This is a genomic window from Lacticaseibacillus baoqingensis, assembly GCF_003946165.1.
In the GTDB taxonomy this organism is placed as follows: domain Bacteria; phylum Bacillota; class Bacilli; order Lactobacillales; family Lactobacillaceae; genus Lacticaseibacillus; species Lacticaseibacillus baoqingensis.
Map to the genome: position 1 here is coordinate 1 of NZ_RHOI01000023.1, position 45,051 is coordinate 45,051.

Sequence of the window (45,051 nt, forward strand, 5' to 3'; positions counted from 1 at the left end):
GATTTCATTTTACAAGGACTCAGGCTACGAGTCTTTTCTATTTGGCTAATTTGTTGCACTTACAGTGTAAATCCGTCATGCCGCTTAGTTACAAAAACAGCGCGATGAAGTTATTGAGAAAATGCAGCGTCATGCTGTAGCGGATGTCTTTCGTATAGGCATATGTGGCGGCAAATATTGCGCCCATCGCCGTATAAAGCGCCCAGGCAAACGGTTCGCTGGGCCCTGCGTGCAACAACCCAAAGACCAAAGCAGATACGCTGCCGCTAAACCAAAGCCATCCGCGCTGGTCTTGATGCGGGAAGCAATGCATCAATAAACCGCGAAACAAGAGTTCTTCCACTGGCGGTGCCCCGACGACGGCAACTAATACCATTGCCAAAGGGGCTTGTTTCAATAGGGCGGTCAATGCCTCTTGATTGCTTGCTTCTTGCGTCCAGTGCAATTGTAAGCCGATCCCGTTAAGCAGTTGCGTCGCTGCCAAAGCCAACACCATGCCGACCATGAATCGGGCGACTTTTTTATCTAAATGTCTAGGACCATAAACGGCGGGCTTTTCAAAACGCAAGAAATATTGATACACCGCCGCCAGCAAGTATAATAACCCACCAAACGCGATCGTAAACACACCGGCCACGATCAAGGCACCCGCTTTACCATTGGTGACGATCGTCGGCACGACACTAATAGCTTGCGCAACACTATACAAAGCAAATAAAGCCACAACGGCCGCGATCCGGCCCAGAAATTTTCCGATGGTCATAGACAGCTCCTTTCGCGTATCCGGTGCATAATAATAAAAAAAGCCCAACCGTAATAGTTGGGCGATGCTGCCGTCTACTGGATTCGAACCAGCGACCTCATCCTTACCATGGATGCGCTCTACCTACTGAGCTAAGACGGCATATCCGTTGTGGTTGGTAAAAACAACCGCTCAATCAATATACAATATCTGCATACATCATGCAACCCTTTTGCACGAAAAAGTTCATTTTTCCCCTTGCCATTCTGCAAGGAATTCGCGGACAAAATCCTGCATCACCGCCGTCCGCTGCGCCGCTATCCGCCGCCCTGCAGGCGTGTTCATCTGCTCGGCAAGTTTGAAGAGCTTTTCATAGAAATGATTGATCACTGTGGACTCATCATCACGATAAGCTGCCGCATCGAGTTGCCAGCGCACAGGCATGTCGGCAGCATACATGCGGCTGCCATGTGCACCACCATACATAAACGTCCGCCCGATCCCGATCGCACCAAGAGCATCCAACCGGTCAGCATCTTGGACCAACTGGCCTTCTATGCTAAGCACTTGGTGCTGGGCTAAATTGGCTTTAAACCCCATATGATCGATGATCGTTAAGATTGCTTGTTGCTGTTGTGCACTAGCCCCTGCACGCTTTAAGGCGGTTTGCGTCTGCTGTTTGGCTCCTGCCACATCTTTGACAAGTTTATCATCATAGCTGTCATGCAACTGTGCTGCTGCTAAAACGATCTGCGCATCTGCTTGAGGCACATCAGCCAGCAAGCGCTGGGCATTCAAGACGACGCGTGCAAGATGATCATCAGCATGCCCGCTATGATCTTGTGCCGCGATTTGATCGGCGTATTGTTTGAGTATCAATTGATCGATCATGACCCTTATCCTTTGCTTTTTATCCTAGCGATCTCGTATGCTTAAAGTACAGACGATCCATCTAAAGGAGGCCGTGCCATGGCAGATAAAACGATGCGCGCCAGTCTCACCTTTCAACAATTCATTCGCTTATTGCCGCCAACTGCTGCTGCGCGGCCTTTACCTGAACTCAACCTCTTATTTTGGCTGGCCAATCACGAGCAAGCGCCCACTCCCAGCGGCTTAGCCGCCCAATGGCAAGTGTCGCGGGCAGCGATCACCAAGACACTCACCCCTTTGGTGGCTGCCGGGTTGGTGAGCAAACAGCGCGATGCTGCTGACTTGCGCAGTTTCACCATTCACTTGACTGCTGCCGGCCGCGCAGTCGTTGATAATTGTGCTGAAGCTTATTTAAAGCCCTTGACGACGTTACGCGCCGGCTTAGGGAAGAAGCGGTTTCGCAAATTAGAAAAACTACTGATGGCAGCTAACGCTTGCTTGAGTCCCAAAGAGCCGCAATGACAGCCATCACAGACAAGCGGCATTGCACACTTCCTTATAGGAGGTGGCAATGCCGCTTGTTTTTGGCGCCAGTGACAAAATCGCTAGGCCAAAATGTTATCGATCTCTGCGAGTTCATCTGGTGTAAAGTCCAGGTTGGCCACGGCGCCGAGGTTGTCTTCCAAATGCGCTACACTCGTAGTCCCGATGATCACACTGGCCACCACTTGATCGCGCAACAACCAGGCTAAAGCCAGTTGCGACAAGGTCTGGCCACGATCTTGGGCAAGCGCATTGAGGCGCTTGAGTTTGGCAACGACTGCGTCTTTACCATCCGCAAACGTTTCACGATTAGTGGGATGGATCTTGAAATCAGCCGGGATCCCTTGCAGATACCGCTCACTCAACAAACCTTCTGAAAGTGGCCCATAAGCGATCACGCCAGCGCCAGCAGCGCGCAAGGTCGTCAGCAACCCGGTCGTTTCGACACTGCGATTAAACATATTGTAGCTCATTTGATCCAATACGACAGGGGTCTTCAACTCATGAAACATCGCCAATGCTTGTTGCGCTTGATCGGTATCAAAGTTGGAGATCCCAATATACAATGCCTTGCCTTGCCGCACTACCGCATCAAGCGCTTGCACGGTTTCAGCTAACGGGGTTTGGTCATCGAACCGATGGGCATAATAAATATCCACATAATCGGTTTGCAACCGCCGCAATGAGTCGTCGATCCCTTGCAACACGGCTTTGCGTGAAGTCCCGACCCCAAACGGACCAGGATGGATCTCATAGCCGACTTTTGTCGCGATCACTAATTCATCTCGGTATGGCTTCAACTCACCAGCCAAAACTTGGCCCAGCATGGTTTCACTTGTGCCGTATCCGCCGCCATGATCGCCATTGCCATAATGATTGGCCACATCAAAATGAAACACGCCGCGATCAAATGCCGCTAACAATAAGTCTTTGCGCGGCTGCACCGGATCATTAGACCCGAAATGCTGCCACAATCCTAACGAAATCGCCGGTAATACAAGGCCACTTTTCCCGGCATGACGCACCGGCACATGAGCATAACGGTCAGCTTTTGCTTGATACATATCGTCACCGTTCCTTTCGTATAGGACCACTTTACCACGACCTTCACCAATCACAAAAATATGCGCTTAAAACCCGGCTCAAGGTAAAATCAGCGGGCCAGTCGCATCACGACTGGCCCGCTGATCAGGCGTTTTAAAAGTAGTTGCTCAAAAAATGCGCGATCCCGTCTTCTGTATTCGCCAAGGTCTGATAGCGCGCAGCGGCTTTCACCTCAGGCACTGCATTCCCCATGGCCACACTGATACCAGCGGCTTTGAGCATCCCTAGATCGTTGAGCCCATCCCCGAAAACGATCGTGCGACTCGCCGGGATCCCAGTTTTAGCTTGGAGTTCAGCGATCGCCGTAGATTTATCGATGTGCTTAGGGATCAATTCGATATTCGTCGGATCCGATGCGGATAAATGTAAGACATTTTTAGCGGCTAAAGTCATCATCGTCTTGACGAGCGGCTCAGGATCCGTGGGGCTCACAATCATCCCATTGGTGATTTCATTGGCATGCGTCAAGAGATTCTTAACGGTATGCACTTGTTCCACTGCAATTTCTGCGGCAGTGTTCGCGAAGGCCATGAGCGTGTCTACTACTGCTTGCTGCGGGGTTTTGGTGTAATAGACTGAATCATCCGTGAAATACACCGCCGTCAGCGCTGCTTGCCCAGCAGCGGCTTCGGTGGCGCGCAGTGCTTGCTCCCCCATCAAATGATGCACCCGCTCACCGTTAAAATCATATACCGCCCCATTAGAAGCAATGACTTCCGCGCGCGGATCGACTTGAGCGGTCATGATCTTGGCGAGGTTATACATGCGTCCGGTAGCCGCATAAAAGGCATGGCCAGCATCCAGCAGTTGCTTTAAAACCGCGACTGTTTTGGCACTGACGTGTTGATGGTCGAACGACAAAGTGCCGTCGATATCACTGATGATCAAATATTTTTCCATGTGTCCTCCGAAAATCGTCGCTTCAGCGTCCTTGGGGAATCGTTGCTAATGTCGCTTTGAACCAATCATTCCAAGGCGTGTCTGGAATGCCATTTTCATTGAATGGCGTCTGCAATACTCGCAGTAATGCCGTCAGATTCTCGCGACGGTTAGCCAGCAAGCCGGCGATCAACTCAGCAGTCGAAAAGGCGCGATTGGCCATCAACCAATGATTGATATCTGCCACGTCCCCTTTTTCATCGATCTGTGCGATCAAGTCCAACCCTTCATGCCGATATTTATCGAGGTAAAATGCGGTGAAGTCACTCAATGCTTTTTGCTTTGCCTCCGGAGTCAGTTCGTCGATCAACTTTGTTGCCATGATTTGTTTGCCATCCTTTCACATTACTCACATCTATAACGATAGCTAAATTAAAGCGACTTGGCAAATCCGAATTATTTGTGAATATTATCTTTTATAGGTTGTTTTCCTCAAGAAAATGGGATAGCATACATGACATCAATCATCATATCGATTGAGCGAAAGGATCTGATAGCATGAAGAAGGAAGATATTCATTTAGGCGATTCCTTGCAGTGCAAAGTAAAAGAAGACATGGAAAAACCATTCACCGGCACCGTCCAGAAGGTCTACGAAAACTCAGCCCTTTTGGATATCACCGATTACGCTAGTGCCGATAAGCAAAACGCCGCAGAGTTGAATTTCAAGATCGTGATCAACTTTAAGGCCATCCAAAAGAACTTCGGCGGCGGGGTCATTGAAGATCCGCCAGAAGAAGCCTCAGCTGAATAAGAAACTTAAGTCGAACGTGCGCGCACGTTCGGCCTTTTTTTGTTCCATCTAGTGATGCCAGCCGCTTAGTGTGCTCAAGCACAAGCCTGCAATCGGCATATCACTGACCGCCACCTTGCTTTTGCCAACCCCACCCCCTGAAAACGGATCAGGGGCATTGAGTTAATGTTGTGCCTGCCGCCAGCGGCCGATCAGCCAGCCAAGCACGACTCCGACCACCGCTGGTACGATCCAGCCTAGACTGACACTAAAGCCTGGAAGCCAATGACCCCACGATAAAGCTTGCTTGACCCAGCCGGTGTGCAAACTAGCCGGGATCGCGTTGAGCCCGTCAAGCAATGCCGGGATCACGGTAAACCCGATCGCGGTATTGAACACCCATTTGCTTTGCCCCAACCACGGGCTTGCCAAAGCTAACAAGATCAACACGATTGCCAATGGATACAATGCGACTAACACTGGTGTGGTCAACAATAACAAGCGATCCAAGCCGATATTGGCAAATACCAAAGGGATCAAGGCCGCCACGAAAATCACCCCTTGGTAGGGTAATGCTGGAAACAGCTCTTGGGCAGTGTCACCAAAAGCAGTGATCAGCCCAATGGCCGTTTTCAAACAGGCAATGATCACGATCACTGCTAATAAGGCGTTCCCAAATTGGCCAAAATATGCATGGGCCACATTAGCAAGGATCACGCCGCCGTTGGCTGCGCGGCCATACGTCCCCAGCGCATTGCGTCCCAACACAGCTAGCAGGGCGTAGATCACCCCCATCAGCGCCACGGCTAAGACACCGGCACTCACGGTATCTTTGGCGATTTGTGTCGGTTTTGTCACGCCCAGCTCACGCAAGGCGTTGACCACGATGATGCCAAATGCCAGTGCCGCTAAAGCATCCATCGTCGAATACCCCGCAGTAAACCCAGTCACCAGCGGTGCGGCCTGATACGCGCCATGAGCCGCTTGGCCATTGCCCATCGGTGCCAATACCGCAGCCCCTAACAATACGGCTAAAACGACCAAAAACGCCGGTGTGAGCACCTTGCCCACATAGACCATGATCTTACCCGGTTTTCGCGCCAACCACCAAGCAACCGCAAAAAAGAGCACTGAATATCCCCACAAAGCCGGCGTGGCACGGCTGGCGGTGACAAACGGGGTCAAGCCGATCTCAAATGAGATCGACGCCAGTCGCGGTAAGGCAAATAACGGCCCAATACATAAATACAACAGGATCGTAAACCCATAGGCAAACGGCCGGTTGACCTTTTGCGCCAGTTCAAAGACGCCATCGACTTTCGTGATCCCAATGGCAGCGACCCCTAACAAAGGCAGCCCCACACCAGAAACCAAAAAGCCGATCAAAGCTGGCCATAACTCATGGCCGGCTTCTTGACCGACAAATACCGGAAAAATCAAATTTCCGGCTCCAAAGAATAAGCCAAATAACATCGTGCCAATGAATAAGCGTTCGCGGCGTGTCAGGTGGTGATCCGTCATCTGAGGTTCCTCTTTTCATCCTGATTGTTAATGGCATTGTACCAAGATAATCTGGCAATCAGATGAAATCTCCATGAAAGCGAACCTAAACGTGCAAGTGCCGATGTTTCAGCTTGGGAAACACGAAACGATCAGCCATACCGACCACAGCCCCTTGTGCCACCAAAGAAAACAACGTCCCAATATTCACCGCAAATAATTGCTTGGTCAGCGCCCAACAGATCAGACTGATGGTGATCGGTGGAATAAACGATGCCGGCTGCGCCGCGGCAGCATTACCATGCAGAAAGCGAAAGCGAATGATCTGCATAAAATCATCATTGGGATGCAGCATAATATTGACGCGTTGATAGACAGAAACCGCACTGCCAATGCACACGACGCCGATCAAGTCCAGACCCACCCGCACGGCTAAAGGCCAAGTCATGATAGGCGTCAGCCGGATCAAGTTCGCCCAGCCAGAGACCAAAAAGGAAAATGGCACCATATACAAGAAATTCCCTAAGATCCGCCGCCAGTCGACTTGCCCCAAAATCAAAGCGTTGACGACCACCACTGCAACGCCTTCGATCAGCAAGACCCAAGATAAGCGCGCGGCAAACATGTGACTCAGATTCACTGCACTGGCGGTCCATAACGCACTGCCAAGATTCAAGGCAACCGTCAGCCCATTGCCGAACCCATTCAACATCAGCGAAAATGCAAACATTCCTAATAAACTAAGGCTTGATTGTGGCGCTGTTGGCTTTTGCAACTTATCGCGCTCCTTATAAAGCTAAGTACTCTGCAAGATAATCCGCCATTCCGTCGGCTTCATTGTCTTGTGCTGTCACCGCATCGGCAACAGCTATAATCTCTGGGCGGGCATTTTTCATGGCGACGCCGACGCCTGCATAATCCAGCATTTCTTGGTCATTGAGGTCATCACCAAAAGCGATCACATCCTGTTGCGCGATGCCGTATTGCTTGGCCACGTATGCCAAGGCTTTCGCCTTACTGGTTTGTTTGGCCGTGACTTCCAATGCGGTGTGCGGGCCTTGCCAAGCGCCCCAAGTTTTCGGCGTTAATTCTGGGTAGCGCGCGTGGATCGCAGCTTGTAGCGGCTTTAATGTCTCTGATTGAATGAACATCGTCACTGAAATCGGCGCCTGCGTCAATCCTTGTTCGTCTAGCAAGGTCGTGGGGGCAGGCATATCTGGTAAAAATGGCACGTTTTTATAGCCGTGATCGGCTAATAATAGCTGCTTGCCTTCTGCTACCATCAAGTGGATCGCAAACTCTTGCTTAAACTGGCGTAGTGCCAGCGCCGTTGCTGGGGAAATCACCGCTTGGCGCTCCTTGGCCCAATGCTGATGCGGTTTGTGGATCAAAGCCCCATTGAAGTTGATCATGGGCCCGCTCAACGCCAACTGATCATAAAACTGTGTTGAAATCGCATCTGGCCGGCCAGTGGTGATCACCACTAAGTGCCCTGCCGTCTGCGCTTTTTGCAGCGTCTTGATCGTGGCCGCACTCAATGTGCCAGCTTGATTTAATGCCGTACCGCCAAGGTCTATGGCAATGAGTTTACGTGTCATCTTACTCTCCTTTGGCGTTGCAGTTGCCCAGGCGCTTTTTCAACCGTACAATAAAGAAACGAAAGGCGGTCGAAAAAAACATGGATGCGATCATTTTATACACAGACGGCGGTAATCGCAATACCGGCAACAATAAAGGTGGTTCCGTGCGGCCAACGGATAAGAGCGCTTGGGCAGCGCTGTTGATCTATGGCGCACACAAGAAAATGCTGACCGGCGGCGATTATGGCCGTACCAACAATTATATGGAGATCATGGCCGTGATCCAAGGGCTAAAGGCGATCACCAAACCGGAATTCCCAGTGGACATCTATTCTGATTCAGCGTATGTCATCAACACGATGCAACAACGCTGGTGGGTCAAGTGGCAACAAAACGGCTGGAAAAAAGGCGGCAAACCGGTGATCAATGCAACCCTATGGCAAGCGCTGCTTGCGCAACTTGACCGTTTTGATCAAGTCACGTTTCATAAAGTCAAAGGCCACGCCACCAACCAACACAATAATGAAGTCGATGCTGCGTTGAACCACACCATGGATCAACTCCCGGATAAGCGCTAATCAAAGGCTTGGGATCATTGCCGCCATGCAAAATAGGCTGGGTCCGAAAATCGGATCCAGCCTATTGCTTTTGGGAAATTAGTTGCTTAACTGTGCTTTTGCCAAAGCAGCGCGCAAGCTCAAGCCCAGTGCCTTAGCGCCAGAGCGAATCTGCGCCAAAGACGGCCCGGTAAAGTTCAAGCGCGCCCCGTTATTTGGCCCCTGTCCTGGGGTCATCACACTGGCAGGCACAAACGACACGTTGGCTTCAGGCAAGAGCTTATTATTCATAAATGCTTCAGCATCAAAGCCTGCCGGCAACTGCAGCCATAAGAAGAAGCCGCCTTGCGGATCATTGATCTGACAAGTATCAGGCAAATATTCTCGCAGTGTCTTGACCATCAGCTCTTTCTTCTGACGGTAACAAGTCCGGATCTGTTGGATATGCGCATCCAGATCATTGTGTTGCAAATAGTTATCGATCCCTTGCATCATCAAGTTGCTCGATTCTACATCCGCGCCGCCTTTAAGGGCCATCAACGGTTTTAACAGTTCAGCGCTGGCAGTCAGCCAGCCCAAGCGCAAACTTGGTGCCAAGATCTTAGAGAAGCTCCCTAAGAAAATCACGCGCCCTTCAGTATCAAAATGACGCAATGGCGGCAGGTTTTCACCGGTATAGCGCAAATCACGGTATGGGCCGTCTTCTAAGATCACGACATCATAGCGGTTGGCTAATGCAACGAGCGCCTTGCGCTTGGCCAAGGACATCACCGTGCCAGTGGGATTTTGAAAATCAGGGATCGTGTAGATCAACTTGACTTGTTTGGTCATCAAGATCTTCTGCAACGCTTGCAGATCCATCCCGTCTGCTTCCACAGGGACGGTATAATAAGTCGGCTGATACGCATCAAACGCCGCTAACGCCCCAACATAAGTAGGGCCTTCGACTACTAACCCATCCCCGACGTTCAATAATAACCGTGCCGTCAGATCGATCCCTTGTTGCGCCCCTTGCGTTAATAACACGTCTTGGGCTGTCGCAGAGATCCCATCATGGCACATGCGCTGAGCTAACTTCTGGCGCAGCGGCAAGTAGCCGGCAGTAGAAGCATATTGCAGCAGCTCGCTATCGTCATTAGTAAAACTGCGACTAAAGGCTTGATTCAGTTCTTGGCGAGGAAATAAACTCCGGTCTGGATAACCGCCAGCAAAAGAGATCACATCTGGGGCCGACGCGGCAAACAGTGTCTCTAATCCTGCTGCTGAGGTCTGATAATTACGTTGTGCGAGTTCCATCATGATCCCTTCCTTTCAGGTGATAACTTGACTTCATCATACAAAGATTCTAAGATGAAGTAAAATTCAACCTCGTCAAGTTTACATGAATTCACCTCATGTATGACAAAGATGCCGGTATCATTGGCTTCAGCGGTTGAAATAGGAGGGCTTATGAGTAATTTTAGCTATGAAGTTTTCAGCGCGGTGGTCGATAAAGGCACCTTCATGCAAGCCGCTGCCGAGTTGAACGTCACCCCGAGTGCGATCAGCCACAGCGTCAGCCAACTCGAAGCGGATCTGGGTTTCCCGCTTTTTATTCGCAATCGCAGCGGCGTCGAATTGACTTCTGATGGCAAGACCATCTTGCCAACGATCCAAGCGATCTTGAACCTGGAAGATCAGCTCGTGCAAATCGCCGACAACATCAATGGGATCAACACTGGGCGCATTCGTATCGGTGCGTTTTCATCTGTTTCCAACAATTGGCTGCCGCCGATCATCTTAGCCTTCAAAAAACAGTATCCCCAAATCGATGTTAACTTGGTGCAAGCCAGCTTCAACGAAGTCGCCGAACAAGTGCGCGTGGGGACGATCGATATCGGCTTTTCATTGATGCCGGTGCCTAAACAACTCGTCGCCATCCCGTTGCTGAACGATCCGATCTACTGCATCACCCCTAGCGCCTACACCCCGCAAAATGGCGAATTTATGACCGATCGGGACATGGCGCACCAAAACTTCATCTTGCAGCAAAGCGATTATGATCGGGACACAAAAAAAGCGCTTGATCGCTATAACGTCTCCACGAACTCGTTACATTATTCGCTTGATGACCAATCTATCTTATCGATGGTAGAAGCCGGTTTAGGCCTAGGGGTCTTACCGCGCTTAGCGTTACAAAAATTAGTCGGGTCCGTGAACACCTTCCCATTTTCCGAACCCTTCGCGCGGACCTTGTGTTTGGTGATGAACCCCACGACTCAAAAATCACCATCCGTCGCGCGCATGCAAGCGGTGATCATCGATTATCTCCAACGCCTTTACCCCAATGATTGCCTCGTCCCTCAAGCAGACTGAACGTTTCTGTCAATGCCAAAAAGCGCGCCACCAATGTCGATACCCGACATGATGACGCGTTTTTTTGGTTGACGCCGTAAGCGTTTGGCCGCTTAAATTACAGGACACGCAACCCGAAGGAAGGCATGAAGTAACTGTTGATCGTGGAAATACGAACGGTTTGGCCAGGTTGAGGCGCATCGATGAACTGGTTGTTGCCGATGTACAAGCCAACGTGATACGTGGCGCCGGCGCTGCCCCAGAAGACCAAATCGCCGGCCCGCAAGCTGCTTAAGCTGATACGAGTCCCTGCAGATTCTTGCGCTACCGTGTAGCCGCCGATGTTTTTGCCAGCCGCATTCAAGAAGACGTAGTACATCAACCCAGAGCAATCAAAGCTGCTAGGACCTTTGCCGCCCCAAACATATGGCTTGCCCAGTTGTGCCTTAGCCAAAGCGATCACTGCAGCCGCCTTAGAGCTGGCGTTAGTGTTGCTGGCAGCTGGCGTGCTTGGTGCCGTTGCCGTGCTGCCGTTATAAACCGACGCACCGGCACTGGCAACCCAAGAGTTCACCCCTAAGCGATACCAAGTATAACCATTGGCTTGAACGGTCGTCGTATAGTTATAGATCGCCCCAGCCTTAACACTGCCGGTGACCCCATAGCTCGTACCGCCATTAGAACGCAGATTGGATAAGTAGTTGATCCGCACTTGACCGATCACCTTGCTGCCAGTAGCAGGGGCTGCTGGTGTGCTTGGTGCAGCAGGCGCACTGCCTTTAGGGGCAACGCCAGCGCTGGCAACCCAAGAGTTTACCCCTAAGCGATACCAAGTATAGCCGCTAGCTTGAGCCGTTGCGGTATAGTTATAAACTGAGCCTTGACGAATGCTGCCGGTAACGCGGTTATTCGTCCCAGCATTAGCGCGCAAATTGGAAACATAGCTGGCTTGGATCTGGCCGATCACGGTGCTGGCATGAACATTGTTGGACTTGCCTTGCGCCAAAAAGACCCCGGCAAGTACTGCGGTACTAGCTAATAATGATGTCGCGGTTTTGCTCAATTTCATTAAAAATATCCCCCTAAGACTGCCACGATCACGTTACCAGACGTGCTTATCGCGACTTAACGTTGACTAAAAAATCATAGTCCGGATTCAAAACGTTCGCATACTTCATGGAAACGTCTTAATTAACAACATGATGAGTGTACCAAAACTGCATTACAGCAATGTTACTAGACCTAAACAATTCAACTACGTCTGCGGCACAACCGGCAAAAGCCGGGTCGGCACACACACAAACGCCTCTGCATCACATTCGAATCGAATGCGGTACAGAGGCGTTTGGTTGGTATCGTGAGCCTATTTACTTCGCCGCAGGTTTGCGCGCGGCGGTTTTTTTGGCCGCAGGTTTGCGGGTCGTCGTTTTTTTGGCGGCTGGCTTACGGGCAGGCTTTTTGGCAGCTGCCTTGCGCGCAGGCTTTTTGGCTGCCGGCTTAGCTGCCCCTGGTTCTGGCTTAGGAGCCAAGGCGTTGGTCGCAATCGTGGCCAACTTTTCTTCTGTTGCGGCGATGATCGCTTGTTGCGGGGCAGCCTTGGCTTGTTGATAATCTGCTAAGGTCGCGATTTGGTCGATCCGCAAGCCAGAAGCATTGACATGCGGCGAAACGACGATCAAATAAAGCCGCAAGGGGACCATTTCTTCTGGTTCTAAGAAGTTGATGATCTTCTTGGCATCAGCAAAAGGCAGATTAATGATCCCAGTTTCCAGCCGCACGATCGTCGGTTCTGTTTCTGTGATCGTCAACTGCGCTTGGATCAGCTTGCCGGCTGAAATCGCGTCATCCACTGCCGCAAATACCGGCTGCAAGGCCTGGGCGATACCGCTTTTTTTCAACGCTTGCGGGGTAATGTCTTGGTTGAAGGTGGCAAAATTGCCATCCATAACGGCGTCTTGAAACGCCTTGGTATTGATATCCATGTCCACCGTTCTTTCTACATATTCCATGTCTAGCCCATCATAGCGTATTTGCCTATCACGGTTCAACTTTTTACAGTGTTTCCTAACCCGAACAAGTGTCCTATACTGATAAGAGCAAAGGAGGGGGCGCACATGGCTAAAAATCGTATTGGCGTGCGTGAATTCGTGGAATTTACGGTTCGCACCGGCGATCTCAACCCGATCACGACTAATTCGAACAACACCGCGCTGATCGGAGCCAAGATCCATCGGCGCCTTCAATCTGCTTATGATGCGTCCTATGAAAAAGAGGTCTACATGCAGCACGCGGTAGTGGTCAATGACACTGATTACGTAATCGACGGGCGCGCTGATGGCGTCCAAACGACCCCTGAGCATGTGATCGTCGAAGAGATCAAAACATCTGCACGTGCTTGGGAACAATTACCGCAAAACACCAAAGATCGCTACTGGGCGCAGGCACGTGTTTATGGCCACTTTCTTTGCCAAGACCGCGATTTAGCCGAGATCACCTTGGATCTGGTGTATTATCAAACCTCTAACGATCAAGTGACGCGGTTTTCAGAAACACACAGTGCCCAAGCCCTTAGTTTGATGTTTGACGACTTGCTGGCTGAGTTTGCCGATTGGTTGAAAATGCGCAGCGACATCATTCAAACCCGCAACGCCAGCATCGCCACCTTAGCTTTTCCGTTCCCAGAATATCGCAAAGGCCAATATGAATTAGCCAGTGCCGCTTACAAAACGATCCTCGCCTCGACACGGTTGTTTGTTGAAGCGCCGACAGGTACCGGCAAAACCATTTCGACGTTGTTTCCCACCATCAAAGCCATGGGCGCCGGCTTGATCCAGCGTTGTTTTTACCTGACCGCCAAACAAAGCACGCGTCACGTTGCTGAAGGGGCTATGGGCTTGATGGAAACGCATGGCTTACATGCCAAAAGCATCACGCTCACTGCCAAAGACACGATCACCTTTGCAGATGAACCAGATGATCCCACTAAAAATCCATATATGATCGGCTATTACGATCGCCTCAAGCCGGCTTTAAAAGACCTGCTGGCCAATGAAGACCAGCTCACCCGCAAGACCATCGAACACTATGCCAAAAAGCATACGCTGGATCCGTTTGAGTTTTCGTTAGATGCGAGTTTGTTTTGTGATGTGATCATCTGTGATTATAACTACTTGTTTGATCCCGCCGTTTTTTTACAGCGCTTCTTTAGCGAACCAGACACGGCCAACTTCTTTTTGATCGATGAAGCGCATAACTTAGTCAGCCGCGCGCGCGACATGTATTCTGCAGCGATCGATGATGCGGCTTTTACGCAGCTCAAAGTCGCCCTTGAGCCATTCAAAGGGGCTGGATTGCCCGCGATCAAAGGCAACTTAACGAAGTTATTGACGGCTTTTGATGTGGTACGGTTATCTTTAGGCGATCAACATGAGCGTTTTGAAGCTGAACCAGCAGCGGGATTTGTCGAAGCGGTCGATCGGCTAGGTCAAAGTATCCACGATTGGCTGAGCGGAGAATTGCGTACTGACCAACAAGCGGTCGTCGACTTATTACTCCCGGTTTATTTTGTTTGTTTAGGCTTCTTGCGGATCAATGACTTTTACAATGACTGCTTTGAAACCAAACTCACAGCCGATGCCAAGCATCTCGTGATCAAGTTGTTGTGTCTGGATCCTAGCGCCTTTATCGCCGATTCATTGGCGAAAGGCCGTGGGGCGATCTTATTTTCCGCGACGCTTTCGCCGATGGCCTATTACCAAGATGTCTTAGGCGGCGCAGCAGACTCCCTTGCCTACCAGCTTCCGTCTCCTTTTCCTGCAGCGCATCAAGCAGTGATCGTCACAGCCAACATCCAAACCACCTATCGTCAACGCGCTGCCAGCTTGCAAACGGTGATCGCCAGTCTCACGGTGATGGTCACCGCCCAGCCAGGCCACTACTTGGTTTTTTTGCCTTCATACGCCTACTTGGACATGGTCGCATCGGCTTTTGAAGCCGCGCAGCCGGCATTAAAAACGGTCCGTCAAAGCAATGCCATGGATGCTGAAGCACGGGCGCAGTTTCTGGACCATTTTCGTGAGGATCCTGAACCAGTCGTCGGGTTTGCGGTGCTGGGTGGTATTTTTAGTGAAGGGATCGACCTCAAAGGCGCCCAGTTGATCGGCGTGGCGATCGTTTCAGTCGGGTTGCCTGGTTTAAACTCAGAAACCGACCAATTGAAAGCTTATTTCGACCGTCAAAACGGCAATGGCTTCGCATATGCGTATCAATTACCGGGCTTCAACAATGTCTTGCAAGCCGGTGGCCGCGTGATCCGCGGGGCCCACGATACCGGAGTGATCTTGCTTTTGGATGCGCGTTTTTGCCGACCGGATTATGCTCAGCTGTTCCCACCGCATTGGGCCCATGCGCAAGTCAGCCACAGTACCGAAGAACTCGCCCGCCAGCTGACCAACTTTTGGCTGAGCGTCCAATAACCACCCCTCGTGGTCGCATATCCACTGATCGAAAGGATCCTCATGAAAACACCATTGACTTTAGACCTTGAAAAAACGTTATACGCCTATTGGGAGGCCCAAGGCGCCACTGCAGTTGAAGAAGTGACCATGCCCAATGATCTTGGAATCGTGGACACATTGGTGCGTCAAAATGATGGCGACAGTCACCTTTGGCGTTGTTTTGAGCTCAAGGTCACAAAGGCAGATTTTCATAGTCATGCCAAGTTGAGCTTCGTTGGCCAGTATAATTACTTCGTGTTTCCCGCGAGCTTATACCCCCAGCTCAAAGCGGAGATCCCCGCCAACATCGGGGTCTTCACCTACCGAGCGTTTGCCCCAGACGCACTGGCCGCCAGCTTGGTACCAGTGCCTGCTCCTGGCGCTTTGACGATCGCTAAACCCGCTCGCCGCCAAGCTTTGCAAGTGCCAGAAGCGGCGTTAAATGACCGTTTCATCGCCAGCCTTGATCGCGAAGTGCGCAAAGCCAAACGCGTGGCGCAAGGCTTGGCACCGTTTAGTGACGATGCCTTGCTCAAGGAATTGCGCCGGCGCAGCGACCATTACGATGTCTATGACCCACAAAGCAATCTCTACGACCAATTTGCCGACCAATTGCAAAATGACACCATCGCTGCTTTGCAAGCAGAAGTGGATGCACTCGCTGCTGAATTGGCCCACTACAAACTCGAGGCGCACTCGTGAACTACTACCCTGTGATCCGCGGCCGTCAATATGACCTCATCGCCTTGCGCGAAGCCGTCCAAAATCAATTGAGCGCGCACATTATTCCCATCATCGAACCGGTCAAAGACATCGCCGCTTTGCCGCGGACGATCGCGGCGTTTGCCAAAGCCCAACACCCATTATTCGTCATTCAAAATCCCCAAGTGGGCCAATATGGCTTATTGGCCCATCCGCGCTATCCCATTAGGCAGCCGCTAATGCCGCCTGTCGCTTGGGCGCGCTATTTTGATGCCGTACCCACCGGTTTGACTATCGCGCAGACGTTTGCACAAAGCCAATTGCTGGCTGCAGATCAAATGGCGTTGCTGCCCAATACCGCGCGCGTCAGAGCATTGGCGCATCCGCATGCGATTTATCTGGAAGACCACTACCCGACTCGCCAACGGACAGAAGACTACTACCTGATCCAAGATGAGCTTTATCAATATCCGCAAGCGGCACTGGCCGGCAGCGGTTTTGCTGATTATCCGCTTAGCACGCATCATTATGACGAGCATGGCTACCCGCAGCGTGCGATCGCCTTACATCTGCTGTATCCGCGACAAGGGGCGTTATGGCTGCATCACTTCACTTCCGTTAACAATCAAGACTACCGCGATCCTGGCACCAAGTTTTTCGAAGCCTTGACCCCTTTGCGGCCTTGGTTAGCCCAGCACCCAAACGCCCAAACGCCGGCGACGCAAGCGCTGATGGCGCTGGATCATTTTCCCGGATTAGGCACCGTGCGCAAATTGCAACTTGAACATTGGCTGACGATCATTGGCCGCTGGCTGACGTGATGACCTGAAAATGCCCCTTGATGAACTCTGAGCGTTCATCAAGGGGCATTTAGCGTGTTTGCGCGTCACTCAGGGCTGTCTTGTGGTCCCGCGGCGGATCAGCTTGACCGGTTGCGTCGTCAACAATAGCGGTGTCTTTGAAACCGTTAAAAAATCAACGGCTGCCAAGGCACGAGCGGCAGTGTCTTGCGCAACTGTCGTCATCTCCATCCAAGCGGCGAATGGTTGATCGTCAAAACCGACGATACTCAAGTCTTGCGGGATCTTTAACCGGGTATGCGCGTGCAGATACGCCATCAATTGTGCTGCTAAGGTATCAGCAGTGGTGACCACCGCATCTAATTGGTGATGTTCAGCTCGCCAAGCCACCGTTGCAAAAGCCGCTTCGCCTGCTGGCAACACATACACCGGCTCACCGCTAGCTTGCAAGGCTTCCCGATAGCCTGCCAAGCGCCGGCTTTCCACACCGGTTGCAGTAAACGAATACCCTAAAAAGCCCAGATGCTTCGCTCCGCCGGCTAACAGCTCTGCAACCGCGGCTTTGGCTCCGCCGGCGTCGTCCAGTGCAAATACGCCAACGCGTTGTTTGGGTGCCAGTGTTTTTAATTCGATCGCCGTGATCGGGGTATCAATAAATGCCACCGGCACATGGACACTAGCCAAGACTTTGGCCAAATAAGCCGGGGCCATGCCGACGATCACCAACCCGGCAAGTTGCCAATTTTGTTGCAATAACGCGATCTCTTCGACTGAATTCACATGCCGCACCAGCATAAAATGATGTGCCGCACGGACCGCACTTTCCAGCTCACTGATCAAAGCGGCCATAAACGGTGCGGAAAATACCAGCTGCGTATCTTCAACGGTTTCAGTGTAATCGATCACCGCGATCAATAACGAATCCGCACCGGCTAAGCTGCGGGCGTTTTGGTTGGGCACATAATGCAGCTGTGTCACCAGTGCTTCGATCTTTTCGCGGGTGGCTGGGGAGACTTTGTCCGTCCGCTGATTCAACACATTAGACACCGTCATCGTCGAGACGCCGGCGAGCTGTGCGAGTTCTTTAAGGGTGACCATACTATTTTCCTCCTAGCTCGGATCACTGATCGGCGTAAGTGTTGCGGTGGTTTGCGTGACCACAGCGCGATACCACTGGCTTCGCTGCTGCAGACAAAAACTGACTTGCTGCCAGCCTTTAGGCAAGCGCGCATGCACTTGCGGCTTACCATCAACGCTTTGCAACCCGCAAAAGCCTTGCACGACCGCTTGCCAAGCGCCTGCATTCGCTGCCGGGTGCGTGCCGCCAATATACACCCCGCCAGCAAATTGCTTTGTATCCCCGGTCAGATCCACGGTCGCGCTCTTCATAAAGTAAGGGTAAGCCCAATCGGATTCACCGATCTTCGTGGCCAACAACGCATACACCGATGCACTCAAGCTGGAGCCATGTTCGGTACGCGGTTCATAATAGCGCCAATTCGCTGCCAGCGCTGCTTGCGCGTAATCTTGGGCAAACAGCTGCAACATGAAGACGACATCGGCTTGTTTGATCACTTGGGTATCAGCAGCGACCCCATATGCCCCGCCCCAATACTCATTAGGCTTGATCAAGCGGGCACGTACAGCAGGAACTAAGACATTTTCCAAATCAAAATAGCCATCAAACTGGGCGATCAGCTGCGTCTTGGCCGCTGGTGCCGGCACATATAAGTGCGTCGCAAATTGCTCGATGCGCGCTTGCCACTGCGGATAAGCGGTTTGCGCACAAGCGGTTGCATATGCGGCGGGATCAAGTGCTGCCAATTGCGCCATCGCCGCCAGCGCGATCTTTGCAGTGGTTTGGGCCAACTTATTGGTGTAAGCATTGTTATTGACCCGTTCATGATACTCATCTGGGCCTAGCACATCTAATAATTCGAAGCGCTCCTTGTCTGGTTTCCAATAACTATAGCTATAATAGAACTTCGCACATTCGACGATCACCGCAGCGCCGTCTCGCAACAAGGCTTCGTCGCCAGTTTGCTGATAACTGCGCCACAACGCCAAGGCAATATCGCCGGAAATATGGATCTGCTTATCGCCGAAATACGTCCGCATCGGCCGCTTGGAAAAGACATCCGTCACATTGTAGTCACTGACCCCATCACGCCCGTCTTCTTGGCTTTCCCAAGCATAAAAAGCCCCTTCATAGCCATACCGTTTGGCCTTAGCTTGCGCAGCAGGCAGCGTCCGGATGCGGTAACGCAAAAGCTTGCTGGCCACTTGCGGATCGGTGTAATTGAAAAACGGCAGCATGAACATCTCGGTATCCCAAAATACTGCGCCTTTGTAAGTTTGGCCAGATAAGCCGCGCGCCGGGATCGACATATCCAAGTGATGCGGTGCCAATAACATCAGCTGATACTCGCTATAACGCAGTGCCTGCTGCGCTTGCACATCACCTTTGATCTGGACATCACTGCGCGCCCAGCGGCTGGTCCAAACGTGCTCATGCGCCTTAAGCGCAGCGGTATAGCTAGCTGGGAAAGCCGCAACATCGCGATCGTGGCTGGTCGTGATCAAGGCCAGCTTCTCAAAAGTTACCGGGACTTCAGGTCGCAAGGTCAAGGTCCAAGTGGTGCCTAATAAGCGCTGATCGGCCACAGGCGTCCCTTGAGGCAGCCCCTTGAGCTGCGTTTGGACCTGAACCGTCTCGCCTTCACCAGTTTGCAACTGCACCGCTTCTGGCGTTGCAGTTTGCACCGTCAAGTGTGGGCCGTTGATATCCCAAATCGCCAGATCGATCGCACTGGTCAGCGTCAACGTCATCGGCTGATCACAAGTCAAGGTATAACGCTGCGCTAAAAGGTGGTCATTGGCCCCACTGGCAAACCGCGTACTGGCGATCGTCAGCTGAGCTTGGTCAACGGCGAATGTGGTTTCGCGATGATGCACCGCAGCCTTGAGATCAAGCCACTGGCGGTGTGCCACAAGCGGGGTCGTTTTGACGCTGAGGGGCTGATCGGCCACGCGGATCTGGGTGAAAAACGGATTTGGCGCGTTGACCGGCTCCCGCCACGCCGATCCATGCCGGTCGTAAAGCCCGAGCAAGTTGACGGCCACATAATCTTCGGCCTCAAATTCATCCAGCGTGCCGCGATAGCCCAGATAACCATTGCCGGTCATAAATTTATTCCCATTACCGACGATAGCGGCAGGATCCCACTTTGTGGTCGCAACTGTCCATGTTTTTTCCATACCACGCCTCCTAGTTTAGCGCTAAAGTTTAACGTTAAACCTATCGTAACCGCTTTCTTGTGAAATTGCAATCATGTGTTGTTTCGCCCCTAGCAAAAAAAGCCCTCTTGACCACAAATCGCATGACTGTGGCAAAGAAGGCTTAAGCTGAGAACCGAAACACGATTGTTTGGCGCGCGATTGATTATAAAACGCGTACCCCAAATGATGGTGCAAAATATGGGGAAATGGGAGAAATCGTGACTGTTTGTCCTGGTTGTGGTGCATTGATGTATTGGTTGCCGCCAAGGTAGATCGCCACGTGATAAGTGGCTCCAGCACTGCCCCAAAAGACTAAATCACCAGGTTGCAAGTTTGCGATCGAAACCTTAGTCCCCGCAGATTCTTGCGGTACCGTCCAACCGCCGATTTCCTTGTTGGCGCCATTGAGAAAGGCATAATGGGTCAATCCCGAGCAGTCAAAACCGCTAGGCCCTTTACCACCCCAAACGTATGGCTTGCCAAGTTGGGCCTTGGCCACGTTGATTACGGCTTGGATCTGCGCACTGGTGCTAGTGGTTGCGGGCGCAGGAGCAGGTGTGGTCACGGCTGCAGGCGTCGTCGGCTTGGCTGGCGTGGTGGCTGCCGAAGTCGTGGGCGCAGGTTTAGCCGTTGTGGTCGTGGCGGCTGCCTTAGCTGGGGTCGCAGGCGCAGCTGGCGTTTGCGCAGCCGGCTTTGCGGCCGTTGTGGTTGACGCAGGCGTAGTTGCTTTAGCCGCAGCGCTGGCTTGGGTGCCGGCGGTGCCAAAGTAGCGCGCAGAAACATAATTGCCGTCACTCAAATGATACCAGGTTTCGCCGTTAGCAGTCGTCGTCCCCACAGCAGTAACGGTATCCCCAGCTTTCAGATACTTACCAGCAAGTGTCGTATATGCCGCAGAGCGCCATTCTGAGACCACGCTTGGAGTATAGGTCACAGTCAAAGTGGTCGTCGCTGCTTGCGTATTGGCAGTTGGCTTGACTGGTGTCGCAGTGGCTGGTTGGGCCGGCGCCGCAGCTTTAGCCGGCGCAGTAGTAGCCGCTGGCGTAGTCGTGGCTGCCGGCGCAGTCGTGGTGGCCGCCGGCGTCGTGGCGGTCGGCGCTGGCGTCGTCTTTGGCGCAGGGGCAGCCGCAGTGGTATTTGCTTGCGTTGCTTGTGTCGTCGTTGCTTGACTAGCGGTATCGTTGGCAGCGGTGGCTGGTGTTGTCACTGCCTTAGGCGCAGTTGCTTGTGGCGCAGTCGGTGTCGTTGGGGCAACAGTCGTGGCTGCTTTAGTCGCAGTCGCAGCAGCGGCAACGGCTTTTTGGGCCCCTGCTGGCGCCGCAAACCGAGCTGGCACATAACCGCCATTGCTCAAGCGATACCATGTTTCACCATTAGCTTGCACGGTGGCAACGGCAGTGACATTTTGATCAGTCGTCAAGTAACGGCCACTCGGATGCGCATAGCTGGTTTCATTCCAAATCGTCACTGCACCAGTCGTATAGGTCGCTTGCACGGCAAAGGTCTTAGCGGTTGCAGTCGTGTCAGCTTTGGTAGCGGCTGGGGCGGCTCCGGAGACTTGGAGGTAAAGTTCGGGGATCCATTCGTTGGCCCCGATCTGATACCACACTGTGCCGTTGACGTTTTTTTGGCCGATCACAGCGAGTGCTTGATTATGCACGACATAACGTTTGACGGCTTTGAACGCGGGGGTTTGCCATACGGTGGTCGCCCCTTGTGAATAGGTGACGGTCCCTGTCGTTGCGGCACTTGCTTGGTTAGGCGCCACAGCAAGTGTTGCTGCACCGGCTACCCCCGCCAAGCCGGCGGCAAGCACTAAGGCCTTTTTTGACTCTGTCATCCAAACTCCTCCATTCAACATATGTTCTTTTTAATGTTTACGATTTCTTAATAGATAACTTCAGATTAACACGATGGCTTTTGCCATGCACCCGAAAGCGCGTTCGTTATCATTTTGTTACATTAAAAAAAGGCCGAGATAGCGGCTTTATCACCATTACTCGGCCAAATGTTACAATCCCTTTACAACTTCCAAGGCTAACTTCAGCATGTCATCAAAACTTGTTTGCCGCTCTTGCGCCGTCGTTTCCTCTCCGGTGACCAAATGGTTGGAAACGGTCAAGATCGCCAATGCCCGGCGCTGGTACTTCGCGGCGAGCAAATACAAAGCCGGCGTTTCCATTTCAGTCGCCAAAACACCGTATTTGATCAGCTGATGCCGATCCATTTCGTCATTATAAAACCGGTCTTCACCTAAGATATTGCCGGCTTTAACAGCGATGCCCATTGCTTGGGCTTGATCATACGCTTGATGCAAGAGGCCAAAGTCCGCCAGTGGAGCAAAATACATCCCCGGACCAAACGTGTTCAAAATAATGCTGGAATCTGTCGTCGACCCTTGTGCCAATAACACATCGCGCACATGCACAGCTGGGTTTAACCCGCCGGCAGTCCCGACCCGGATCAAAACTTGCACATCATAATCGACGATCAACTCAGTGACATAGATACTGATCGATGGGATCCCCATCCCAGTTGCTTGGACCGACACGCGCACGCCTTGATACTCACCGGTGTAACCAAACGCATTGCGCACCGTGTTGTAGCGTGTGACATGGTCCAAATACGTCTTTGCAATATATTCTGCCCGCAGTGGATCACCTGGCAGCAAAACGATCGGTGCGATCGCTCCTGGGCGGGCTTCAAGATGTGTGCTCATCGGCTTCCTCCTATTATATATGACCAGCTGTCCAGACGGTTGTATGGTTTATTTTAACAACGGCAAAAACGACTGGCCGACGCCATTGCCGGCAACGCCAAAGTTATCTAAGATCGTGGCGCCCAGATCTGCAAACGGTGAACGCACGCCTAAATCGCCGCCGCCTGGCAATTGCTTGCTATACGCGATCAGCGGCACATATTCGCGGGTATGATCCGTGCCGCGAAATTCTGGGTCATTACCATGATCAGAGGTGATCAGCAAGAGATCATCTGCTTGCAGCGCGGCGACTAATTCGCCTAGTTGCTGATCAAATGCCATCAATGCCTCCCCATCACCTTGCGGATTGCGGCGATGGCCATACATTGCGTCAAAATCAACTAAGTTCGTGAAAATAAAGCCGGTACGCTCACTGTTGACCGCAGCGATGGTTTGGCTCATGCCGTCAGCATTGCTGGTCGTATGCACGCCATCGTCTAAGCCGATCCCAGAAAAAATATCGTTGATCTTCCCGATCCCAAAAGTAGCGATCCCAGCCTTTTGCAGCCGATCCAGATCAGTCGGCGCCGTGGGTTTCAGCGTATAATCATGGCGATCGCTTGTGCGGGTAAAGTTAGCTGGTGAATCGCCGACATAAGGCCGGGCGATCACTCGACCGATATGATAATCTGTGATCGTGATGCTGCGGACGTATTCACAGATACGGTACAGTTCTGCCAGCGGGATCACGGCGGTGTTCGCTGCGATCTGCAGCACAGAATCCCCTGAGGTATAAACGATCAAAGCCCCAGTGCGCAGTTGTTCTTCACCGTACTCGGCGATCACTTCAGTCCCTGAATATGGCTGATTCACGATCACCTTGCGTCCTGAAAAAGCGGCAATTTTTTGGATCAAAGCATCTGGAAAGCCTGCCGGGAAAAAGCCAAGCGGCGCTGTGACCGGCAGCCCCATCATTTCCCAGTGGCCGTCCATGCTGTCTTTACCCGCTGAAATCTCATACATTTTACCAAAATAACCAGCCGGATGCGGTACCGGGCCGACGCCTAAGATCGGCATCGGCCGGGCAATATTGCCCAGTCCCAACCGCTGCCAGTTAGGCAAGGTCAGATCCCCGTCAAAATAAGCCCCAATATGCCCTAGAGTGTCAGCTCCGGTATCATGAAACTTAGCCGCATCAGGCGCTTCGCCGATCCCGATCGAATCCGTCACGATCGCGATCACCCGTGAGAACTTGGTCATTGTGCTGCCTCCTTCAAAATTGCGACGCCAGCGCTGGCGCCTAGCCGATCGGCGCCAGCATCGATCAATGCCTTAGCTTCAGCATAGGTGTGGATGCCACCTGCAGCTTTCACGCCCAGGCGGGTGCCGACTGCTTGCTTCATTAAGACCACATCATGCACCGTGGCCCCACCTTGCGCGAAACCAGTAGACGTTTTGACAAAGTCGGCTCCGGCGGCTTCACTTAACTCGCATGCGCGCACTTTTTGTTCGTCTGACAACAAGCAGGCTTCAATGATCACCTTCACCAAGCCGCCTTTGGCATGTGTGGCATCCACGACCGCTTGAATATCAGCTTTCACTTGGTCATCATGGCCAAAACACAGCTCGCCGATATTCAACACCATATCGATTTCAACTGCGCCTTCATCTAACGCATGGTTGGCCTCAGCGACTTTCACAAAAGTCGTATTGGCCCCTAAGGGAAATCCGATCACTGTGCAGACATTCACACCGCTGCCGGCCAGTGCCGCTGCCGCTCGCGGCACCCAATACGGGTTGATGCACACCGACGCAAACTGATACTTTTTAGCTTCTGCCAGCACGGTATCGACCTGGGCTTGGGTCGCATCTGGTTTCAATAACGTCTGGTCGATAAACTTCGCTAATGGCTTCACGGTAATCGCTCCCTTTTTCTTATTTAGCTTCATCTTACCATGTTGCCGAACAAAAGGACTAATCTCCCAGTAAAAATGCGTCTTTGTTCTGATCGCGCCTGCGCTCATCTGCGGCGATCCGGCCAAGAGTATCCGCCTATAACAAGCTGTCTTCAGCAATAAAGTGTCCTAGACCGAATTTTGCCAGACACGCGTTAAAGCGCTTGTATTTTCGATTTTTTGTGAAATAATGATCACGTACAAGCTAACATAGTTAGGAGTGTTCATGTATGAAGATCAAAGCAGCAGTGGTTGAGAAACAAAATGCAGATTTTGTGATCAAAGATGACGTTGAATTGGCTGAGATGGGGCCGGATGATATCCAAGTCCATATGGTTGCCTCTGGGATCTGCCATTCTGATGAAGCGTTGCGGATCGGCGACGCGGTCATCGACTACCCAATCGTTTTAGGGCATGAAGGTTCTGGGATCGTGGAAAAAGTCGGTCCAGAAGTGACCCAATTCCAACCTGGTGATCATGTCGTCCTTTCGTTTTATGCTTGCGGGCAGTGCAAGTCCTGCTTGAAAGGGATCCCGACGCAGTGTGAAAACTACGCCCACAACAACTTGTCTGGCGTTCGGCCAGACGGCAGCAGTCACTTCACCGAAAACGGCAAGCACGTCGCTGACATGTTTGATCAAAGCTCCTTCACGACGACCACTGTCGTCCGCGAACGCAACGCCGTTAAGGTCCCGAAAGAACTCGACTTGCGCAAGCTCGGACCTTTGGGTTGCGGCTATGTCACTGGCTCTGGGACGGTTTTGAACACCCTTAAGCCAAAGCCTGGCGATACGATCGCTGTCTTTGGGACAGGCGCGGTTGGTTTGGCTGCGATGATGGCCGGCCGCATTTCCGGCTGTGTCAAAGTCATCGGGATCGATATCGTTGATTCTCGGTTGGACTTGGCCAAAGAACTTGGCGCCACTGACGTTATCAACTCCAAGAATGTGGATGTGGTCAAGGCAGTCAAGGACTTAACCGATGGTTACGGGGTCAACTGGGCCGTTGATACCACCGGTGTGACGGCAGTCATGGAAAACTCCATCAAAGTCTTGGCCCAAGGCGGCACCAGTGCTACCATCGCGGTCACCCCACACCACATCGATGTCGATACTTGGAATGATCTGTGTGTCGACGATAAGAAGATCGTCGGAGTCAATATGGGCGATTCCATTCCCCAAATCGATATTCCGCGGTTGATCCAGTTCTATCAAATGGGCGTCTTTGACTTTGATAAGACTGAAAAGTTCTACAGTTTCGATCAAATCAATGAAGCCAACGCCGATTCTCGTTCTGGCAAGACGATCAAGCCGATCTTAGTCATCGACGAAGATTACGTGCCTGGCAAGTAATCCAAATTAAAAAGGAGCCGACAATGTTTCGCGTGAAACATTGTCGGCTCCTTTTATACTGCTTGTTTGCGGCGCTTGATGATCCTGATCAGCAGCCAGATCAACACCCCGACTGCAGCGATCGCAACAGCGATCAATGCCCAGCTTTGCCACCAGCGCTTGCGGTCACTGGCTTGGGTCTGCTTGGCCAAGTCATCGGTATAAGGCACCCGATGACCGGTGACCAATAGCCGGTGCGAGTTGATCATATACGGGGTACACGTCATCAATGTCGCTAAGTCGCGGCCTTTTTCGATTTTTAAGGCATCGACTTGTGTGGGCTTGACGACTCGGATCCGGTCGACTTGATAGGCTAAATGCCGCTTGCCGACCGTGAGCACGAAGCGGTCCCCTTTTTTCATGTCTTCCAAATCGGTAAACAACTGCTTCGTCGGCAATCCGCTATGCGCTGACACCACCGTATGCGTGCTTTTGCCGCCACGAGGATAGCTCGTTCCTGGCAACACGACTGCTCCGCTTTGCAACAGCGTTTCGTTGGTGGTGTCATATAGCGGGATGTTCACTTTCAGCGTCGGGATCGTCACCGCCCCTAACAAATGGCGCCGGCGATACGCAGCTGAGCCTGAACGGGCCCGATTGGTCTTGAACTCGTCAGCGTTAGGCCGCAAACCATTTTGAGCCAATTCCGCATTATAGGCTTTTTGTTTGGCGCGCAGCTTGGCTTCATTTTTGGCCGCTTGTTGGCGATCATCTTGCAAGCGCCACTGCACCACGATATTGTTAACTGCATTGGCCACAAAAGGGTAGGAAAACACCGCTAAGCCAGCGAAAAAGATCAACAGGACGATGATGTCCCCGATGGTACGATGACGCCGCTTAGCCATAGGCTTCCTCCTTTATTGCGCGGTTACGCTTGGCGCTTCTTGTAGTAAGTGGCTGCACCGCCCATGGCCGCCGCACCGACGATCAAGAAGGCGATGATCCCAGTAGACCCAGTCATTGGCATGGTTCCATCTTCTGGGGTGTTTTTCACCGTTTGGGCCAAGTTATTGGCTTCGGTCAATTCAAGCGTCCCTTGTGCCCCTTTAGAGATCGTAAACGGCGTGTTCTTATTGGCGATCAAGAAGCCATTTGGCGCTTTGGTTTCTTCTAGGGTATAGTCGCCAGTTTCTAACCCATTGATCTGCAGCAGTCCTTTTTCGCCAGAAACTAACTTAGTGGCCTGCGTTGCATCAGTGCTCCAGGAAATAGAAGATGGCGCGTAAAGCCCGTTATTGCCCATCGTCCCATGCAACTGGGCATATTCCGTCTTGCCACCAACAGTCCGGTGGATCCGGAATTCGGCTCCTCTCAAGCCGTTTTCGATATCGGTGCTGGAGACCTTGGTAAACTTGTAGCCCCCAGGTTCGATGTCTGGCGATTGGTCATCCATTTCGACCTTTGTGCCATTATCAAATTCCGCATAGAAGGTATTGTTGATGTCGGCGGTTGGAGTCGCTTGCGCATTGATCTTCATCGTGTAGCTAAAGGTCAATGTCTTACCGGCTAAGGTTTGCACAAACTTATTCAATGCGGCTTGATCAGCGGTGGCAAAGTTGATGTCGAACTTAAAGCCGGTGTAATCTTCCGCCCACGTATCTTGACTAGAGTCGCCATAGCCGTTGCCCGCAGCATCTTTGAGGACCTTTAAGATGTCCTCAGTGACTCCGTCGGCGCTGATCCCATCGATCCCGACAAAGTCTGTCCCAGCTGGGGTCATCTTATCGCTTAAGTTGAAGTAGCGATATACCCAGCCAGCCTCATTTTTCTTGCCAATATCCTTTGGAATGGTGACTTTGGTCGTGTATTTCACTTCGTCCCCAACTTCAAAGTTGTAGACTTTGTTATCTGCCGTATGGTCTGGATCACCATTCACCAATTCCTTTTGAATCCCGATGTTCTTCGGGTAAACGACAATTTTATCCATATAGTTATTGGACGTTGGATTTTTGGCTGGCAACCCAACGATCAATGGTGCCGCTGTCAGCAAGCCCAATTCTGCCGCTGAGGTCACTTCTTCAAACAAGTAAATGGCATTCATCCCATTCACCCGTCCTGGCAAGTTTGCAAACCGTGCGACCCCTTCTTGACCATCGACGGTTGAGGTGGTGATCACATCATCGCCTTCGGTTGGAATGGTAATGTTATGCGCTTGCTTCAAGTCGTCCCAATTTTCAGAAATATAGGTGCTGACTTGCGTATTGGTCACGTCTGGATTGTCTTCTTGCAACTGTTCTTTGATCGTCCAGAAAAGTTCAGTGATGTCGATCTTAGCAAACTTGACCCCGTTTAATCCTGGTTTGTCGTGTAAGGGGTTATTCGTGGTCCCATCGTTGTAATACTCTTGGGCATCAAACACTTGCTTCTTGTGCAGATCGACGGTCACAGTATCTGGTGCTTTGGGTGTTTCTTCTGTCGTATCCGCATGCACGATCGACGTGACCGGCAAGGCAGACAATGCCATGGTGCAAGTCATCAGGCCAGCAATCAATGCGCGCGTTAGTTTGGTGTCTTTCATCATAGTTCCCCCTATTTGTGTGTCGTTGCTTACGAGACATTACGGTGCTTGCGGCGCCATACCAACAGCCATGCCGCAAAGATCAATGCTAATCCCAGGATCACTGCCATCCAAGTGGCCACATCCCCGAGACTCGGTAAAACGTCTTGGCTGCCGCCCCCTCCTGGCTTGCCAGGTTCAGGCTTGTTTTCGCCAGGGGTTTGTTTTTGATAGTTGTAAACCCGCGGGCGGCCTTTGGTGATCGTGGCTTCTTGAACCACGCCAGAAAGGGTTTCATCCATCACTTCGCCATTGACTAATACGGGTAAAAAATTCCCCTCTTCGTCATACCATGACGCTGGCACTTCCACTTTCACCGGTTGATCGGCTAAGTTGTTGAGATATCCTGGCACTGATTGCAGTTCTTCAAAATAATACGTGCCTTTAGGCAAGAAGCGCTCGCCAGTGTTGACCAGCCCGTTTTGATCTGAGATGAATAAATTCACCTGCGGATCATGCAGCGGATCAGCAGATTCGATCCATTCATTTTGCAAATCATTGACCGGTGATAACGACAAGTAGCGCTTCACGCCATTTTGGAGTTCATACAAAGCAAACACAGCGCCTTGCAAGCGGACATGCTCACCTGCTAGTGTCACCCCAAACTTGAAGAAATACGGATCGCGGACATACCCGATGTTTTTCGGATAGACATGAATGTCTTCAAGCGCTTCACCACCCACTACCAGCGGTAAGCTGACATAGATCGGTCCGGCTAGCTTGGTCACATCGACATTCAAGGCCACCTCGGCGTCAACGCCGGTTTCAACGATCAAGTATTTTGCGTTTTGGCCAGCCACTTTCGTCGGTACAGTGACCGTTGCGACCCCCGCTTCTTGAGCGACGGTTTGGGTGGTGAGCTGGCCGACTGCGCCAGCGGTATTACCAGCTGGCTGCAGCTGATATTTGGCCACCAAGGCTTGCACTTCTTTACGCGCCATCTTGCTCATGCGCGTGGCGAAGTCTTTTTCACTTTCACCTGGTTGGCCGGCTTGGGCAAACAAGGACGTCGCATCATAAACGGTAAAATGCGCCCCGTTGAGCCCGAAGGATTCATCCCCCAGCGTGATCTCTTGGCCTTGGTTGTCATACTGCCATTTGTCGACGTCTTTCAAGCGGGCGTCGCGATAGATCCGCTTATGCAGCGTGATCGTCACGTCTGATTCAGCCGCAGCCGGCGTCATACTTGGCGCCTTGGCGATGCCAAAGGCGACTAGCATGAGCCCTAATAGCCACCAAAAACGAGCCTTCATCAGCGTGCACCCCCTTTACGCCGCAGCCACCACAAGCCAGTGCCAACCATCAACAACAAACTGGCCATTGCCAGGTAAACCTGATTGCCAGGACCGCCAGTCAATGGCATCGTGCTTGGTTCTGGATGATTGACGAGGCGAATGGCCAAGTGATTCAGCGCGGTACCGCCTTTGAGTGCAGAGGTAAATTCATATTGATCAGCCAACAGATCATCACCATGATAGGTCACCTTGGTGAGTTCACCTTGAGGCGTGAGGGTAAACTCAAAGTGGCCTGCCAATGGCAAGAACCCTTTAGGCGCCTTCACTTCATGCAGCGTGTAAGTGCCTGGACGCAGCTTGACCGCGTCAAAGGTCGTGTGACCGTTGTCGTCAGTGCGCCCGCGCGCGATTTCATCATCGCCTTGTTTGAGCATGAATTCAGCCCCGACGAGGCGCGTCTTATCAGGCGCTTCTTTGATCAAATCGAGCTGAAAGTCTTTCAGCGGATTCACCACCACGCCAGCTTGTTGATGGTCAGCCGGCCATTGAATATCCCCGTCTTTAGTGATCGTGATCAAGATCGGCGCCGCTGGTGCATATCCTACTGGCGTCGCGGTTTCGCGTAACCAATAGCTGCCTGGGGCCACTTTTTCAAACGTCACTTGCCCGCCGGCATCACTGGTGGCAACTGGATACAGGCTTTGACCGCCAGTTTTTTCAGCGAATAAGCCGAAGCTGACTTTAGCCAGCGGTTGGTCGAAGCCATCCACTTTTTTGAAGCCAAAATCAAATTCACGGATATTCGGCGTTACTTTGACTGTGACGGGATTAGTTTCTTCTTCATAGCCGAGCTGCAAGTGGCCGTCATACATCTTGACAGTCCCTTTATTGGTCATCACTTTTTCACTCGTGATCACGTCTGGATCATGTGTGGTTTTGACCGCCATCCGGACACTGAAGTACCCACCGGCAAACGGCATGTTCATCACGGTGCTGCCAGGAATCGTGATCACGATATGATCGCGCCCATTTTGCTTTGTTACCGTGACACTGACCCCTGCTAAAGCCGCCGGTCGCGCGTTCGGATCGGTTTTTTCATTGAAAACGACCACGTCACTGGCGCGCCCGTTTTGCAAGGTCATGCCAGCAGGCAGCGTATCTTCGATCACGATCTGGCCAGGCCGGCTGATCAAGTCTTCGATCACCGTGTAGGTTTCCTGGTTGATGTAGTAATACATCTGATTGGCGCCACTGGCGATCTCATTGATATTGGTGCCATCTAATTCATTGTCGGTATAGATGGCTCCGGTTTTTTGACTGCTCGTGCCGCCGCCCAGGTTGCCATTCGTCGTGATCGACTTATTGTTGGCCAATTCTGGGATCACAAACGCTGGGTCCCCAGACGCATTCGCCAGCCAAGTTTCGGTACCGGCAGAATACGTGCCGCGCTTAAAGCTGAACGTCGTGCCTAAAAGGACAAAGCCTGCGGCACCATCCCCGAAAGTCGGCGCGCCTAAGCGGTCTTGCCACTCTGCATCACGGTCGATGGTTGCAGGGTCAGCTTTTGCCCAGTTCCCCCATTTACGCGAGGTATACGCATTGATCCGATTGGGATCAGTCGATGCCTTCCATGTATGGGCTTTAAAGCTGTCAAATAGCGCAGGGACAATATTATCCGTCCCCAAGCTGGTCAGCTTCACGCCGGTGTTTTCTGACACCATCGCACTCGCACCATCGGCAGCCGCCACGAATTCACCAGGGTTCAGCGACGTGAAAGTCAGCTGTGGCTTAGTGTTGCCAGTGCTTTCAATGAAGTTGATCGCTTGTTTAGTACTTTGATCATAAAAGGTGACGTGCCAATCAAATGAGCGCACGTTAGCGATCGAGATCCCGGAATAGAAGTTATTGGAAAAGTCGATCCCAACGGTGGTCCCACCCCATTCAGCATTGCGGTAAACGATGTTATCGATCACCACATAGGCACCGATCGCTACTGGGTCGCCGGTGGTTTGGGCAAAGCCTACGTTGCTGTAGTCCAAATTTAACGTGGCTTTTTCTGCAGCTGCTTGGGAATCAAAAATCACTGCAGTTGCCGTTGAATTTTCCACGTAGTCAGTGGAAACATTGTTTTGCATCAAGGCTTGCGACTCATATTTATACCTTGGCGCATTGGTCCCCTTAAAATAGGTTCTGTGGTGGCCGTCAGCATTGGCGACAGCCACTTGCAACGATGCGCGAGCAGCCATAGTCAACACCAAGTTCGTCCCGATCGTTGGATTAGCCGTTCCCGGTGCCGGCAATGAGGCTAACGATTCGATCGTTGATTGTGGTGTCGCTGCTTCAGCCGCTGGAGCGGCGTCGGCAGCTGGCGGCGTATCTGGTTGCGTTTCTGATGCGGCTTCTTGTGCTGGTCCATCTTCCTCCGTTTCTTTTTTTGGCTCATCTGCTGGATCAGGCGCCACAGCCGTCACTTGATGCGGACCGGCGATCTCTGCCGTCAATAAATCAGCGGTGATCACAGGTGCTTCTTCAACGGCGACTGATGGCGCTTGATCGCCGATCGCAGTGGCACCAGCCGGGCCTTGCTCATTGAGCTGCGCCGTGACATAAAGCGTGGTCGTCGTTTTGGGGGTGGTAAACACCAAGTCCCCTTGACTATGCGTCGTATACGCTTTTTCGATCAACCACTGATGCTCTGGACGATCATCCGTCGCTTGCAGCTCCTGCCACTGCGGTTCTGGCACAGCATCAGGTGTCAAGCGCTCTTGGGCGCTGGCGTCTGTGCTGACGCGCAATTTCAATGCGCGCTCCTGCTCAGTTTGGGCGCGGGTATAATGCAGGGTCCACTGACGCTGATCGTTGACCACTGCATCTTTGACTGTCAGCTTGAGTTGCGACTGGTCGATCACCGTCGTCTCCGCACTAGTTTCCGCGCGCACGGGTTGCAAGCCGACTAACGCACTGAATTGCGTGATCAGTAAGAATAACGCTAGTGCTGCATTGAGCAACCTACGTTTCATGAGTAGCCTCCTTCCAATACTGGTTCCCCCTATCAGCTAGTTCGACGCACCCCCTTATTGTTACAATCAGATTCGTCTACAAATTAAGGTTATCACGCTCACCCGTCAGAAATACAATCAAACGACTCAAATAAACGAATTTTTTTTAATAGAATAAGATAACAGCCGTCATTTAATGGCAAAAAAAAGCGTGCTCCGGAAATCGGAACACGCATTTATTCCTATATATTGTGCCCGCTTATTCGGCTGGCAAGGTGGGTTTAGCAAAGAAATAACCTTGAAAATACGTGATCCCCAACGCGGTGGCAAAATCGACATCCGCTTGCGTTTCGACGCCTTCCAAAATCAACCGTAATTGATTTTTCCTTGCTACTTCTGCCCAAAATCTGATCCGTTCATGGATCCGCTCATCATCTTCATACTGACGCAAGTTTTGGATCGCAAATTTGACCCCGTCCACATATGGGATCAACTCCCGCACCAACTCATAACTATTATCACTGCCCACATCATCAATGTGGATCCGGATACCAGCATCGCGATACATGGCACTGATCCGCCGCGTCGTCGCCAGATCCGGCACATCCACGATCTCGACAGTCAAAGCACTAGGCCCGGCATCATGTTGATAACACGCGATCAAAGCCGCAGCCGTTTGCGGATCGGCAAACTGCGCCAGGGTCAAGTTGATTGCCACGCGCGAACAAGCCAAATGGGCCACTGCTTGATACAGCAAATCGACTTGTTGGGCCACCGGCAAGTCAAACCGTGCTGGCAAGACCCAGTGCTGGTTGTCTTCATCAAAACGGCGCAATAATAATTCACTAGCAAAACGCTGGTTTTGATACATGATCGGTTGGGCAAAAAATGCATAAGTCGGCGCCCCTTGCGCACTGGCCAATGGCGTACGATCGATCACGAGGGTATCGCCACCGCTTTTTTTAGCGGCATACAAGCTATCATCCGCCCGCTTGTAAAGATCATCATCGCGCTGATCGGTCGCTTGCATGACCGTAGCGCCAATAGAGATATGCGCTTTCAGCTTTTTTTCAGCATAAGTAAAGTCATGGTTGCGCACCGCTTGCCAGCAATCGATCAAAAGCTCACGCGCTGATGCCAAGTCCACATCAGGTAACGCAATGGTAAACTCTTCGCCGCCAAAACGATAGAGATGCTGATCATGGCCAGAAGCCGCCAAACGTGCTTGCAACAAAGCGGCCACTTGCATCAAGATGGCATTAGCCGCAAGATGGCCATAATCTTGATTTAACTTGCGGAGATGATCGACATCGACGGCCGCCAAGACTAACGGGGTGTGTTGGCGCTTGGCGGTGGCAAACAACGTCTCAAGATCTTGCTGATCGCGCTGATACGCCGACACCCCGGTCACTTCATCATAAGTCGCCAACTGTGCCATTTGCCGTTGCGCCCGACGCTCACGCCGCTGCACCTGCCAGGAAAATGCCGTGGTAATGGTCAATATGCCAAACATCACGATTGCTTGACCCCTAAGGCGCCCATCGACTTGCAACCCGATCGTCATCCGCGGCAAAGTGCCCCAAAAAGCCGCCCCCATAAACCACCCGCCTAACAAGACGATCAAGGGATGATATTGGCCACGCTTTTGCTCGTAACGGATCAACGACAATAAACCGACGATCGCACAAATAGCCACTAAACTCCAGCTGCTCCATGACTGCCCATGATAATAAACCCACAACCCTACGACACACGCCGCTCTAAGCAAGTATTCGCCGATACTGATCTGATCATCAAATAAAGGCACCAGTAAAATAAAGGCAGCTAAATTAAGCAGCAACATCGACTCCATGTAAGCCGCATACTCGCCGCCAAGCAACAGCGCCACCACGACCACCGGCAAAGCCGATAACGCCACGCGATAACCATTACGATGCATGCGGCGCTGATCAAAGGCTGACTCCCATAAATAGGCATCGATGCCAATAAAGCCTAATGCAAATAAAATTGCGACTAACGTTTGCGCGGTCCACAGCATCAGACCAATATCACTAAAATTATAATGCACAGTTATTGTCCCCCAAGCTCTCTAACCCTCAATTCTACCCCATTTTCACCGAAATCGGGATAGAATTTCGACTGATTTTCCAGTCCAAATCCCAAAATAATGATACTTTCTCATCTTGGTGCCATCTAGGATTGGATTGCGCTAACAGCGATAATATCATGATTAATCGCATTGATGCGGGGATTTTCACTGACCATGAGTTGACAAAAAGATTAAAACAGTCTAATCTGATTACAATCATATACCTGTCGTGAAGATGAGTACGCTGAAATGACGCTTCAGAGAAACCTCGGATGGTGCAAGGGGTCAGCGGTTTTAAGCAGAAGATGGTCTTCAATTAGACATTACTGGTGAGCTTGGCGAGCCAGTGACGGTCACTCCCGTTAACGAGCTTGGGTATGCGCCAATACGCAAGTACCTGCAAAGGGAGCCTGTGCAAGCAGACTCTAAACCAAGGTGGTAACGCGGACAAAGCCGCCCTTGACCGGAATAAAAACCGATCGAGGGCGGCTTTTTTTAAAGCGTGAACACCCACGGGTGCAGCCGGCTGGCGATATGACATCACTTGCACATGGGTCAGCCGATTTCGTCGATCCCCGCTGATTTCCCTGGGCAATAGTGGTTCACACCTTGCTCGACGTGTACAATTAACACCTGTAAGATTAGTTAACTCTTTAGTGGAGGAATTACCATGTGGAAAATTATCACCGAGTCGACGCCGCAATTGATCGTGGCGGGACTGAAATACACCATTCCGATCGCGGTCATTTCATTTGTGATCGGTTTGATCTTGGCTTTGATCGTCGCCTTGACGAGGATCAGCCAAAAACGCGGTGCCTTCAGCATTTTACGCTGGATCGCGAGCTTTTATGTTTGGCTATTCCGGAGCACCCCATTGCTGGTGCAATTGTTCATCGTCTACTTCGGTTTACCTTATTTGATCGTTCCAGGACTGTTCCCCAACGGTATCAAGCTTGATCCGTATACCGCTGGGATCATCACCTTTTCGCTGAACACTGGCGCTTATTGTGCCGAAACCGTGCGCGCGGCTTTGCTGTCTGTGCCTACTGGCCAATGGGAAGCAGCCTATGCGATCGGCATGACCCGCAACTTAGTCCTGCGGCGGATCATCATTCCGCAAGCCTTACGGACTGCCTTGCCGCCATTGAGCAACAGCTTCATCGGCTTGGTCAAGGATACGTCGCTGGCCGCTTCGATCACGATCGTGGAAATGTTTGAAGTCAGCCAACAAATCGCAGCCGCCAACTACCAGCCGCTGTTAATGTATACGTTAGTTGCGTTGATCTACGCCGTCTTTTGTACCGTCTTGAGCTGGCTGCAAAAATGGCTGGAAAAGAAATCTTCGGCTTATATGCTGCCGACCCAAGGAGGCACGAACGCATGATCTCACTTGATAAACTCTCCAAGCGCTTCGGCGACAACGTAGTGTTAAAAGATATCACCACCAACTTCCCGGAAAAAGAAACTACCGTCATCCTCGGCCCTTCTGGATCCGGCAAGTCCACGTTATTACGGAGCTTGAACCTGCTGGAAAAACCAGAATCCGGGATCTACAAATTAGATGATCTGACCATCGATTTTTCCAAACCGATCTCGAGCAAAACCACCTTGGATCTGCGTCAACGCACAGAAATGGTGTTTCAAGGCTTCAACCTGTTCCCTCATCTGACGGTGTTGAAAAACATCATTGAAGGGCCGGTACACGTGCTGAAGACCCCTAAGGATCAAGCAATCCAAGAAGCCAAGCAGTTGTTAGCCAGCGTTGGCTTGGCGGAAAAAGAAGACGCCTATCCGGCTCAGCTGTCTGGCGGTCAAGCGCAACGTGTCGCCATTGCCCGCAGCTTGGCAATGCATCCGGAATACATCTTGCTGGATGAGCCGACCAGCGCACTTGATCCAGAACTCGAATTAGAAGTCTTGAAAGTTCTGCTCAAGATCCATAACGAAAACCAGTCCATGGTGATCGTGACGCATAACATGGCATTTGCCAAGCAAGTCGCCAACAAGATCTTATTCATCGAACATGGCGACGCCCGTTATGATGGGCCGACAGACGGCTTTTTCAATTCGGATGATGCGCGGATCAAGAGTTTCATCGCGTCGATGACATTTTCGATCTAAGTGCTCGCTTCATCCTGCCGCGCTAACAAAAGCGCGGTGGCATTGAGGCCAGGACTATTTTAATCAAAAAGGGGTAATCACTATGTCTAAACGATGTTTGTTCCGCAGCGTACTCGCTGTTGCTAGTCTCTTACTGATCGGCGTTGGCCTCAGTGCTTGCGGCACCAAGACCGCGACCAAGACCACTTACAAGTCTGAACTGGTGAAGAAAAACACCTTGACCGTCGGCTTGGAAGGCGTCTATCCACCTTATTCTTACCGCAAAGACGGCAAGCTGACCGGTTTTGAAGTGGAATTGGTCCAGCAAATCGCCAAGCAGCTCGACATCAAAGTCAACATCAAGCCGACGAAGTGGGATGGCTTGATCGCTGGCGTTGGCAGCGGCCGGTTTGATTTCGTCGTCGACAACATCACCGCGACTGAGGCGCGCAAGAAGCAATACGCCTTTTCCACGCCATATGTTTATTCGCATTATATCCTGGTCACTAAACAAGGCAGCGCGATCAAGTCCATCGACGATGTCAAAGGCAAGCGAATGCTTGCTGCCAACGGTTCCGACAATGCCCAAGTCGCCAAGAAATTCGGCGCCACGATCGTGCCTAACAGCGATTTTTCCGTTGATATCAAAATGATCAAAGACGGCCGCGCCGATGGCACCGTCAATGCGCTATCCGCTTGGCAGGATTATCAAAAAACCAACTCGACTGCCGGCGTGTCTGCCACTGAGATCCCAGCAGCTAAAGTTGCGCCTGCGCAAATCGCCGCTTTAATGAGCAAAAAGAACCCTAAACTGCGCCAATCCGTCAACAAAGCCTTAGCCACCTTACGCACAGACGGCACGCTGAAAAAGCTTTCCGTTAAGTACTTTGGTACCGACATCACAGAAAAATAAAAGGGGACATCCATTATGTCAAAGAAGCTCATTCACACCTTGATCGCCACTGCTGCGGTGCTGGCGACTGTCGCCACCACCGGCGTCACGACGCACGCCGCCAGCAAACCCAGCTTCAACTCTGAACTCGTTAAGAAAAACGTGCTAACAGTTGGTACCGAAGGCGAGTATAAGCCTTATGCCTACCGTCAAGATGGCAAAATGACCGGTTTTGAAGTCGATTTTGCCAAAGCTGTCGCCAAGAAGATCGGCGTTAAAGTCAAGATCGTCCCGACCAAGTGGGATAGCTTGATCGCCGGCGTTGGCGCTAAGCGCTTTGATATTGCCGTCGATAATATCACTTCAACGCCAGCGCGGAAAAAGCAATACGCCTTTTCCAACACCTACTTGTACTCGCCATATATCTTGATCACCAAAGCCGGCAGCACGATCAAGACGATCCAAGATGTCAAAGGCAAAAATATCATTGCCGGCACCGGTACTGATAACGCCGTGGTCGCCCAAAAGTATGGCGCCAAGCTGATCCCTAATGGTAACTTCTCCACCACGCTTTCCATGATAAAAAACGGCCGCGGCGACGGCACCGTCAATGCCGTCACCGCCTGGAATGATTACAAGAAGTCGAATGCTACCACCGGCTTTACCGCCAAGCAGATCCCGGCAAAAGACGCCGCGCCAGCGGAGATCGGGGCATTGATGAGCAAAAAATCCCCGAAACTGCGCAAAGCGATCAACAAAGCCATCAAGCAACTCCGTGCCGACGGAACGTTAAAGAAGCTCTCCACCAAATACCTCGGCAGCGACCTCACTGAAAAAGAATAAAACGTGAACCCCACGAGTGCAGGCGACGACTTATCCGCATGCCTGCAGTGAGTGGCAACGCGGGTCCGCTGATTATTTTTGGTAATAGTTCAAACTACTAGGGACGAGGTACGCCGAGTCCCTTTTACATAGGAGGAAATCGCAATGACTGAATTCAATACCCGGCTGATCCATGGCGAAGCGATCAACGACAACTCGACTGGCGCGATTTATACGCCAGTGTATACCAGCACGACATTCGCTTTTCCCACGGCTGACAGTTCCCCGCGCTGGGACTATACACGCAGCGGCAATCCGACCCGCGATTACTTGGAAAAGCAAGTCGCAGCCTTAGAAGGCGGCGAAGCGGCGTTTGCTTTTGCTTCTGGCTTGGCGGCGATCCATGGGGTCTTTTCGTTATTTGCCCCTGGCGATCACGTCATCGTCGGCGATACCGTTTACGGCGGGACTTGGCGCTTATTGAACAGTTATTTTGCCACACACGGTTTGACCATCACCGCCGTTGATACCCGCGACTTGGACGCGATCGCCGCGGCGATCACACCGCAAACCAAGGCGATCTATTTTGAGACGTTCACCAACCCCTTGCTGCATGTTACCAGCGTGAAAAAAGTGGCCGCCTTGGCCAAGAAACACCATTTGTTGACCATCGTTGACAACACGTTCTTGACCCCTTATCTGCAACAACCGCTGGCTTTAGGGGCAGACATCGTCTTGCATTCGGCAACGAAATATCTCAACGGCCACTCTGACGTCTTAGCCGGGATCGTCGTGGCGAAAACACCAGCGCTGGCACAGCGGGTCTATTTTGCCCAAAATGCTTTAGGCGGCGTGTTGTCGCCACGTGATGCAGATCTCGTGCGGCGGGGCATTGAAACTCTCAGTGTGCGCATGGATCGTGAACAAGCTAATGCCCAGTTCTTGGCCGAATTTTTCAACGACAGCGACGCCGCAGATACTGTCTTTTACCCTGGCCTGCCAGGCACGGATGACTATCAAATCGCCCAAGCTGAGACTAATGGCGCTGGTGCGGTGTTTGCCGTTTACCTCAACCAAGCTTACGACGCAGAGACGTTTGTCAATCACCTCCAACTCTTCAAACTCGCCGTTTCGCTGGGTTCGGTTTCCAGCCTTGCAGAACTGCCGTACTTGATGACACATGCAGAATTACCGGTTGCCGATCGCTTAGCCACCGGGATCACACCGCAGTTGGTTCGCTTTGCCATTGGCTTAGAAGATCAAAAAGACCTGCTGGCAGACATCCAACAAGCATTGGCCGCCGCCAAGCAATAACCATTATCCCAAAGCTGAGCCACCGAGTGGTTTCAGCCCATGATACGACGCCTTGAGGCCACGATTCGTCTTTTTAAATCGCGGTTCCAAGGCGTTTGTGTTGCAAAACGCGGCTTTGGCGCGACTAGCCGATCAATGTCTTAGTCCCGTTGTTGAGGTTAGAATGCAGGCAGGCGGACTTTTGTTATACTAGAGACATATTCAAGGAGGTCTTTGCGGATGCGAATCCAACCCGTTACCAAGCCATACTTAAACGCCAGCCTTGCTGTGATCGCTGCGGCTTTTGCCAACGCGCCTCACACCGATGGACATGAAGCCGAGTTAGTGACGGCATTGCGGCAAAGCCCTGCTTACCACCCTGACTATGACGTGATCGCCGTTAACGACAACGATCGCGTCATCGGCCATGCCATGTTAAGTCCCGCTGTCGTGGTGGGTGAAACTACCCGTTGGCCGCTTTTCGTCTTGGCGCCTTTAGCCGTTCATCCAGACGTTCAAAACCGCGGCGTCGGTGGTGCACTGCTCACTTATTTAGAGATCCAAGCCGGTGAAGACGCCCGCCGCGGCATTGCCATTCTTGGCGACCCGGCTTATTATGGCCGCTTTGGCTACCAACCGGCAGCAGACTTTAATATCACTGCGCCAATGACGGTGCCTAGCGCGAATTTTATGGTCAAAGAGTTGTTGGCGTCAGGGTTGCACGGTGTCAGCGGCGAACTGCAATACGCGCCTGAATTCGGCCTTTAAGGAACCCTAAAAGGAGATGATTGCCATGAGTGAGCGGATTTTCGCGCTTCCTTTTAACCAGCTCTACCCTTTGTATCTCAATAAGATCCAGCGCAAAGGCCGCACGCAAGCAGAGCTGGATGCCGTTTTGCGCTGGCTGACCGGCTACGATACCGCGACTTTGCATACCAGTACGTTGCCGCTGCGGGATTTTTTTACCCAAGCCCAAATGCCGCTTGCCAGCAGTCAGATCACTGGGGTCATTTGCGGGGTACGCGTCGAAACCATTCGCGATCCTTTGCTGCAACAGATCCGCCAAATGGACAAAGTCGTCGATGAGCTAGCCAAGGGTAAGGCGATCGATCAGATCTTGCGATAAATCAGCCATTTTCTTCAAACCGCCAGCGCGTCGGCCCAGACGCGCTTTTTTTATGCGCAAGTGCTGGCAAGTTTTCCCTGTCTGAGGAATCAGCGAGAACGTTTTCATCATTTTCTTTGTAAAAACCCGCAAAAAACTCTCGCTTTTCCCACAAAAGCGTGTAAAATAGCTTTAACCCGATCTTAAAGATCGAATAATAAAGGAGGCAAAATTATGGTTAATGAGACCCTACTGGTCACCATGGCCCGCCAAGCGGACTATCGTGAACCATTAACCGCCGATCGCGCATTGCAACTGGCTAAACGCGACGGGCAAGACGTTGGCATCACCATCACAAACACACACATGGCGATCAGCGATTCATCACTGACCATAACGCTGTCTCTAACGGCGACAGGTGATGACGTGCGCTTCCCCGCCAGCAGCGGTGATCCGTATGTCGACTTGGACATGTTCACGTACTATACTTTCGAAAAAGACCACGATGGCAACCACATGCTCGGCTTGACCATTTGTCATGCTGAATGCCTCGCACGCTAATTCAAAAAAGTCCTGACGCAGTCGTCAGGACTTTTTTGATGTCCATATTTCCCGGGAAATACCCTAGCTTTGCGGCTCGATGACCTGCAGTGCCCGAGCGTCGAGGACGATCAGCAACAAACAACCGATCGCCAACACCACTGGCCACCAGTATGGCACTGCCGCGATATCAACGTTAAGGCAGTCAGCCAGCACGCTCAGCGGCTGAACAAAGCGCGTGTGGGCCAGCCACCAGCCACTGCCTAACGGAAGCAAAAAAATCAAAACACGCCAGCTTCCTGGCACCCACAGCATCAACAATTGCGCAGTCAGCCCTAATAACGCCGCAAAACTCAAGGCCGCAAAACTCACTGCCACATTGCTGATCACCGCGGCGCTATCCCATTGCCCGTGATAGCCAAGATCACGCAGGAAACTCAGCGAATGCGGGACGATTTTGCCATATGCCTGCAGCACGCCAGTCGTCACCAAAGCGGTCATGCCCCAAACAATCAGCGTACTCAACAAGACATGGCGCCGGCTGATGCCGCCTTGCATCGCCATGTTGAACTCGCGCCGAAATTCGGTGTAACCGATGACGATCAACACCAGGAAAAACAACCCGATCGGATCACCACTCACAGAAAAACTGGCATCCAACCACTGGCTTAACCACTGAAAAAACCACCCTAGTGCGGCAAATAATGCCCAAACAGACACGGCTTGCAACAAAATCTTCCGGCATTGCCGCTTGAATAACCACTGTATTTTCATCCGTGCCACCCTACCTGTTTAGGCGCATCCAAGCGCAAGTACACCGCCCGCATTAGCAGCAGCAAGACACTCGCCAATACGCCCCATAAGCCCACGATCAGCCACGGGTGCTGATTGAAGTAACCTGGCCAAGCCTTGACCGCTGGCCACAAAGAGGTCAATCCCCACCAGCTGAGCATCGCAATCAGGATCACCAGCATCGGCATCAACCCGCTAAACACCACCAGTAAAATAATCATCGGCCGGCGCGTCACATAAGCAAGCAGCAGCCCAAATAACAACCCCACACTGCCACCGACCAGCGCCATCATCGCTAAATATGCGACACTCACCACTAGCGCTGTTATGCTTGGCTCTATGAAACCGGCAAAGGGCACTAAGACACTTTGGCGCTGGGCGGCGAATAACTCTGCGACGCTTTGTAACCCCAGTGCCATTAAAGCGATCGCCGCCGCTTGGATCAGCAAAGCCGTCGCATAAGCACGCGTCATGGTATAGCGGCTGACCCCGAATTGGAAACCCGGTCCAACAAAAACCGATACCAGCATCACGGCGCCTAAAAAGCCGAGGAACGTGCAGGCAAACGGCCAATTGCTCGCTGGAAAATGGCTTCCGGTCAACAAAGGCAAGCCATCTTCTAACAAGAACCACCCCACCGAGGTCATTGCCACCATTGGGAAGACCCAGCCTAGCATCAATTTTAACATCGCCTTATACTTCATCACCTTCACCTGCCTCTCGGGTAAATTCGATGAAGAGTTGTTGTAAATTCATCCCATCCAAGCTGACGCCTGCCGGCAGTGGCCGCTCAAGCGGAGTGTCTAATGTATACGCCGTCAACATGCCGCCTAAGCGCACCTCACGCAACGGTTTGATCCCTTGCAGATAATCTTGCACTAAAGCAGCTGGGCCGGAAACCACGCGACCGCGTTGTTGGAGGGCTTCAACGCTTTCGGCTAAGGCGACTTGGCCATTTTCCATGACGAATACGTCATTCAACAACCCTGCGACTTCTTCGATCAAGTGAGTGGCGATCACAAACGTCCGCGGCCGCTGTGCGTAAGTGGCCAACAGTGCCTGATAGAACATCTCGCGGTGATTGGCGTCTAAGCCTAACACCGGTTCATCTAAGAAAATGTAATCACACGGCACACACAAGGCAATGATCACATTGGCGATTGTTTGATACCCAGTCGATAATCGCCGCAGCTTCGCTTTTTTCAAATCTAATTTGAATTGGCGCGCCAATTTTTCAGCCAGCGCATAATCAAACCCGCCATAGAGCTGATCGACCCACTTGAGCAACACCTTGAGCTTGCTGTCTTGATTGAATAAACGCGCGTCACTCATCAAGTAAAGTCGATTTTGCGCCTGTTCGTTTTCAAATACCGATACCCCATCAAGTGTGATCGTGCCAGCGGTCGGGCGCGCACGGTTGGTGATCACCTTCAACAGCGTACTTTTGCCCACCCCATTGCGGCCTAATAACCCATAGATCCGCTGTGGCTGAATCGTCATTTCCACGCCAGTCAAGACTGGCTTGAAGTAATACTTTTTCTCGATCCCCTTAATCTCCAACATGTGCCCACCCCTTCTCGATTGCAGCTTGCAATGCCGCTTGCGTGATCCCCAGCTGCTTGGCTGTTTTCACCAGTGCTGCGACTTGTTGCTGGTAAAAATCAGCTTGCGCTTGTTGCTGCAACTGCGCCTGCGCCCCGGCACAGACAAACATCCCGATCCCGCGACGTTTTTCGATCAACCCCGCATCAACTAAGCGGTTCATCCCCTTCAGCACAGTTGCCGGATTGAGTTGATACGTGTGGGCGACCATTGTTGTTGACGGGATCTGCTCCCCTTCAGCAAACGCCCCGCTGAGGATCCCTGCCTCAAACTGCGTCGCGATCTGCTGATACAATGGCACCACACTATCGGCTTCAAAATGCATCGGCTCACCTCCGTTATTTGGTTAGTTACTCAACCAACTAACCTCCAACCTAAAAATACACGCCCACTTGTTTGTAGTCAAGTGAAAGCGTGTTCTAAATTCCATTGCTTAAGCAAACCAACCAAATCAATGATGCCGAAAAAATGGTTTGTCAGCAGCTCAAATCAGCTGATTAGATAACGTTTTGACATGGCTGATCATGATTGCCTAAATAGGCACAAAGCGTTACACCAAGTATTGCGATTCCTAGTCGTCGTTTTGTTTCAATTGGAATGAAAATTCAAGCATAAAATATCACTTTCTAAAATAAAATTCACGATAAAGAAAGCGTTGACATTATTGTTTAAAGCTGGTAAATTGATCTCACGATCATGGGGACGGATATGGTGCTGGTACACATCATACGTTTTTCCGTTCTTTAACAGCGGGGACTCCTGCCGGGTAACCGGACCTCGCAAACGCTAAAGGGTAGACCCTT

General features: G+C 51.7%; 42 protein-coding genes and 1 tRNA gene. 16 read left to right on the top strand and 27 right to left on the bottom strand.

Annotated elements, in window-relative coordinates; all coding sequences use genetic code 11:
* Window positions 1-88 precede the first annotated feature (88 nt).
* From EKM91_RS09480 to EKM91_RS09490, 3 genes are all read right to left on the bottom strand, one after another.
* The gene (locus tag EKM91_RS09480; protein ID WP_125753272.1) at window positions 89-763 is read right to left on the bottom strand and encodes a CPBP family intramembrane glutamic endopeptidase; all 675 of its coding nucleotides are present in this window, start codon (window positions 761-763) and stop codon (window positions 89-91) included.
* A 68-nt stretch (window positions 764-831) separates the two neighbouring features.
* A tRNA-Thr gene (locus EKM91_RS09485) sits at window positions 832-904 on the bottom strand.
* Between the two features lie 84 nt (window positions 905-988).
* Complete coding sequence (locus EKM91_RS09490) at window positions 989-1,633, bottom strand: HD domain-containing protein (RefSeq protein WP_125753275.1); 645 nt, start codon at window positions 1,631-1,633, stop codon at window positions 989-991.
* 78 nt (window positions 1,634-1,711) lie between these two features.
* On the opposite strand from EKM91_RS09490, the gene EKM91_RS09495 reads away from it, so the two are divergent.
* Complete coding sequence (locus EKM91_RS09495; protein ID WP_125753278.1) at window positions 1,712-2,134, top strand: MarR family winged helix-turn-helix transcriptional regulator; 423 nt, start codon at window positions 1,712-1,714, stop codon at window positions 2,132-2,134.
* A gap of 83 nt (window positions 2,135-2,217) precedes the next feature.
* On the opposite strand, the gene EKM91_RS09500 is transcribed toward EKM91_RS09495, so the two are convergent.
* The 3 genes from EKM91_RS09500 to EKM91_RS09510 all read right to left on the bottom strand — a co-directional run bounded on the left by EKM91_RS09500 (window position 2,218) and on the right by EKM91_RS09510 (window position 4,520).
* A complete protein-coding gene (locus tag EKM91_RS09500) occupies window positions 2,218-3,219 on the bottom strand; it encodes an aldo/keto reductase (RefSeq protein WP_125753282.1) in 1,002 nt (333 codons plus the stop codon).
* Window positions 3,220-3,352: 133 nt separating this feature from the next.
* The gene (locus EKM91_RS09505) at window positions 3,353-4,159 is read right to left on the bottom strand and encodes an HAD family hydrolase (protein ID WP_125753285.1); all 807 of its coding nucleotides are present in this window, start codon (window positions 4,157-4,159) and stop codon (window positions 3,353-3,355) included.
* A gap of 22 nt (window positions 4,160-4,181) precedes the next feature.
* A complete protein-coding gene (locus EKM91_RS09510) occupies window positions 4,182-4,520 on the bottom strand; it encodes a hypothetical protein (protein WP_125753287.1) in 339 nt (112 codons plus the stop codon).
* A gap of 176 nt (window positions 4,521-4,696) precedes the next feature.
* On the opposite strand from EKM91_RS09510, the gene EKM91_RS09515 reads away from it, so the two are divergent.
* A complete protein-coding gene (locus EKM91_RS09515; protein ID WP_125753290.1) occupies window positions 4,697-4,951 on the top strand; it encodes a DUF2187 domain-containing protein in 255 nt (84 codons plus the stop codon).
* A gap of 162 nt (window positions 4,952-5,113) precedes the next feature.
* On the opposite strand, the gene brnQ is transcribed toward EKM91_RS09515, so the two are convergent.
* From brnQ to EKM91_RS09530, 3 genes are all read right to left on the bottom strand, one after another.
* Window positions 5,114-6,451: a branched-chain amino acid transport system II carrier protein gene (brnQ, locus tag EKM91_RS09520; protein ID WP_125753293.1), complete on the bottom strand. Its 1,338-nt coding sequence runs from the start codon at window positions 6,449-6,451 to the stop codon at window positions 5,114-5,116.
* Window positions 6,452-6,536: 85 nt separating this feature from the next.
* Window positions 6,537-7,205, bottom strand: coding sequence for a DUF6198 family protein (locus EKM91_RS09525; protein WP_225419488.1), 669 nt, complete (start codon window positions 7,203-7,205; stop codon window positions 6,537-6,539).
* Window positions 7,206-7,218: 13 nt separating this feature from the next.
* Entirely contained in the window at window positions 7,219-8,028 is an 810-nt protein-coding gene (locus EKM91_RS09530) for a Cof-type HAD-IIB family hydrolase (RefSeq protein ID WP_125753297.1), read from the bottom strand.
* Window positions 8,029-8,108: 80 nt separating this feature from the next.
* Between EKM91_RS09530 and EKM91_RS09535 the strand changes: the two genes are divergently transcribed.
* Complete coding sequence (locus EKM91_RS09535) at window positions 8,109-8,588, top strand: ribonuclease H family protein (protein WP_125753300.1); 480 nt, start codon at window positions 8,109-8,111, stop codon at window positions 8,586-8,588.
* 78 nt (window positions 8,589-8,666) lie between these two features.
* Here EKM91_RS09535 and EKM91_RS09540 read toward each other — a convergent pair whose 3' ends face one another.
* Complete coding sequence (locus tag EKM91_RS09540; protein WP_125753389.1) at window positions 8,667-9,863, bottom strand: aminotransferase-like domain-containing protein; 1,197 nt, start codon at window positions 9,861-9,863, stop codon at window positions 8,667-8,669.
* A gap of 153 nt (window positions 9,864-10,016) precedes the next feature.
* On the opposite strand from EKM91_RS09540, the gene EKM91_RS09545 reads away from it, so the two are divergent.
* Complete coding sequence (locus EKM91_RS09545) at window positions 10,017-10,922, top strand: LysR family transcriptional regulator (RefSeq protein WP_125753303.1); 906 nt, start codon at window positions 10,017-10,019, stop codon at window positions 10,920-10,922.
* A gap of 97 nt (window positions 10,923-11,019) precedes the next feature.
* On the opposite strand, the gene EKM91_RS14190 is transcribed toward EKM91_RS09545, so the two are convergent.
* Together EKM91_RS14190 and EKM91_RS09555 are read right to left on the bottom strand one after the other, a co-directional pair.
* The gene (locus tag EKM91_RS14190; protein WP_125753306.1) at window positions 11,020-11,970 is read right to left on the bottom strand and encodes a C40 family peptidase; all 951 of its coding nucleotides are present in this window, start codon (window positions 11,968-11,970) and stop codon (window positions 11,020-11,022) included.
* Window positions 11,971-12,268: 298 nt separating this feature from the next.
* On the bottom strand, window positions 12,269-12,910 hold the full coding sequence (locus tag EKM91_RS09555; RefSeq protein WP_225419489.1) for a hypothetical protein: 642 nt from the start codon (window positions 12,908-12,910) through the stop codon (window positions 12,269-12,271).
* 105 nt (window positions 12,911-13,015) lie between these two features.
* Here EKM91_RS09555 and EKM91_RS09560 point away from each other — a divergent pair, with 105 nt between their 5' ends.
* The 3 genes from EKM91_RS09560 to EKM91_RS09570 are packed head-to-tail and all read left to right on the top strand — an operon-like array spanning window position 13,016 to window position 16,920.
* Window positions 13,016-15,376: an ATP-dependent DNA helicase gene (locus tag EKM91_RS09560; protein WP_125753309.1), complete on the top strand. Its 2,361-nt coding sequence runs from the start codon at window positions 13,016-13,018 to the stop codon at window positions 15,374-15,376.
* A 42-nt stretch (window positions 15,377-15,418) separates the two neighbouring features.
* A complete protein-coding gene (locus EKM91_RS09565) occupies window positions 15,419-16,099 on the top strand; it encodes a hypothetical protein (RefSeq protein WP_125753312.1) in 681 nt (226 codons plus the stop codon).
* The gene (locus EKM91_RS09570; protein ID WP_125753315.1) at window positions 16,096-16,920 is read left to right on the top strand and encodes a sce7725 family protein; all 825 of its coding nucleotides are present in this window, start codon (window positions 16,096-16,098) and stop codon (window positions 16,918-16,920) included. Before EKM91_RS09565 ends, EKM91_RS09570 begins: the two co-directional genes overlap by 4 nt.
* Before the next feature lie 69 nt (window positions 16,921-16,989).
* Here the strand turns inward: EKM91_RS09570 and EKM91_RS09575 are convergent, their stop codons facing one another.
* The 6 genes from EKM91_RS09575 to deoC all read right to left on the bottom strand — a co-directional run bounded on the left by EKM91_RS09575 (window position 16,990) and on the right by deoC (window position 24,825).
* Entirely contained in the window at window positions 16,990-17,997 is a 1,008-nt protein-coding gene (locus EKM91_RS09575; RefSeq protein WP_125753317.1) for a LacI family DNA-binding transcriptional regulator, read from the bottom strand.
* A gap of 12 nt (window positions 17,998-18,009) precedes the next feature.
* Window positions 18,010-20,157, bottom strand: a complete 2,148-nt coding sequence (locus tag EKM91_RS09580) for a glycoside hydrolase family 65 protein (RefSeq protein ID WP_125753320.1) — start codon at window positions 20,155-20,157, stop codon at window positions 18,010-18,012.
* A 184-nt stretch (window positions 20,158-20,341) separates the two neighbouring features.
* Complete coding sequence (locus EKM91_RS09585) at window positions 20,342-22,018, bottom strand: C40 family peptidase (protein ID WP_125753323.1); 1,677 nt, start codon at window positions 22,016-22,018, stop codon at window positions 20,342-20,344.
* A gap of 171 nt (window positions 22,019-22,189) precedes the next feature.
* Entirely contained in the window at window positions 22,190-22,897 is a 708-nt protein-coding gene (gene deoD / locus EKM91_RS09590) for a purine-nucleoside phosphorylase (RefSeq protein ID WP_125753327.1), read from the bottom strand.
* Between the two features lie 48 nt (window positions 22,898-22,945).
* Window positions 22,946-24,136 (bottom strand): phosphopentomutase, encoded by a 1,191-nt coding sequence (locus EKM91_RS09595; protein ID WP_125753330.1) that lies wholly within the window; start codon window positions 24,134-24,136, stop codon window positions 22,946-22,948.
* Window positions 24,133-24,825 carry a deoxyribose-phosphate aldolase gene (gene deoC / locus EKM91_RS09600; protein ID WP_125753333.1) on the bottom strand — a complete coding sequence of 231 codons (693 nt, stop codon included), beginning with the start codon at window positions 24,823-24,825 and terminating at the stop codon, window positions 24,133-24,135. Before deoC ends, EKM91_RS09595 begins: the two co-directional genes overlap by 4 nt.
* Before the next feature lie 236 nt (window positions 24,826-25,061).
* On the opposite strand from deoC, the gene EKM91_RS09605 reads away from it, so the two are divergent.
* Entirely contained in the window at window positions 25,062-26,183 is a 1,122-nt protein-coding gene (locus tag EKM91_RS09605) for an NAD(P)-dependent alcohol dehydrogenase (RefSeq protein WP_125753336.1), read from the top strand.
* A gap of 53 nt (window positions 26,184-26,236) precedes the next feature.
* Here the strand turns inward: EKM91_RS09605 and EKM91_RS09610 are convergent, their stop codons facing one another.
* From EKM91_RS09610 to EKM91_RS09630, 5 genes are all read right to left on the bottom strand, one after another.
* On the bottom strand, window positions 26,237-27,067 hold the full coding sequence (locus EKM91_RS09610; protein ID WP_125753339.1) for a class C sortase: 831 nt from the start codon (window positions 27,065-27,067) through the stop codon (window positions 26,237-26,239).
* Window positions 27,068-27,090: 23 nt separating this feature from the next.
* On the bottom strand, window positions 27,091-28,740 hold the full coding sequence (locus tag EKM91_RS09615; RefSeq protein WP_164508525.1) for a SpaH/EbpB family LPXTG-anchored major pilin: 1,650 nt from the start codon (window positions 28,738-28,740) through the stop codon (window positions 27,091-27,093).
* A gap of 29 nt (window positions 28,741-28,769) precedes the next feature.
* On the bottom strand, window positions 28,770-30,032 hold the full coding sequence (locus EKM91_RS09620) for a pilin N-terminal domain-containing protein (RefSeq protein ID WP_125753341.1): 1,263 nt from the start codon (window positions 30,030-30,032) through the stop codon (window positions 28,770-28,772).
* Entirely contained in the window at window positions 30,032-33,034 is a 3,003-nt protein-coding gene (locus tag EKM91_RS09625) for an MSCRAMM family protein (RefSeq protein WP_125753344.1), read from the bottom strand. The genes EKM91_RS09620 and EKM91_RS09625 overlap by 1 nt, the downstream gene beginning before the upstream one ends.
* Before the next feature lie 238 nt (window positions 33,035-33,272).
* Window positions 33,273-35,081: an EAL domain-containing protein gene (locus EKM91_RS09630; protein ID WP_125753347.1), complete on the bottom strand. Its 1,809-nt coding sequence runs from the start codon at window positions 35,079-35,081 to the stop codon at window positions 33,273-33,275.
* Between the two features lie 691 nt (window positions 35,082-35,772).
* Between EKM91_RS09630 and EKM91_RS09635 the strand changes: the two genes are divergently transcribed.
* From EKM91_RS09635 to EKM91_RS09670, 8 genes are all read left to right on the top strand, one after another.
* Window positions 35,773-36,486 (top strand): amino acid ABC transporter permease, encoded by a 714-nt coding sequence (locus EKM91_RS09635; protein ID WP_125753350.1) that lies wholly within the window; start codon window positions 35,773-35,775, stop codon window positions 36,484-36,486.
* Window positions 36,483-37,223 (top strand): amino acid ABC transporter ATP-binding protein, encoded by a 741-nt coding sequence (locus EKM91_RS09640; RefSeq protein ID WP_125753353.1) that lies wholly within the window; start codon window positions 36,483-36,485, stop codon window positions 37,221-37,223. The genes EKM91_RS09635 and EKM91_RS09640 overlap by 4 nt, the downstream gene beginning before the upstream one ends.
* A gap of 82 nt (window positions 37,224-37,305) precedes the next feature.
* The gene (locus EKM91_RS09645; protein ID WP_125753356.1) at window positions 37,306-38,115 is read left to right on the top strand and encodes a transporter substrate-binding domain-containing protein; all 810 of its coding nucleotides are present in this window, start codon (window positions 37,306-37,308) and stop codon (window positions 38,113-38,115) included.
* Between the two features lie 15 nt (window positions 38,116-38,130).
* Entirely contained in the window at window positions 38,131-38,937 is an 807-nt protein-coding gene (locus EKM91_RS09650) for a transporter substrate-binding domain-containing protein (RefSeq protein ID WP_125753359.1), read from the top strand.
* A 144-nt stretch (window positions 38,938-39,081) separates the two neighbouring features.
* Complete coding sequence (locus tag EKM91_RS09655) at window positions 39,082-40,230, top strand: trans-sulfuration enzyme family protein (RefSeq protein ID WP_125753362.1); 1,149 nt, start codon at window positions 39,082-39,084, stop codon at window positions 40,228-40,230.
* Window positions 40,231-40,449: 219 nt separating this feature from the next.
* A complete protein-coding gene (locus EKM91_RS09660; protein WP_125753365.1) occupies window positions 40,450-40,977 on the top strand; it encodes a GNAT family N-acetyltransferase in 528 nt (175 codons plus the stop codon).
* A gap of 25 nt (window positions 40,978-41,002) precedes the next feature.
* Complete coding sequence (locus EKM91_RS09665) at window positions 41,003-41,335, top strand: DUF2200 family protein (protein WP_125753368.1); 333 nt, start codon at window positions 41,003-41,005, stop codon at window positions 41,333-41,335.
* A gap of 213 nt (window positions 41,336-41,548) precedes the next feature.
* A complete protein-coding gene (locus EKM91_RS09670) occupies window positions 41,549-41,875 on the top strand; it encodes a hypothetical protein (protein WP_125753371.1) in 327 nt (108 codons plus the stop codon).
* Between the two features lie 63 nt (window positions 41,876-41,938).
* Here the strand turns inward: EKM91_RS09670 and EKM91_RS09675 are convergent, their stop codons facing one another.
* The 4 genes from EKM91_RS09675 to EKM91_RS09690 are packed head-to-tail and all read right to left on the bottom strand — an operon-like array spanning window position 41,939 to window position 44,573.
* Window positions 41,939-42,628, bottom strand: coding sequence for a hypothetical protein (locus EKM91_RS09675; RefSeq protein ID WP_125753374.1), 690 nt, complete (start codon window positions 42,626-42,628; stop codon window positions 41,939-41,941).
* Window positions 42,625-43,353, bottom strand: coding sequence for a hypothetical protein (locus EKM91_RS09680; RefSeq protein ID WP_125753377.1), 729 nt, complete (start codon window positions 43,351-43,353; stop codon window positions 42,625-42,627). The genes EKM91_RS09675 and EKM91_RS09680 overlap by 4 nt, the downstream gene beginning before the upstream one ends.
* The gene (locus EKM91_RS09685) at window positions 43,340-44,209 is read right to left on the bottom strand and encodes an ATP-binding cassette domain-containing protein (RefSeq protein ID WP_125753380.1); all 870 of its coding nucleotides are present in this window, start codon (window positions 44,207-44,209) and stop codon (window positions 43,340-43,342) included. Before EKM91_RS09685 ends, EKM91_RS09680 begins: the two co-directional genes overlap by 14 nt.
* Window positions 44,196-44,573, bottom strand: a complete 378-nt coding sequence (locus EKM91_RS09690; protein ID WP_125753383.1) for a GntR family transcriptional regulator — start codon at window positions 44,571-44,573, stop codon at window positions 44,196-44,198. Before EKM91_RS09690 ends, EKM91_RS09685 begins: the two co-directional genes overlap by 14 nt.
* Window positions 44,574-45,051 lie beyond the last annotated feature (478 nt).

Coding starts and splice junctions, on each gene's coding strand:
- EKM91_RS09660 (WP_125753365.1), top strand. CDS start 40,450: ATGCGAATCCAACCCGTTACCAAGCCATACTTAAACGCCAGCCTTGCT.
- EKM91_RS09645 (WP_125753356.1), top strand. CDS start 37,306: ATGTCTAAACGATGTTTGTTCCGCAGCGTACTCGCTGTTGCTAGTCTC.
- EKM91_RS09535 (WP_125753300.1), top strand. CDS start 8,109: ATGGATGCGATCATTTTATACACAGACGGCGGTAATCGCAATACCGGC.
- EKM91_RS09580 (WP_125753320.1), bottom strand. CDS start 20,157: ATGGAAAAAACATGGACAGTTGCGACCACAAAGTGGGATCCTGCCGCT.
- EKM91_RS09555 (WP_225419489.1), bottom strand. CDS start 12,910: ATGGAATATGTAGAAAGAACGGTGGACATGGATATCAATACCAAGGCG.
- EKM91_RS09560 (WP_125753309.1), top strand. CDS start 13,016: ATGGCTAAAAATCGTATTGGCGTGCGTGAATTCGTGGAATTTACGGTT.
- EKM91_RS09655 (WP_125753362.1), top strand. CDS start 39,082: ATGACTGAATTCAATACCCGGCTGATCCATGGCGAAGCGATCAACGAC.
- EKM91_RS09670 (WP_125753371.1), top strand. CDS start 41,549: ATGGTTAATGAGACCCTACTGGTCACCATGGCCCGCCAAGCGGACTAT.
- deoC (WP_125753333.1), bottom strand. CDS start 24,825: ATGAAGCTAAATAAGAAAAAGGGAGCGATTACCGTGAAGCCATTAGCG.
- EKM91_RS09490 (WP_125753275.1), bottom strand. CDS start 1,633: ATGATCGATCAATTGATACTCAAACAATACGCCGATCAAATCGCGGCA.
- EKM91_RS09510 (WP_125753287.1), bottom strand. CDS start 4,520: ATGGCAACAAAGTTGATCGACGAACTGACTCCGGAGGCAAAGCAAAAA.
- EKM91_RS09690 (WP_125753383.1), bottom strand. CDS start 44,573: ATGCATTTTGAAGCCGATAGTGTGGTGCCATTGTATCAGCAGATCGCG.
- EKM91_RS09495 (WP_125753278.1), top strand. CDS start 1,712: ATGGCAGATAAAACGATGCGCGCCAGTCTCACCTTTCAACAATTCATT.
- EKM91_RS09665 (WP_125753368.1), top strand. CDS start 41,003: ATGAGTGAGCGGATTTTCGCGCTTCCTTTTAACCAGCTCTACCCTTTG.
- EKM91_RS09595 (WP_125753330.1), bottom strand. CDS start 24,136: ATGACCAAGTTCTCACGGGTGATCGCGATCGTGACGGATTCGATCGGG.
- EKM91_RS09620 (WP_125753341.1), bottom strand. CDS start 30,032: ATGAAGGCTCGTTTTTGGTGGCTATTAGGGCTCATGCTAGTCGCCTTT.
- EKM91_RS09515 (WP_125753290.1), top strand. CDS start 4,697: ATGAAGAAGGAAGATATTCATTTAGGCGATTCCTTGCAGTGCAAAGTA.
- EKM91_RS09675 (WP_125753374.1), bottom strand. CDS start 42,628: ATGAAAATACAGTGGTTATTCAAGCGGCAATGCCGGAAGATTTTGTTG.
- EKM91_RS09610 (WP_125753339.1), bottom strand. CDS start 27,067: ATGGCTAAGCGGCGTCATCGTACCATCGGGGACATCATCGTCCTGTTG.
- EKM91_RS09640 (WP_125753353.1), top strand. CDS start 36,483: ATGATCTCACTTGATAAACTCTCCAAGCGCTTCGGCGACAACGTAGTG.
- EKM91_RS09530 (WP_125753297.1), bottom strand. CDS start 8,028: ATGACACGTAAACTCATTGCCATAGACCTTGGCGGTACGGCATTAAAT.
- EKM91_RS09540 (WP_125753389.1), bottom strand. CDS start 9,863: ATGGAACTCGCACAACGTAATTATCAGACCTCAGCAGCAGGATTAGAG.
- EKM91_RS09615 (WP_164508525.1), bottom strand. CDS start 28,740: ATGAAAGACACCAAACTAACGCGCGCATTGATTGCTGGCCTGATGACT.
- deoD (WP_125753327.1), bottom strand. CDS start 22,897: ATGAGCACACATCTTGAAGCCCGCCCAGGAGCGATCGCACCGATCGTT.
- EKM91_RS09635 (WP_125753350.1), top strand. CDS start 35,773: ATGTGGAAAATTATCACCGAGTCGACGCCGCAATTGATCGTGGCGGGA.
- EKM91_RS09625 (WP_125753344.1), bottom strand. CDS start 33,034: ATGAAACGTAGGTTGCTCAATGCAGCACTAGCGTTATTCTTACTGATC.
- EKM91_RS14190 (WP_125753306.1), bottom strand. CDS start 11,970: ATGAAATTGAGCAAAACCGCGACATCATTATTAGCTAGTACCGCAGTA.
- EKM91_RS09565 (WP_125753312.1), top strand. CDS start 15,419: ATGAAAACACCATTGACTTTAGACCTTGAAAAAACGTTATACGCCTAT.
- EKM91_RS09685 (WP_125753380.1), bottom strand. CDS start 44,209: ATGTTGGAGATTAAGGGGATCGAGAAAAAGTATTACTTCAAGCCAGTC.
- EKM91_RS09500 (WP_125753282.1), bottom strand. CDS start 3,219: ATGTATCAAGCAAAAGCTGACCGTTATGCTCATGTGCCGGTGCGTCAT.
- EKM91_RS09545 (WP_125753303.1), top strand. CDS start 10,017: ATGAGTAATTTTAGCTATGAAGTTTTCAGCGCGGTGGTCGATAAAGGC.
- EKM91_RS09605 (WP_125753336.1), top strand. CDS start 25,062: ATGAAGATCAAAGCAGCAGTGGTTGAGAAACAAAATGCAGATTTTGTG.
- EKM91_RS09650 (WP_125753359.1), top strand. CDS start 38,131: ATGTCAAAGAAGCTCATTCACACCTTGATCGCCACTGCTGCGGTGCTG.
- brnQ (WP_125753293.1), bottom strand. CDS start 6,451: ATGACGGATCACCACCTGACACGCCGCGAACGCTTATTCATTGGCACG.
- EKM91_RS09480 (WP_125753272.1), bottom strand. CDS start 763: ATGACCATCGGAAAATTTCTGGGCCGGATCGCGGCCGTTGTGGCTTTA.
- EKM91_RS09575 (WP_125753317.1), bottom strand. CDS start 17,997: ATGGTCACCCTTAAAGAACTCGCACAGCTCGCCGGCGTCTCGACGATG.
- EKM91_RS09585 (WP_125753323.1), bottom strand. CDS start 22,018: ATGACAGAGTCAAAAAAGGCCTTAGTGCTTGCCGCCGGCTTGGCGGGG.
- EKM91_RS09505 (WP_125753285.1), bottom strand. CDS start 4,159: ATGGAAAAATATTTGATCATCAGTGATATCGACGGCACTTTGTCGTTC.